Source organism: Xanthomonas sp. F10 (genome assembly GCF_014206815.1).
Classification (GTDB): Bacteria; Pseudomonadota; Gammaproteobacteria; order Xanthomonadales; family Xanthomonadaceae; genus Xanthomonas_A; species Xanthomonas_A indica.
In genome coordinates this window covers 230,037-287,707 of sequence record NZ_JACHNP010000003.1, presented here as the reverse complement: position 1 = coordinate 287,707, position 57,671 = coordinate 230,037, and the positions used below count along the sequence as shown (strand labels likewise).

At 68.2% G+C, this 57,671-nt stretch carries 42 protein-coding genes; 28 read left to right on the top strand and 14 right to left on the bottom strand.

Going from position 1 to position 57,671, the window contains the following annotated elements; all coding sequences use genetic code 11:
- Nucleotides 1-144: 144 nt before the first annotated feature.
- The 4 genes from tatC to FHR56_RS18020 all read right to left on the bottom strand — a co-directional run bounded on the left by tatC (nucleotide 145) and on the right by FHR56_RS18020 (nucleotide 2,680).
- A complete protein-coding gene (gene tatC / locus FHR56_RS18035) occupies nucleotides 145-879 on the bottom strand; it encodes a twin-arginine translocase subunit TatC (protein WP_160947470.1) in 735 nt (244 codons plus the stop codon).
- The gene (tatB, locus tag FHR56_RS18030; RefSeq protein ID WP_160947469.1) at nucleotides 876-1,412 is read right to left on the bottom strand and encodes a Sec-independent protein translocase protein TatB; all 537 of its coding nucleotides are present in this window, start codon (nucleotides 1,410-1,412) and stop codon (nucleotides 876-878) included. The genes tatC and tatB overlap by 4 nt, the downstream gene beginning before the upstream one ends.
- Before the next feature lie 15 nt (nucleotides 1,413-1,427).
- On the bottom strand, nucleotides 1,428-1,658 hold the full coding sequence (tatA, locus tag FHR56_RS18025; RefSeq protein WP_019798768.1) for a Sec-independent protein translocase subunit TatA: 231 nt from the start codon (nucleotides 1,656-1,658) through the stop codon (nucleotides 1,428-1,430).
- A 125-nt stretch (nucleotides 1,659-1,783) separates the two neighbouring features.
- On the bottom strand, nucleotides 1,784-2,680 hold the full coding sequence (locus FHR56_RS18020) for a YSC84-related protein (protein ID WP_160947468.1): 897 nt from the start codon (nucleotides 2,678-2,680) through the stop codon (nucleotides 1,784-1,786).
- A gap of 166 nt (nucleotides 2,681-2,846) precedes the next feature.
- Here FHR56_RS18020 and hemH point away from each other — a divergent pair, with 166 nt between their 5' ends.
- The 3 genes from hemH to FHR56_RS18005 all read left to right on the top strand — a co-directional run bounded on the left by hemH (nucleotide 2,847) and on the right by FHR56_RS18005 (nucleotide 7,094).
- Nucleotides 2,847-3,806 (top strand): ferrochelatase, encoded by a 960-nt coding sequence (gene hemH / locus FHR56_RS18015; protein ID WP_160947467.1) that lies wholly within the window; start codon nucleotides 2,847-2,849, stop codon nucleotides 3,804-3,806.
- Entirely contained in the window at nucleotides 3,803-4,645 is an 843-nt protein-coding gene (locus FHR56_RS18010; protein ID WP_160947466.1) for an alpha/beta hydrolase, read from the top strand. The genes hemH and FHR56_RS18010 overlap by 4 nt, the downstream gene beginning before the upstream one ends.
- 253 nt (nucleotides 4,646-4,898) lie before the next feature.
- The gene (locus FHR56_RS18005; protein ID WP_160947465.1) at nucleotides 4,899-7,094 is read left to right on the top strand and encodes a methyl-accepting chemotaxis protein; all 2,196 of its coding nucleotides are present in this window, start codon (nucleotides 4,899-4,901) and stop codon (nucleotides 7,092-7,094) included.
- Between the two features lie 731 nt (nucleotides 7,095-7,825).
- On the opposite strand, the gene FHR56_RS18000 is transcribed toward FHR56_RS18005, so the two are convergent.
- The 4 genes from FHR56_RS18000 to FHR56_RS20720 form a co-directional block, all read right to left on the bottom strand.
- Complete coding sequence (locus FHR56_RS18000; protein WP_160947464.1) at nucleotides 7,826-8,617, bottom strand: SprT family zinc-dependent metalloprotease; 792 nt, start codon at nucleotides 8,615-8,617, stop codon at nucleotides 7,826-7,828.
- 67 nt (nucleotides 8,618-8,684) lie between these two features.
- Complete coding sequence (locus tag FHR56_RS17995) at nucleotides 8,685-9,590, bottom strand: recombination-associated protein RdgC (RefSeq protein ID WP_160947463.1); 906 nt, start codon at nucleotides 9,588-9,590, stop codon at nucleotides 8,685-8,687.
- A gap of 112 nt (nucleotides 9,591-9,702) precedes the next feature.
- The gene (ttcA, locus tag FHR56_RS17990; protein WP_184502710.1) at nucleotides 9,703-10,578 is read right to left on the bottom strand and encodes a tRNA 2-thiocytidine(32) synthetase TtcA; all 876 of its coding nucleotides are present in this window, start codon (nucleotides 10,576-10,578) and stop codon (nucleotides 9,703-9,705) included.
- 55 nt (nucleotides 10,579-10,633) lie between these two features.
- Entirely contained in the window at nucleotides 10,634-10,756 is a 123-nt protein-coding gene (locus tag FHR56_RS20720) for a hypothetical protein (RefSeq protein ID WP_255421445.1), read from the bottom strand.
- Between the two features lie 56 nt (nucleotides 10,757-10,812).
- On the opposite strand from FHR56_RS20720, the gene FHR56_RS17985 reads away from it, so the two are divergent.
- The 8 genes from FHR56_RS17985 to FHR56_RS17950 all read left to right on the top strand — a co-directional run bounded on the left by FHR56_RS17985 (nucleotide 10,813) and on the right by FHR56_RS17950 (nucleotide 20,292).
- Nucleotides 10,813-11,175 carry a hypothetical protein gene (locus FHR56_RS17985; protein ID WP_160947461.1) on the top strand — a complete coding sequence of 121 codons (363 nt, stop codon included), beginning with the start codon at nucleotides 10,813-10,815 and terminating at the stop codon, nucleotides 11,173-11,175.
- A 26-nt stretch (nucleotides 11,176-11,201) separates the two neighbouring features.
- Nucleotides 11,202-11,366 carry a DUF2256 domain-containing protein gene (locus FHR56_RS17980; RefSeq protein WP_160947460.1) on the top strand — a complete coding sequence of 55 codons (165 nt, stop codon included), beginning with the start codon at nucleotides 11,202-11,204 and terminating at the stop codon, nucleotides 11,364-11,366.
- A gap of 49 nt (nucleotides 11,367-11,415) precedes the next feature.
- Nucleotides 11,416-12,966, top strand: a complete 1,551-nt coding sequence (locus FHR56_RS17975; protein WP_160947459.1) for a cryptochrome/photolyase family protein — start codon at nucleotides 11,416-11,418, stop codon at nucleotides 12,964-12,966.
- A 287-nt stretch (nucleotides 12,967-13,253) separates the two neighbouring features.
- Nucleotides 13,254-14,846 carry a choice-of-anchor Q domain-containing protein gene (locus tag FHR56_RS17970; protein WP_160947458.1) on the top strand — a complete coding sequence of 531 codons (1,593 nt, stop codon included), beginning with the start codon at nucleotides 13,254-13,256 and terminating at the stop codon, nucleotides 14,844-14,846.
- A gap of 345 nt (nucleotides 14,847-15,191) precedes the next feature.
- Nucleotides 15,192-17,399, top strand: coding sequence for a methyl-accepting chemotaxis protein (locus FHR56_RS20745; protein WP_160947457.1), 2,208 nt, complete (start codon nucleotides 15,192-15,194; stop codon nucleotides 17,397-17,399).
- 199 nt (nucleotides 17,400-17,598) lie between these two features.
- Nucleotides 17,599-18,162 carry a hypothetical protein gene (locus tag FHR56_RS17960; protein ID WP_160947456.1) on the top strand — a complete coding sequence of 188 codons (564 nt, stop codon included), beginning with the start codon at nucleotides 17,599-17,601 and terminating at the stop codon, nucleotides 18,160-18,162.
- A gap of 109 nt (nucleotides 18,163-18,271) precedes the next feature.
- Nucleotides 18,272-18,907: a hypothetical protein gene (locus FHR56_RS17955; protein ID WP_160947455.1), complete on the top strand. Its 636-nt coding sequence runs from the start codon at nucleotides 18,272-18,274 to the stop codon at nucleotides 18,905-18,907.
- Nucleotides 18,908-18,918: 11 nt separating this feature from the next.
- Nucleotides 18,919-20,292 (top strand): XVIPCD domain-containing protein, encoded by a 1,374-nt coding sequence (locus FHR56_RS17950; protein ID WP_160947454.1) that lies wholly within the window; start codon nucleotides 18,919-18,921, stop codon nucleotides 20,290-20,292.
- A gap of 129 nt (nucleotides 20,293-20,421) precedes the next feature.
- On the opposite strand, the gene bamE is transcribed toward FHR56_RS17950, so the two are convergent.
- Nucleotides 20,422-21,000 (bottom strand): outer membrane protein assembly factor BamE, encoded by a 579-nt coding sequence (gene bamE, locus FHR56_RS17945; protein ID WP_160947453.1) that lies wholly within the window; start codon nucleotides 20,998-21,000, stop codon nucleotides 20,422-20,424.
- 163 nt (nucleotides 21,001-21,163) lie between these two features.
- Here bamE and FHR56_RS17940 point away from each other — a divergent pair, with 163 nt between their 5' ends.
- Nucleotides 21,164-21,367 carry a DUF465 domain-containing protein gene (locus FHR56_RS17940; protein ID WP_010342388.1) on the top strand — a complete coding sequence of 68 codons (204 nt, stop codon included), beginning with the start codon at nucleotides 21,164-21,166 and terminating at the stop codon, nucleotides 21,365-21,367.
- Nucleotides 21,364-21,942, top strand: a complete 579-nt coding sequence (locus FHR56_RS17935; RefSeq protein WP_160947452.1) for a DUF488 domain-containing protein — start codon at nucleotides 21,364-21,366, stop codon at nucleotides 21,940-21,942. Before FHR56_RS17940 ends, FHR56_RS17935 begins: the two co-directional genes overlap by 4 nt.
- 54 nt (nucleotides 21,943-21,996) lie before the next feature.
- Here FHR56_RS17935 and FHR56_RS17930 read toward each other — a convergent pair whose 3' ends face one another.
- From FHR56_RS17930 to FHR56_RS17920, 3 genes are all read right to left on the bottom strand, one after another.
- Nucleotides 21,997-22,839 (bottom strand): DUF2884 family protein, encoded by an 843-nt coding sequence (locus FHR56_RS17930; RefSeq protein ID WP_160947496.1) that lies wholly within the window; start codon nucleotides 22,837-22,839, stop codon nucleotides 21,997-21,999.
- A 212-nt stretch (nucleotides 22,840-23,051) separates the two neighbouring features.
- A complete protein-coding gene (gene plsB, locus FHR56_RS17925; RefSeq protein WP_184502709.1) occupies nucleotides 23,052-25,721 on the bottom strand; it encodes a glycerol-3-phosphate 1-O-acyltransferase PlsB in 2,670 nt (889 codons plus the stop codon).
- Nucleotides 25,721-26,659 (bottom strand): hypothetical protein, encoded by a 939-nt coding sequence (locus tag FHR56_RS17920; RefSeq protein WP_184502708.1) that lies wholly within the window; start codon nucleotides 26,657-26,659, stop codon nucleotides 25,721-25,723. The genes plsB and FHR56_RS17920 overlap by 1 nt, the downstream gene beginning before the upstream one ends.
- A gap of 375 nt (nucleotides 26,660-27,034) precedes the next feature.
- On the opposite strand from FHR56_RS17920, the gene FHR56_RS17915 reads away from it, so the two are divergent.
- From FHR56_RS17915 to FHR56_RS17890, 6 genes are all read left to right on the top strand, one after another.
- Nucleotides 27,035-27,238: a hypothetical protein gene (locus FHR56_RS17915; protein ID WP_160946882.1), complete on the top strand. Its 204-nt coding sequence runs from the start codon at nucleotides 27,035-27,037 to the stop codon at nucleotides 27,236-27,238.
- Nucleotides 27,235-28,290, top strand: a complete 1,056-nt coding sequence (locus FHR56_RS17910) for a LacI family DNA-binding transcriptional regulator (RefSeq protein WP_160946883.1) — start codon at nucleotides 27,235-27,237, stop codon at nucleotides 28,288-28,290. The genes FHR56_RS17915 and FHR56_RS17910 overlap by 4 nt, the downstream gene beginning before the upstream one ends.
- 89 nt (nucleotides 28,291-28,379) lie before the next feature.
- Nucleotides 28,380-31,439, top strand: coding sequence for a TonB-dependent receptor (locus tag FHR56_RS17905; protein ID WP_160946884.1), 3,060 nt, complete (start codon nucleotides 28,380-28,382; stop codon nucleotides 31,437-31,439).
- Between the two features lie 118 nt (nucleotides 31,440-31,557).
- Nucleotides 31,558-33,075 carry a tryptophan halogenase family protein gene (locus tag FHR56_RS17900; RefSeq protein ID WP_160946885.1) on the top strand — a complete coding sequence of 506 codons (1,518 nt, stop codon included), beginning with the start codon at nucleotides 31,558-31,560 and terminating at the stop codon, nucleotides 33,073-33,075.
- Nucleotides 33,076-33,181: 106 nt separating this feature from the next.
- Entirely contained in the window at nucleotides 33,182-34,006 is an 825-nt protein-coding gene (locus tag FHR56_RS17895; RefSeq protein ID WP_160946886.1) for an AraC family transcriptional regulator, read from the top strand.
- 222 nt (nucleotides 34,007-34,228) lie between these two features.
- A complete protein-coding gene (locus tag FHR56_RS17890; RefSeq protein WP_160946887.1) occupies nucleotides 34,229-34,840 on the top strand; it encodes a LysE family translocator in 612 nt (203 codons plus the stop codon).
- Nucleotides 34,841-35,153: 313 nt separating this feature from the next.
- Here the strand turns inward: FHR56_RS17890 and pyrF are convergent, their stop codons facing one another.
- On the bottom strand, nucleotides 35,154-35,885 hold the full coding sequence (pyrF, locus tag FHR56_RS17885) for an orotidine-5'-phosphate decarboxylase (RefSeq protein WP_160946888.1): 732 nt from the start codon (nucleotides 35,883-35,885) through the stop codon (nucleotides 35,154-35,156).
- Nucleotides 35,882-36,799, bottom strand: a complete 918-nt coding sequence (locus FHR56_RS17880; protein ID WP_160946889.1) for a 5'-nucleotidase, lipoprotein e(P4) family — start codon at nucleotides 36,797-36,799, stop codon at nucleotides 35,882-35,884. The genes pyrF and FHR56_RS17880 overlap by 4 nt, the downstream gene beginning before the upstream one ends.
- 496 nt (nucleotides 36,800-37,295) lie before the next feature.
- Between FHR56_RS17880 and FHR56_RS17875 the strand changes: the two genes are divergently transcribed.
- From FHR56_RS17875 to FHR56_RS17840, 9 genes are all read left to right on the top strand, one after another.
- A complete protein-coding gene (locus FHR56_RS17875; protein WP_184502707.1) occupies nucleotides 37,296-39,041 on the top strand; it encodes a ShlB/FhaC/HecB family hemolysin secretion/activation protein in 1,746 nt (581 codons plus the stop codon).
- Between the two features lie 80 nt (nucleotides 39,042-39,121).
- A complete protein-coding gene (locus tag FHR56_RS17870; protein ID WP_237473136.1) occupies nucleotides 39,122-53,680 on the top strand; it encodes a hemagglutinin repeat-containing protein in 14,559 nt (4,852 codons plus the stop codon).
- The gene (locus tag FHR56_RS17865; RefSeq protein WP_160946892.1) at nucleotides 53,668-54,135 is read left to right on the top strand and encodes a hypothetical protein; all 468 of its coding nucleotides are present in this window, start codon (nucleotides 53,668-53,670) and stop codon (nucleotides 54,133-54,135) included. The genes FHR56_RS17870 and FHR56_RS17865 overlap by 13 nt, the downstream gene beginning before the upstream one ends.
- A gap of 279 nt (nucleotides 54,136-54,414) precedes the next feature.
- Nucleotides 54,415-54,576, top strand: a complete 162-nt coding sequence (locus tag FHR56_RS20775) for a hypothetical protein (protein ID WP_345776740.1) — start codon at nucleotides 54,415-54,417, stop codon at nucleotides 54,574-54,576.
- 81 nt (nucleotides 54,577-54,657) lie between these two features.
- On the top strand, nucleotides 54,658-54,966 hold the full coding sequence (locus tag FHR56_RS20700; protein ID WP_237473138.1) for a hemagglutinin repeat-containing protein: 309 nt from the start codon (nucleotides 54,658-54,660) through the stop codon (nucleotides 54,964-54,966).
- A gap of 561 nt (nucleotides 54,967-55,527) precedes the next feature.
- A complete protein-coding gene (locus FHR56_RS17855) occupies nucleotides 55,528-55,821 on the top strand; it encodes an adhesin (RefSeq protein ID WP_160946893.1) in 294 nt (97 codons plus the stop codon).
- Entirely contained in the window at nucleotides 55,818-56,159 is a 342-nt protein-coding gene (locus FHR56_RS17850; RefSeq protein ID WP_160946894.1) for a hypothetical protein, read from the top strand. Before FHR56_RS17855 ends, FHR56_RS17850 begins: the two co-directional genes overlap by 4 nt.
- A 231-nt stretch (nucleotides 56,160-56,390) precedes the next feature.
- Complete coding sequence (cdiI, locus tag FHR56_RS17845; RefSeq protein ID WP_160946895.1) at nucleotides 56,391-56,753, top strand: ribonuclease toxin immunity protein CdiI; 363 nt, start codon at nucleotides 56,391-56,393, stop codon at nucleotides 56,751-56,753.
- 168 nt (nucleotides 56,754-56,921) lie between these two features.
- Nucleotides 56,922-57,572 (top strand): DUF480 domain-containing protein, encoded by a 651-nt coding sequence (locus tag FHR56_RS17840; RefSeq protein WP_160946896.1) that lies wholly within the window; start codon nucleotides 56,922-56,924, stop codon nucleotides 57,570-57,572.
- Nucleotides 57,573-57,671: the final 99 nt, after the last annotated feature.

The following is a 57,671-nucleotide window of genomic DNA, read 5'->3' as shown; positions in this document are numbered from 1 at the left end:
CGGCCCTCAGGGGGCATCCGTTGCTGTTTCGCAATGACGGCGCAGTTGCCCGTGGGGACTTTATACGTCACCCACTACGGGTCGTGCCGTAGTTTGCATCCCAGATCACAGTGCCAGATTCGGCGGTCGGACTGCAGCATGCGGTTACTGCGTGCGCGCCTGGCTCGACACCAGCCAGCTCGACGCCACGATGCCCAGTTCGTACAGCAGGCACATCGGGATCGCCAGCATCAGTTGCGAGACCACGTCCGGCGGGGTCAGCACGGCGGCCAGCACAAAAATACCGACCACCGCGTAGCCGCGGCCCTCGCGCAGTTGCTGCGGGGTCACCCAGCCGAGCAGGGCGAGGATCACCAGTGCCACCGGCAGTTCGAAGCTGGCGCCGAAGGCGAAGAAGATCGCCAGGACGAAATCCAGGTAGGCGCCGGCATCGGGGGTGAGCTGGATCACGTCCGGCTTGAACGTGGTCAGGAAGTGGAACACCGCCGGCAGCACCAGGAAATAGGCGAAGCCGCAGCCGAGGTAGAACAGCAGTACCGCCGAAGCCAGCAGCGGCAGCGCCAGGCGCTTCTCGCGCTGGTACAGGCCGGGGGCGACGAAGGCCCAGGCCTGGTACAGCAGCCACGGCGCGGACACGAACAGGGCCAGGAAGAACGCCAGCTTGAGCGGGGCGATGACCGCGCCGGCCGGGTGCGTGGCGATCACGCTCTGGCCCACCGGCAACTGCGCCAGCATCGGCTCGGCCAGCCAGGAGTACAGGCGCTTGGAGAAGGGCAGCAGCGCCACCACCACCACGCCCAGGCCGATCAGCGCGCGCATCAGCCGCGCGCGCAGCTCGATCAGGTGTTCGATCAGGCTGCTCTCGGCTTCGACGTTCATCGCGGCGCCTCCGGATCACGGGAGGGCGGTTGGCCGGTGTGCGCGGTCGCCGCGCCGGGTGCCGGATGCGGTGCGGCTGCGCCGCGCGCGGCGGCCGGCAGCACGGACGCTACGGGCGTCGTCGAGGCCGTCGGCGGGGGTGTGGCCGTGTCGGCGACGTACGGCGTCGAGGCGTCGGTCGAGGTGGCCGCCGCGGGCGGCGCGACGGTCGGCGCGTTGTCCGCAGGCGCTACCGGCGGGTTCGGATCGATCTCGCGGCGCAGTGCCTCGGTCTGCCGGTGCAGTTCCTCGCTGCCGTCGCGAAACTGGGTCTCGGCCTGGCGCAGCGAACTCTGCACGTCGTGCAGGCTGCGCTTGAGTTCCTCGGCTTCCAGTTCGCGTTCCAGTTCCTGCTTCACCGAGTCCCACTGCGCGCGGGCGCGACGCACCCACAACCCGGCAAAGCGCGCCGCCTTGGGCAGGCGCTCGGGGCCGAGCACCACCAGGGCCACCACCGCGATCACCAGCAGTTCGCTGAATCCGATATCGAACACGCCGGCGGGGTCCCGTCAGTGCGCGTCGCGGTCGCGCTCGGCCTGGGTCTGGCGGGACGGCTCGCTGCTGCTGCGCGTCTCGTCGCCGAGCTGGCCGGCCGGCTTGTCCTCGTCGCGCATGCCTTTCTTGAATTCCTTGACCGCGTTGCCCAGATCCTTGGCGCCGCTCGTCAGCCGCTTGGTGCCGAACACCAGCAGCACGATCACCAGCACCACCAGCCAGTGCCAGATGCTAAGACTGCCCATGATCCGCTCGCAGAAAAGTCGTAAGGAACCCGCAGGATAACGCACCGCGCCGCGCCGCGTTACCTCTCGCGGCCATGCAGGCGCGCCTGCAGGCCGGGACGGACAGGTGACGTTGGGAACAACGCTCAGCGATCGCCGTCGAGCTTCTCGGTGCGGATCTCGCCGTCGGACACCGGCTGGAAGCCCTGCTGCGCCGGTGGCGTCTGGCCCTGCAGTGGCACGGTGCTGGCGGCGGCGTCGGGCGCGGCGGTCGGTTCGGGCGTGGGCTGCGGCGCCGACATGGCCGGTGCCGGGGCGGGGCCCGGGCTGCCGTTGCTGTCGGTGCCGCGGCTCTGCCGCGCGGCGTAGGTGGCTTCCTCGAGCTTGTCGCGGAAGGCGACGATGTCGTTGGACGGCCGGTTGGTAGTGCGGCCCTCGAAGATCATCCGCGGCGTGGTGTTGCTGCCGTAGGCATTGAGGTCGGCGGCATCGTCGATCTGCAGCGCCGCGCCGTCCAGGGCGACGCCGGCGAACAGACCGCGGGCGCGCGACCACGACCAGATCTCGGCCTTGAGCTGGCCGTCGGTGGCGGCGGCGGCGTTGCGCCCCACCGGGCCGGCGGCGACGCCGGCATCGGCGCCGAGGGTGAACTTGCCGTTGACGATGTTGTCCAGGCTGCGGTCGTTGCGGAACACCAGCACCACGTCGGAGGACTGCACGCCGACCTGGAAGCCGATGCTGCCGCCGGTGAGCTTGACGAACACCGGATTGGACCAGGTGCCGTCGGGGCGCTTGACCGACATCAGGCCATGGCCGCGGCGGCCGCCGATCACCAGGCCGGCCTTGAGCGTATCCGGGATCACCACGATGGCGCGGCCCTCGTCGAGCAGCTTGTCGGGAATGGCCTGCTCGGGAATCTTCTGGATGTCGGTCAGCACGCGCAGCGCGTTGCGGGCGCGCTCGTCCTCTTCCGGGCCGGCCACGGCGTGGCCGACGAACAACAGGGTGCTCAACAACAGGGCGAGGCGCGGCAGGAGGGGCATGGCGGGCTCCGAAGTAGGTCCGCAGCAAGATACTGCAAGCGCTTGAACTTAGTCACAGGGCAATGAATCGGCAATGAGTGGTGCCGGGCTGCGCGCAGGCGCCATCGATCGCCGCGATCGAGCGAATCGACACGCCGCGGCGCGCGCGCTCTGCCACAATGCGCGCATGTCCGACGCACCCGAGACCGCCATCCTGGTGGTGAATCTAGGCACGCCCGAGGCGCCGACCGCGCCTGCGGTCGCCCGTTATCTGGCCGAGTTCCTCGGCGACAAGCGCGTGGTTGCGATCCCGCGGCTGTTCTGGTGGCCGCTGCTGCACTGGGTCATCCTGCCGCGGCGCTCGCCGAAGTCGGCGGAGAAGTATGCGCAGGTGTGGCTGGCGGACGGTTCGCCGCTGGCGGTGTACACCCGGCGCCTGGCCGAGGGCATGCAGCGCGAACTGCCCGGGCACCGCGTGGCCTGGGCGATGCGCTACGGCGCGCCGGCGCTGGCGCCGGCCCTGGATGCGCTGCGCGATGCGGGCGTGCGCCGGATCGTGGTGCTGCCGCTGTACCCGCAGTATTCGACCACCACCACCGCCTCGATCGAGGACGTGGTGGGCGCCTGGCAGGCGCGCCATCCGCAGCTGCCGGTGCACCTGATCGAGGACTACCCGACCGATCCGGCCTGGGTCGAGGCGGTGGCGGACAGCGTGCGTGCGCACTGGGCACAGCACGGCCGTGGCGAGCGCCTGTTCTTCTCCTTCCACGGCCTGCCGCAGCGCGTGGCCAACAACGGCGATCCCTACCCGCAGCGCTGCGAAGCCAGCGCGCAGGCGATCGCCACCGCGCTGGGCCTGGAGGCCGGGCAATGGGAGCTCGGCTACCAGTCGCGCTTCGGCGCCGAGCGCTGGCTGCGCCCGTATGCCGAACCGCGGCTGTGGGAGCTGGCCGGGCAGGGGGTCAAGCAGGTGGACGTGATCTGTCCCGGCTTCGCCACCGATTGCCTGGAAACCCTGGAAGAAGTGGCGATGGGCTTCGTCGAGACCTGCGCCGAACGCGGCATGCAAGTGCGCTACATCCCCTGCCTCAACGACGCCCCGGCGCACGCGCGCGCACTGGCGCAACTGGCGGCCCGCGCCGCATGAGCGTGCGTCCCTTCGCCTGCCCCTCGCGGGTGGGCGCGCTGGCCGGGTTGCGCAGCGGCGACCCGGCGGGGCCGAAGGCGCTGGCCTTGCACGGCTGGCTCGACAACGCCGCCAGCTTCGTGCCGCTCAGCCGGCACCTGCCGCAGCTGGACCTGGTGATGCTGGACCTGCCCGGCCACGGCCACAGCAGCGCGTTGCCGGAGGGCTGCGAGTACCTGCTGGCCAGCGCCCTGCATCCGGTGCTGGATGCGGCCGACGCGCTGGGCTGGGAGCGCTTCGTGCTGATCGGCCATTCGATGGGGGCGGCCATCGCCAGCCTGCTGGCCGCCGCGGCGCCGGAGCGCATCGAGAAGCTGGTGGCGATCGAAATGCTGGGCGGCCTGGCCGAGAGCGAGGCGGGGGCAGTGGCCCGGCTGCGCCATAGCGTGGCCAGCACCCGCCGCGCCACCGCCACGCCGTTGCGCGTGTTCCCCGACCTGGCCGCGCCGGTACGGGCGCGGATGCTGGCCAACCAGCTCAGCGAACCGGCAGCGCGGCTGCTGGTGGAGCGCGGCGTGCGCGCGGTGGATGGGGGCTACGTGTGGCGCAGCGACCGCCGCCTGACCCTGCCGACGGCGATCCGCGCGACCGAGCCGCAGATGCAGGCGCTGCTGGCCGGCATCGAATGCCCGACCGCGGTGGTGTTCGCCGACCCGGCGCAGGACATGCTGCCCGAGCCGCTGCGCCTGCAGCGCGCCGCGTGCCTGCGCGACGGCCGCGTGCACACCTTGCCCGGCACCCACCACCTGCACATGGAACAACCGGCGGCGGTGGCCGCGGTGCTGCGCGAGTTCCTCTGAGGCGGCCGCGGCGGCTGAGGCGGCCGCGGCGGCGCGCGACGCGGTCGTCGCGCCGCAGTCCCGCTCGGTGCGCCATCGTACCGCAGAGCATCGCGCACGCACACTGCGACAGACCGATCACCGGCGCTGTGCAGCCCGCCGCGGTCGTGCGCTTTCCGGCGTCACAGTTCGGCATGTTGTCGCCGAGCCGTCGCGTTTCGGAAAACTTCCGCGCACAGCGTACGCGCACCTTTCGCCCTGCGCCGCGCCTCCGATGATCCGCTTCCTTCGCCGCTACCGGGTCGGCCCACGCCTGACCTTCGCCTTCGCTGCCCTGCTGTTGATCTGCGGCGCCCTGATCGTGGCCAGCCTGGCGTCGATGGCGCTGGCGCGGCATCAGCTCGACGACATCGCCCTGGACAAGATGGAGAAGATCCGCCTGTCCAACGCCATGGTCGCCGCGCAGGCGCGGCTGGAGATCGGCCTGCTCAACGACGTCATCCTGACCAACCCGGACGAGAAGCAGGCGGTGGTGCGTGCCATCGGCGCAGCCCAGCGCGACTACGCGCAGGCACGGCGCACCCTGTTCGCGCTGCGCCTGGACCCGGCCGACCGCACCGCCGCACAGCTGCGCGCGGCGATCGACAAGGCCTACGCGCAGGTGCAGCCGTTCCAGTCGCAGGTGCTGGCCCTGGCCGCCGACAACCAGAACCTGGATGCGCAGACCCTGCACCTGTACACCCTGCAGCCGCTGCTGGCGCAGTGGCAGCAGGCGATCCAGCGCAACGCCGCGCACCTGCGCACGCTCAGCGACGGTTCGTACGCGCAGGCGGTGGCCACCATGACCCGCGCGCGCTGGATGCTGCTGCTCGGCGGCGGCCTGTTGCTGGCGGTCAGCGCCTGGCTGGGCTGGTGCATCACCCAGAGCCTGGTGCGGCCCTTGCGCGACGGCACCCGGGTGGCCGCGGCCATCGCCGCCGGCCAGCTCGATGCGGTGGTGCCGGCGCAGGGCCACGACGAAGCCGCCGATCTGCTGCGCAGCATGCAGACCATGCAGACGCAGCTGCGGGCGGTGCTGGCCGAGCAGCGGCGGATGGCGCAACAGCATGCGGACGGCGCCATCGCCTGGCGCGGCGAGGCGGCGGCGTTTCCCGGCGACTACGGACAATTGCTGCGCGACGCCAATGCGCTGGTCGACCTGCACGTCGGCACCGCGCAGTCGACGGTGGCGCTGATGCGGCGCTACGCCATCGGCGATCTCAGCGAGGACATGCCGCGCCTGCCCGGCGAGCAGGCCGCGATCTCCGAGGCGATGGATGCGATCAAGGCCAACCTGGGGACGCTCAGCCGCGATATCTGGCACCTGGCCGAGGCCGCCGCGGCTGGCGACTTCAGCGCACGCGCCGACCTGGGCGCGCACCGGCACGATTTCCGCATCATGCTCGAGAGCCTCAACCAGTTGATGGCGACGGTGGACGGCAACCTGGGCCAGTTGTCCGGGTTGCTGCGCGCCATCGCCAGCGGCGATCTCGGCGTGCGCATGCACGGCGACTTCCGCGGCGTGTTCGCCGACATGCGCGACGACGCCAATGCCAGCGCCGACCAACTGGCCGCGATCGTGGCCGGCATCCAGCACGCCGCCGCGGCGATCGACGCCGAGGCCGGCGCCATTGCCGGCGGTCACCAGGACCTGTCGCAGCGCAGCGCCGAACAGGCCGGCACGCTGGAGCGCACCGCCCGGGCGGCAGCGCGCCTGACCGCCACCGTCCGCCAGAACGCCACGCATGCGCACCACGCCAACGAACTGGCCGACGCGGCGACGACCGTGGCGGGCCAGGGAGGGGCTTCGATCGACGCGGCGGTCGGTGCGATGCAGGGCGTGGAAGTGGCCTCGCGCAAGATCGGCGAGATCATCGGGGTGATCGACGGCATCGCCTTCCAGACCAACATCCTGGCGCTCAATGCCGCGGTGGAGGCCGCACGCGCCGGCGAACAAGGCCGCGGCTTCGCCGTGGTCGCCAGCGAGGTGCGCGCGCTGGCGCAGCGCTCGGCCGATGCGGCCAAGGAGATCAAGCGCCTGATCGAGGCGTCGGTGAACCAGGTCGCGGTGGCCTCGGCACAGGTGCACGATGCCGGCCGCACCATGGGCCGCGTGCTGGCATCGGTGAGCGAGGTCAATGCGCTCATGACCGGGATCGCGGCCGCGTCGCAGGAGCAGGCCGCCGGCATCGACGAGGTCGGCCAGGCGATGGCGCAGATGGACCACAGCACCCAGCAGAACCTGGCGCTGGTGGAGCAGGCCACTGCGGCCTCGCGCGCGTTGGAGCGGCAGGCCGGCAGCCTGAGCGAGGCGGTGGCGGTGTTCCGCCTGGCCGGTGCGGCACCGTCGGTCCTGCCTGCGGAGGAAGAATCGCCGGTGCTGGCGATCCAGCCTGCGCCAGCCGGCTTCGACTACGCGCGCAGCGCCTGATGCGCAGGCCTTGGCGGCAGGATCGGGCATCGCGTGCGCAGCGTGCGCGGCGACCAGCGTGTCTTCCATCGGCAACGCCACATCCGCGGCGTCAGGGGCCTGCGGACAGCGTTGTAGGGGTGCGCCCTACACACTCAAAGTGAAGCTTGTGTGTAGAAAAATTTTCGCTTAAGTTGCGCCCATGCCTGCCGTCAACAGGCGTAGACGCGATACGTCCTGTGTTCGCGGCTCGATCCCGGCGTCCTGACATGCCGGCGTAGCGCCGCACGGACCGTACCGCCTCGCTGGCGCCGGAGGACGCGCCTGATTTGCGGTAGGCGGGAGGAGAGGGGGGCCTACCGGGCGCTGCATGGAGTTCTGCTTCCGCAGCGCTGGGCCAACACACCGCGATGCGAGCGCATCGGCGCGGCCACCCACCGTCTTTATCCCCCTTGTTCGCATCCCCGCTCGCGCCATCTCGTGCCGCAGCGCAGCATGCTTGCCCGATGCGCTACCCAACCGCACCTCGCCGCTGACGCCGCGCGCACCGCGATGTTCGGCGTTCAGCCGCAGTCCGGGTGTACCACCGCCCCGAGGTCTTCCGGACGCTTCGAAGAACGTGCTCGGCCAGGTCTGTCGTGTGCAGCTTGTTTTGTAGGAGTGGCTTCAGCCGCGATAGGCTTCCCCGGTGACGCCCGTCGCGGCTGAAGCCGCTCCTACGGCGCGTTTCCCACCGTTCGCGGATGCGCGCTTCAGTCCCGCTCCGGCCGCAGCAGCCAGCGCAGATGCGCCTTGAGCTGGCGGCCGTGCTGGTGGAACCAGGTGCGCTCGGCGCGCCAGTCCGGGAAGCGTGCTTCCACCTCGTGCCAGAACGCCGGCGAGTGATTGGCCTGGATCAGGTGGCAGAGCTCGTGCACCAGCACGTACTCGAACGCCGAGGGCCGCCCCAGTACCAGTGCCAGGTCCAGGGCCATGCTGCCGTCGGGCGCCAGCGAGCCCCACTGCGAGGACATGACCTTGTAGCGCACCGCGCGCGGGGCACGCGGCAGCGACGGCAGATACTGCGGCAGCCAGCGGCCGACGTCGGCGCGGGCCTGGGCCTCGTAGAAATCGCGCAGCGCGCGGCGCAGCGCCGCATCGCCGCCGCGCGGCGGCAGGTGCAGGTGGGCCACGCCGTCGGCGACCTCGATGCGCGCGTAGCGGGCGTCGTGCCAGGCCACCGGCAGCGACTGCCCGCGCAGCGGCAGTTCGCCGGCTTCGCCGGGCCGCAGTGGCGTCAGCGTTTCGGCGGCGACATAGCGCGAGAGCTGCTGCGCCAGCCATTGCCGGTTCTCCAGCAGGAAGCGCTCGCCGGCGATCAGGCTGGCGCGCAGCGGCAGGGTCAGCCGTGCGCCGCGTTCGTCCACGCTGAGCTTGATGCGCCGCGCGCGCGGGTCGCGCACGCGCAGCACCTCGACTTCGCGCTCGTCCAACCGGAAGCGGACGAGGTCGCGTTCGACGGCCGCCGGGGGCGGCGCGATCAGGCGACGGAGCAGATCGGGCATGGGCACAGCATACCGCCGGCGCGGGCGCGCACGGTGACAGCCGCGTGCGGCCGCCTCCGCGGCGGCATCAGTCGGCCTTGCTCAGCTTCAGCGCGTCTTCCAGCAGCAGGAACAGGCGCCGCACCTCGGCGCTCATCAGCGCGAAGCGCGCGTCCAGTTCCGCGCGCACGCCGTCCTGGTCGGCATGCTCGAGCTGGTCCAGCGCGCCGTCGAGGAACTTCAGCTTGCGGATCACCAGGTCGTCGCCGAGCACGAAGGACACGTGGTCGTCGAGCACCAGCGCCAGCTTGGTCACCTGCTTGCCGGCTTCCAGGTGCTTGTCGATCTCGTCGCAGCGCAGTTCCTGGTGCTGGCACTTGACCACCGCGCCGCCTTCGATCGGGTCCTTCATCTCGCACTCTTCGCCCAGGCTCAGGCCTTCGGGCAGCGGCTCGCCGGCGATCCAGCCGGTGAGGATCGAGCGCGGCGCCACCTCGGCGTTCAGCGGCAGCGCCGGGAAGCTGCCGAGCAGGCCGCGGATCTCCGACATCACGTTCTCGCCGGTCTTGCGGCTGGAGGTGTCCACCGCGACGTAGCCGTGCTGCAGGTCGAGCATGGCATCGGTGCGCGAGGACTTGACGAAGGCGCGCGGCAACAATTCATGGATCAGGTCGTCCTTGAGCCGCTTGCGTGCGCGGCCGCCGGGGCGCCGGCCTTCCTTCTCCTCGATCTCGGCGACCTTGCGCGCCAGCAGGTCGTTGACCACCGAGCCGGGCAGGATCTTGTCCTCGCCGCCGACGGTCAGCCACAGGAAGTCGGCGATGCGGTGCGACAGCGCCTCCTGCTCGTCGCGGCCGAACGGGGAGATGAAGCCGCGCGAGCTCATTTCCAGCGGGCCGACCGACTTGAGCAGGACCTCCGGCAGGAGCGTTTCGACCTCGGAAAAATCGAGCGTGGTGGGGAAGCGGAACAGGGTCAGATTGCGAAAGAACATCGAGCATCCAGCGGAAGGAAACGGAACGGTCCGGCGGCGTGCGCCGGGGAGCGGCGGCCATTGTCGCATCGTGTCCGCCCGGGTACCGCATCGGGCGGTTCAGCGAGCAGGCTCAGCCCGGCGCGTCGTCCGCCCAGGCGCCAGCCGGGGCGATCGCCGCGCCGCCGAGCGCGGCGAAGTCGAACAGCGCGCGGTCGGCCAGTTGCGCCGGATGCACGTTGCCCAGCGCGCGGGCGATCTGCTCCACCCGCCCCGGATGCTCGCGGTCCCACTGCTGCAGCAGCTGCCCGACCTGGCGGCGCTGCAGCGTCTCCTGGCTGCCGCACAGCGTGCAGGGGATCAGCGGGAAGGCCTGCGCCTGCGCGTAGGCGGCGATGTCGTCCTCGCGCACATAGGCCAGTGGCCGGATCACCACGTGGCGGCCATCGTCGCTGCGCAGCACCGGCGCCATCGCCGCCAGCTTGGCGTGGAAGAACAGGTTCATGAAGAACGTGGCGACGATGTCGTCGCGGTGGTGGCCCAGCGCGATCTTGGTGAAGCCGTGCTCGGCGGCGTAGCGGTACAGCGCGCCACGGCGCAGCCGCGAGCACAGCGAACACAGGGTCTTGCCCTCGGGCACCACCCGGGTGACCACCGAATAGGTGTCCTGCTCGATCACATGCCAGGGCACGCCGCGCTGGCGCAGGTAGGTCGGCAGCACGTCGGCGGGAAACCCCGGCTGCTTCTGGTCCAGGTTCACCGCCACCAGCTCGAACGGCACCGGCGCCTTGCGCTGCAGCTGCAGCAGGATGTCCAGCAGGGTGTAGCTGTCCTTGCCGCCGGACAGGCACACCATCACCTTGTCGCCGGCGCCGATCATGCCGAAATCGGCGATGGCCTGGCCGACCTGCCGGCACAGGCGCCTGCCCAGCACCGCGGCGTTGCGAGCGGCAGGCGGTGCGGGATCGGCGAGCGGTTGCAGCGGCGGCAGGGGCAGGGGCGAGGTCATCGGCGGTAGTGTAGTTGGCGCGGCTGGCACGGCGCTGCGCGGGCGACGTTGCGGGTCACTCCAATTCCGCCACCTCGATCGTGCCGAACATGCTGGTCAGGCGGGCGATGACGGTGCCGAGGCAGCGCAGTCCCGCGCTGGTGTGCGCGCAGAAGGACAGGCCGTCTTCCGCGCTCATGCCGCGTCTCGGGCGGGCCAGTACACTCGCCCCAGCCACGCACGCAGGGTCGCCTCATGTTCAAGAACCTCATCCCCAAGATCTTCTACGCGCGCATGCAGGACGGGCTGGCCTTCTTCGTCGATGGCCTGGGCTTCCAGGTGCTGTACCAGGACGCCACGATGGCGGTGATCGCGCGCGACGGCGCCAAGGCCTATCTGGTGGAGAACGCCGAATGGGCGGCCAAGGACCGGCCGGAACTGGGCATCGAAACCGACAGCATCGACACGATCCATGCCGAGTTGTCCGTACGTGCGCCGCAGTGGCTGCATCCGAATTGCCGTACCGTCGCGCTCAAGCCGTGGGGTGCGCGCGAGTTCGCGATGCTGGACCCCACCACGGTCTGCGTGGTGTTCCGCGAGTGGCCGCCGCAGCCGTAAGCGGCGGCGCACCTGGCGAGCCGCGGATGCGCATGCGCAAGAAACAGGATCTGCCGGAAAAGCCCTGTCTGCACTGCGGCCGGCCGTTCCGCTGGCGCAAGAAGTGGGAGAAGGTGTGGGACGAGGTGAAGTACTGCTCCGACCGCTGCCGTGGCGAGCGCAAGCGCGTGCGCGCGCCGGGGGCGCCATGAGCCGGGCCGTGCGCGGGCGCACCGCATGCGCGCAGGCGTGCCGCCCTGCATGAGCCCGGTGCCGCCCACTGCCCACACCCTGCGCCTGGTGCTCGGCGACCAGCTCGATCCCGAGCACGCCTGGTTCGACGTGTGCGATCCCGGCGTGGTGTATGTGCTCATGGAAGTGCGGCAGGAGACGGACTACGTCCTGCACCATGCGCAGAAGATCCTGGCGGTGTTCGCCGCGATGCGCGACTTTGCCCGGCATCTGCGCAGCACCGGCCATCGCGTGCGCTACGTGGCGATCGACGACGCGAGCAACCGCCAGTCCATCCCCGCCAATCTCGCTGCGCTGATGGCGCACTACGGTGCGCAGTGCCTGCAGTACCAGGATCCGGACGAATGGCGCCTGGACCAGCAACTGCGGCAGTGGGGCGCGGCGCAGGCCTTCGCCACCGAAGCGGTGGACAGTGCGCACTTCTACACCCGCCGCGGCGAACTGGCGGAGTTTTTCCGCGGGCGCCGGCAATGGTTGATGGAGCACTTCTACCGGTACATGCGCAAGCGCCACCGCATCCTGCTGGCGGCGGACGGCACGCCCGAGGGTGGGCAGTGGAACTACGACCACGACAATCGCCAGCCCTGGCATGGCGATCCACCGCCGCCGGCGGATACGCGCCCGACCCACGATCACCGCGCGCTGTGGGCCAGCATCCAGGTCGCTGGCGTGGACAGTTTCGGCCAGCCGCAGGCAGACGCGCTGCGCTGGCCGTTGAACCGCGCCGAGGCGCTGGCGTGCCTCGACCGGTTCATCGCCGACGGCCTGCCACATTTCGGCCGTTACGAAGATGCGATGAGCACGCGCAGTCCTCGCCTGTTCCATTCGCAGCTCTCCTTCGCCCTGAACACCAAGATGCTGCGGCCGCAGGAACTGGTGCAGCGCGCGCTGGCCGCCTATGCCGCCGGGGCGGCGCCGCTGGCGGCGGTGGAGGGCTTCGTGCGGCAGATCCTGGGCTGGCGCGAGTACGTGCGCGGCATCTACTGGGCGCACATGCCCGGCTATGAAGCGCGCAATGCGCTCGGCCACGACACGCCGCTGCCGGCCTGGTTCTGGACCGGCGACACGCACATGCGCTGCCTGCACCACGCCATCGGCCAGTCCCTGCAGGATGCGTACGCCCACCACATCCAGCGGCTGATGGTCATCGGCAACTTCGCCCTGCTGGCCGGCCTGGATCCGGCCGCGGTACATCGCTGGTATCTGGGCGTCTACATCGACGCCTTCGAATGGGTCGAACTGCCCAATACCGTGGGCATGAGCCAGTTCGCCGACGGCGGCCTGCTCGCGACCAAGCCCTACGTCAGCAGCGCCGCCTACATCGACCGCATGAGCGACTACTGCCAGGGCTGCCGCTACGACCGCAAGCAGAAGGCCGGTTCGCGGGCGTGTCCGTACAACGCGCTGTACTGGGACTTCTTCGCACGGCACCAGGACACCTTGGGCCGCAATCGCCGCCTGGACATGGTCTACCGCCAGCTGGGCAAGTTGCCGGCCACACAACTGCAGGCCTTGCGCGCGCACGCGCAGCATCTGCGCGAACGCCTGGACACGCTGTAGCGCAGGCCACGCGTGTCGAACGCGAGCGCTGCACATGCCTGCATTGCCGGAACGTGTCCTGCGCCCCAACCAAATCGTGCAGCGCGCCGCGCATTCGCGCGCTGTCGCATGCGATGCATCTGCCATCGCGCAATCTGTTACGTGCGTTCCGGTCGATCGCCACGCGCTCAAGCACCCTATGCCGCCGGTCGGCGCAGGCCCGCCGGTTGCACTCGAAGTGTCAGTGACGCGGTGACAGCCGGATGACTGTCGTGCGTCGTGTTGTTTCCCCCGCAACCCTATCGAGCATGATCATGACCACGACGCTTTCCCTCACCACCAGCGCCCGCGCGCTGGGTGTGCTCGCCCTCATGACCACCGCCACGGCGATCGCCGCCGTGCCTGCGGCCCCACAATGCAGCGTGCCGCAGGCTTGGGCTCTTCCGGCCGCGGCCACTGTGGTCGGCAACGGCACGCAGGCCAGTTGCACCGCCAGTGCGCTGGCCGCCGCCGCTGCGCAAGGCGGCTACATCACCTTCAACTGTGGCGCCCAGCCGACCAGCATCGCGGTCGACCGTTCGATCGTGATCGCGGCGACGACGCCCACTGTGATCGATGGCCAGGGCAGGATCACCCTGGATGGTCGCCAGTCCGTCAGAATCCTGCTGGTCAACGCCGGCAGCGCGCTGTCGGTGCGCAACCTGAAACTGCAGAACGGCAGTTCGGTGCAGCCGGCGTCCAACCAGGCCTACGACCCGGGCACCTGGGGCGGCGGCGCGATCAAGGTCGGCTACCGCGGCAAACTGGAAGTCCTCAACAGCCAGTTCCTGGCCAACCGCAGCAGCATCGGCGGCGGCGCCATCTTCGCCGGCAGCGACGCCGAGGTGACCATCGTCCGCAGCGGCTTCTACAAGAACAGCTCCTGGCTCGGCGGCGCGCTGTACACCCAGCTCAGCGGGCTGACCATCGTCGGCTCGGAGTTCGCCAACAACCAGGCGATCAATGCGCCGCAAGGATTCCCCGATGCCGGCAATTTCGGCGGCGGCGGCGCGATCGACACCGACGGCGCGTCGCTGGCCGGCTATCTCAAGGGCGGCGTCGGCAGCGGCGGCACGCTGGCGGTGTGCGGTACCGTGGTCCGCAACAATGTCGCCGCCAACGGTTCCGGCGGCGCCACGCTGTGGGCGTACGCGCCGGATACCATCGACGTGAAGTATTCGACCTTCGCCAACAACGTCGCCACCGGTGGCCCGGGCGGCGGCGCCCGCATCAGCATGGGCTTCACCGACACCTCGCATGCCGGCACCGCCATCACCACGCCGGGCACCATCCGCGTCGCCGAGACCAGCTTCCTGTCCAACAAGGCCGAACAGGGCAACGCCGGCGCGCTGTACCTGGATTGCTACGGCGCCTGCGACGTCAGCAACAGCACCTTCTACGGCAACTCCGCCAAGGGCGTGGGCGCGGCCATCCAGCATGTCGGCTGGCAGCCGGCCAATGGCGACCAGGGCAGCCCCAGCGTGCGCTTCAACAACGTCACCTTCGCCGAGAACACGCCGTGGGTGACGCTGTTCGGCGACAGGTTCGACCTGCGCAACAGCATCCTGTATTCCAAGACCGAGCGGGTGTTCTGCAACAACCAGAGCAACACCGGCAACAACCTCATCGAATACTCGGCCAAGGGTGCGGTGTGGCCGAACGCCTGCCTGGCCGCGGGCAATGTGAAAGCGGCCGATCCGCTGCTGTCGGCCCCCGCCAACAACGGCGGACCGACGCTCACCCAGCTGCCTGCGGTCAACAGCCCGGCGTTGAATGCAGGCAGCGGCTGCGCCGCCATCGACCAGCGCGGCAATCCCCGCGATACCGCCGTGTGCGATCTCGGCGCGGTGGAGGTCAAGTAGGCCGATCCACTGTCATGACGTGCACGGCACCGCGCGGTCGCGCCGGCTTGGCCGCTGCGACCGCGCCTCCGTCGCCGGGATGAGGAGAGCCGCGCGGACCTCGCCATTGCAGGCATGACGCGCGTTGCGGTGCACGCCAAACAACGCCGTTCGAGCCTGCGCACGCGCTGCGGACGATACGGTGGCGTATCTGCTTTCCTGGGCATCGACGGTGTTGCGCGATGGCGCGGCGCCGGCGACGTCTGCGCCTGCGAATGTCCGGATTTGCGACCTGGGTCGTGCGCTGGGGGTCAAGTTCGCGATGCAGATACCGATAGAGGTACCCCCCCTCGCGAGTCCCCCCGGATGCATTTCTTCCACTCCTTCAAGGTGAGTCAGCGCCTTGCGCTGTCGTTCGGCCTGCTGATCGTGCTGCTTGGCGCTTCCTCTACCTTGGCGCTCTACCAGTTCCACAATGTGCGTCAGGCGGTCGACAAGATCGTCCACGAGAACAATCTGAAGACCGAACTGCTGTACACCATGCTGCGCAACAATATGAGCGCGGAGCGCTACCTGCGCGACATGATGCTGTCGCCGGCCGACAAGCGCCCGGCGCTCGCCGCCAAGATCCAGGAGATCCGCGTCGACAACGATCGCCGTCGCAAGGCGCTGGACGCCCTGCCGGGCACGCCGGCGGGTCTGGCCATGCGCAAGGAGATCCATGACGCGCAGGCGGCCGCACGGTCGGTCAACAGCCGGGTGCTGGCGCTGGCCAGTTCCGGCGAGATCGAGGCGGCCAGGCAACTGCTGTACGGCGATGCCGCGCCGCTGCTGGCGCGGCGCGTGCAGGTGATCCAGAACGCGGTCGATCTGCAGATCCGGCAGAACGCGCTCAGTTCCGACGAGATCCAGGCGGCCCTGCTGTTCAGCAATCGTGCCTTGATCGGGTTCGGCCTGCTGGCGGCGGTGCTCGGCGCGATCTTGAGCGTGCTGATCACCCGCAGCCTGGCCGGGCCGCTCGGGCGCGCGACCGAAATCGCCGAATCCATCGCCCAGGGCCGGCTGGACCATCGGATCCCGCCGCAGCCCAAGGACGAGACCGGCCGCCTGCTGACCAGCATGGACCGCATGCAGGCGCAGCTGCAGGCGGTGATGGCGGCGCAGTCGCAGGTGGCCAGGCACCACGAGCACGGCGACGTCAGCCGGCGCATGGACGAGCACGCGTTTCCCGGCGAGTACGGGCGCATGGTGCGCGAGAGCAATGCGTTGCTCGACATGCACGTGAGCCTCCAGCAGCGCCTGCTCGAGATCATGGGACGCTACGCGATCGGCGACCTGTCGCAGGACATGGATCGCCTGCCCGGCGAGCAGGCCGCGCTCACCGAGACCATGGACCAGGTCAAGCGCAATCTGTCGGCGATGAACGCCGAGATCGGGCGGCTGGTCGACGCCGCGGCCGCCGGCGACTTCGCCGTGCGCGGCGACACGGCGCGCTTCCAGTACGACTTCCGCGAGATGGTCGAGGGGTTGAACCAGTTGATGGCGACCACCGACGACAATCTGCAGGCGCTGTCCAAACTGCTGCAGGACATCGCCAGCGGCGACCTGACCACGCGCATGGAGGGGCAGTTCCAGGGCGTGTTCGCGCAGATGCGCGAGGATGCCGATGCCACCGTGGCCCAGCTGACCGGGATCGTTGGCCGCATCCAGCATGCGGCCGGGCAGATCACCGGCGCCGCCGGCGAGATCGCCGCCGGCAACGCCGATCTGTCGCGTCGTACCGAGCAGCAGGCCGCCAGCCTGGAGGAAACCGCCGCCTCGATGGAGGAGCTGACCTCCACCGTGCGCCAGAATGCCGAACGCGCCAGCCAGGCCAATCAGTTGGCCATCGGCGCGACCGCGGTGGCGTCGCAAGGCGGCGCGGTGGTGGCCGAGGTCATCGACACGATGAACGGCATCCAGACCTCATCCAGGCGGATCGCCGACATCATCGGCGTAATCGACGGCATCGCCTTCCAGACCAACATCCTCGCGCTCAACGCCGCGGTGGAAGCCGCGCGCGCCGGCGAGCAGGGCCGCGGGTTTGCCGTGGTCGCCAGCGAAGTGCGGGTGCTGGCGCAGCGCTCGGCCGAGGCCGCCAAGGAGATCAAGCAGCTGATCGACGACTCGGTGAGCAAGGTGGACGCAGGCTCGCTGCTGGTCAACAGCGCCGGCAGCACCATGCACGAGATCGTCGCCAGCGTGCAGCGCGTGACCGACTTCATGACCGAGATCTCGGCCGCTTCGCAGGAGCAGTCGAGCGGCATCGAACAGGTCACCCAGACCATCACCCACATGGACCAGGCCACCCAGCAGAACGCCGCCCTGGTGGAAGAAGCCGCGGCGGCGGCCCAGGCGATGGAAGAGCAGGCCATCCAGCTCGGCGAGGCGGTGACGCTGTTCCGCGTGGCGGGCAGCACCGGCGACATGCCGGCGCGGAGCCAGGCCAAGCCCTTGGGCGCGGCCGCTCCCTCGAGCGCCAGGCGTGGTCTGCAGCGGGTGGCGGCGCCGCTGCTGGTCGAATACGCCGGCTAGGGTCGCCGAGACGGCGCGCTGCGGAACCGCAGCGCGCACGCCACGCCCCCCGGGGTGGCGTGGTGTGCGTTCGCGCAGCGCGGCCGACAGTCGCGGATGGTGTTTCATGGCAATCGCCGGTGTCCGTCGGGTCGTGGCCACCTGCAGCGACGGGTGACGTGTGGAATCATGGCCGATCCGAACGCTCGCAGGATCTGCCATGAACGAATCTGACGCCTACGTGTCCGACGCGATCCGCAAATGGGTCTGGTCCGGGTTCTACTCCCAGGACGAGATCCAGGAGATGATCGAGGACATCCTCGAAGACGACTGCGACGAGGCGATGCTGCGCGCCTCGGTCGCCAGCCAGTGGCAGGCCAAGCAGCAGGCGGAGCAGACCTGGCCGGCGCAGACCGATTGCGACCGGCTCGAGGCGCTGTTCGAGCGGCTGCACCAGGACGGCATCTGTGCGCTGGCCAATGCCGGCTACACCATGTCCGAGGGCCACGCCGACGTGAGCCAGGCGGTGGCCGACGCGCCGGACAGGCGCTATCACGGCTACTGCTTCTACCATGGCCAGGACATGGAGCGGGCGATCGACGGTGGCGGGCTGATGCTGGCGTTCGGCGATCTGGACGGGCGCGAGGAGGCGGACCTGGCGGTCGGCCAACAGGTTGCCGCAGCGTTGCGTGCGGCGGGCTTCACCGTGGACTGGGATGGCACGCCGCGCAAGCGCATCGACCTGCCCGGCTTCGTCTGGCAGCGCCGCGCCGATTGGGATTGATGCGGCGGTGCGGCCGCGGGCTGCGTGGTGGTAGCGCCCTGGCTACAATTGCCCGCTCATGCCTGAGCGCGTCCCGATGCGCGGAAGGCGTTTGACGGAGAGGCGTTTCATGGAGCGGATGTTTCATCGCAATGGCCGCCGGTCGCGGCGCGCAGCCGGCACGCGCCCGGCGCTGCACACGGCCCTGGTGCTGGCCACCGCGCTGCTGGCCGCCTGCGCCGGCGCACAGCCTTCTTCCCCCTCGATCACCCCTGCACACACGGAGCGGACCATGTCGGAGATGACGCCAGAACACCTGGCACAAGGCGTAGTACGGTTGATCCTGGCGGTCGGCGGCAGGCAGGATCTGGTCGCCACCCAGGTCGCGGCGCAGACCGGTCTGCAGGTCGAGGACGAGGGCGGGCATGCGTTCAGCGCGTCCGGCACGCTCGCCGGCGGTGGCGGCTATACGCTGGAATCGGTCGCCGATGCCGACGATGCGCCGCCGTCGCGGCTGGACCTGCGCTTCACGCCCGCGCCGGGCGCGGCGCCGGCGCAGTGCACGCAATCGTTGGCCGGCTATCGCCAGGCGCTGGTCGCGGCCGGCTTCGTGTCGCACTGGATCGCGCCGCCGCGTCCGGGCAGCGCCGGCCGCTGGCATTTCGAACGCGGCGCGGTGTCGGTGTACGCCTTCGTCGGCAAGGACGCCGGCGAGCACGATGCGCAGGCGTGCGTGGAGATGCTGCAGATCCTGGTCGACGCATAAGGAGCGCGGAGATGGCACACGACGACGAACGCCTGAAGGGCATGGTCGACACCTTCGCGCAGGCGCATCCGAAGGAAGGCCAGGCGCTGCGGCAGATGCTGGACAACACCCCGGAGCTGCGCTCGCGCGTGCAACAGGCGATCGGGCAACAGCAGCTGTCCGGCTTCGCGCCCAGCCCCGAGGCGGGCACCGGGTCGTATAGCCCGCGCACGGGGCAGATCGAGCTGCCCATGGATGTGTTGGCAACGGCGAAGATGCATTCCCCGCGCGACGATTCGGCCAACACCGCCCGCATCGTGCTGGGCCACGAGATCGGCCATGCCATCAACAAGACGGCCATCGACCGCAGCAATGCGGCGTTCGCCGCCAAGATCGACGGCATCGCCGCCTCGCCCTCGCCGCACGACTACACCGCCGCGCTCAAGGCCTACGGGCAGGAACAGCGCACGCGCGAGGCCAAGGACGAGATCGCCGGGGTCAATACGCTGGCCGACTACGTCACCCGCAACAATCCCAAGGCCACGCTCAAGGACCTGTACAACGCCAGCACCGAGATGGCGAGCTACATCGACAAGCAGGGTGTGGGCGGCAAGGCCACCTACACCGCCAAGGACGGGCTGAGCTTCGGCAAGGATCTGAAGATCGACGCCGACAATCCGCGCAACGTGGAGGCGATGGGCAAGCTGTTTTACGACGCGCGCGGCTACCCGCAGCACTATGGCGAGCGCGCGCTGGCGCAGATCGCCAATGCCGAGGACCGGGCGCAGGCGCAGCACCCCGAGCGCACGCCGCCGGCGGTGCATGCCGACCTCAAGGCGGTCGGCATCGATGCCACGCAGGTGCCGCGCGATCTGCTGCCGACAGGATTCCGCGACGGTCCCGCGCCGACACCGAAGCCCGAGCCGCAGGCGCAGCCGCCCGCGCCGCGTGCCGGCGAGCCCGCCGCCGCGCCGGGTGGCGCCGACCGCGCCCTGCACGACCGGGTGCGCACCGGCGTGGCCCAGGCCGAACAGGCGATCGGCAAGGGCTGGGACGACAACAGCGAGCGCATGACCGCCAGCCTGACCCTGTTGGCCAGGCAGAACGGCTTCAGCGAGCGCGACCAGTTGTCGGTCGGCTTCAACCGGCCCACTGCTTCCCATCAGAGCGGCGAACTGGCGTTCGTGTACCGCAGCGGGGGCGACGTCTCCCCCGATCCCTACGCCAATCGCGCGCACATGCCGACCAGCGAGGCGATCGCGCGGCCGGCGCAGGAGACCCACCAGCAGCTGCAGCAACTGGGGGCGCAGCAGGAGCAGGCGCAGCGCCAGGCGCAGGAGCAGGCGCTGCAGGCGTCGCAACAGGGCCCGACGCGGAACGATCCGCCGCAGGTGCTGAGTCGTTGAGCGCAGCGGGGGCGCCGGCCCCGGCGTCGGTGCGCAATGGCCGCCTGACGCTGCGGCCATGCACGCGGTGCGCGCCGCCTCCTGTCTGGTCCGGAGTGCGGCGCCAGGGCGCGCGGCTGCGCGCCAGGATTACGGCTGCCAGACCAGGTTCTGGGTCTTCGGATCGGCGGTGAGCTTGTCGACCTTGCCGCTGCCGTCGAAGGACACCTGGAACTCGTTGAAGCTGTCGAGCCAGTAGCGCCACAGCGGCGCGTCCAGGCTCGGGTTCTCGCTGCTGATCGGATAGCCCATCGCCATCAGCACCTGCTCGCGGGTCATGCCCTGGGTCACACGGTTGGCGGCGATCGCCTCGCGGATCTTCGGCGGGTAGGCTGCCAGCTTCGGTGTGGGATCCTGCGCGACCACGTAGCGCTGGGCGAAGGCGGCGTTGCCGAGGTCGCGGCTGTAGTCGTTGCCGATCGACTGCTTCTTGCCGTCGATCAGCACATTGACCCGGTAGCGGCCGTAGCCGGTCACCTGCACCGGCGTGCCGGCCGGGATCACCCGCTTGCCGTCTTCGGCGTAGTTGCTGTCGCTGATCCAGCTGCCGTCGCTGCGCATGTTGCAGCACAGGAAGCCGGAGAACGTGGGATCGGCCGCCGCGGCCAGTTGTGGCAGGGCCGCCGCCAGGGCGAGGGCGAGAACGAACGGGGAACGGAACGAACGCATGCTGACTCCTTTCGACGCGGCGATCCTGCCGCGGGTGGCACGAGGGTGGGAGGGTGCCGCCTCCGCCGCGGCCCCGTGCGCATTGTGCCGGCTGGCCTGCGCCCGGCATAGCGGCGCGCTGCACGGTGACGGCGGACCAGTGCCCTGTGTATGCTCGAACCTCGTGGACACCCTGACGCCCGCCGAGATCTCCCTGCGCATCGACGCCCTGCGTCGCGAGCACCGTGCGCTCGACGAGCAGCTGCAGCGCATCCCGGCCAACCTGGACGACGAGCTGGAAGCCAAGCGGCTGAAGAAGCGCAAGCTGCAATTGAAGGACTGCATCATGCGCCTGGAACACCTGCTGATCCCCGACGAACCGGCGTGAGCGCGGCGACCTTCTTCAGCGTCGGCCATTCCACGCGCAGCCTGGAGACCTTCCTGCAGATCCTGCAGGGCGCCGGCGTCACCCGCCTGGCCGACGTGCGCGCGTTTCCGTATTCGCGGCGATTCCCGCAGTTCGACGGCAGCGCACTGGCGCCGGCGCTGGCCGCGGCAGGCATCGCCTACCGGCATTTCCGCGCCCTGGGCGGGCGCCGCGGCAAGCAGCCGGGCGTCGATCCGCAGCGTAACGGCCACTGGCGCAGCGTCAGTTTCCACAACTACGCCGACTATGCGCTGGGCAGCGAATTCGCCGAGGCGCTGATCGAGTTGCAGGCCTTCGGCGACGACGGCGCATGCGCGGTGATGTGCGCCGAGGCCTACTGGCGCCAGTGCCACCGCCAGATCATCTGCGACCATCTGCTGCACCAGGGCCACCCGGTGGTGCACCTGATCGATGTCGGCCGCCAGGAACCGGCCACGTTGAATCCGGCCGCGCGCAGCGACGCGCATGGGCAACTGGTCTATCCGCCGGATACGGCGGATGCCGGACCGCGCACCGGGGACCTGTTCGACGCCTGAGCGGTGCTGACAGCGCGGTTGGTGCGTCGCCACGCGCCAGCTGCGGCGTCAGGCTCAATGCGTTGGGACCGACGGCACCGTGACCGCATTGCTCCGCGGCGTATCGTCGGTGCCGACGAGGGCGGCGCTGCTTTGTCCCGTCGCACCGTCCTCGGAGGCGGCGAGCAGGCGCAGGGGCTGGCCGCGGTAGCGGTACTCCAGCGCCTGTTGCAGCTGATCCAGCCGCACCACCCGCGCGCACAGCGCCTGCGCCTTGGTTTCGATCCCCTTGCTGCGCGCATCCAGCCGGGCCTCGAGGGCCGCATCCATGCGCTCGGCGCGGTCGCCGATGGCGTCCCCACGGCCCGTCATGACCTGCCAGAGCACGTGACGGGTGATGCTGCCCACGAAGCGCTCCGCCTGCGTCTCCACATAGTCTTCGAACCGGCCGTCGAACGCCTCCTGGTCCCACCGCCCCTTGCCGAGCGTTCCGTCGACGTAGGCGTTGGCGTGCGTGCGCAGCCGTTCGATCTTGCGCGCGTTGCCGGCGCTGCCGGTCAGCATCTCCACGACCGAGCCGAGCACGTCGTAGCTGAGATCGACCACCTCGTGCGAGAGGTCGGCCACCTGCGGCATCAGCGCGCGCGTTTCGCGTTCCATCTCCAGCAGCCGTTGCGCATCGGCGTCCCCGACCTGCTGCACCCGGTGATCCACGCTCAATTTGCCGGCATGGAAGAAGATCTCGCGCGGCCCGTCGCCACCGCTGCGGGTGAGCCAGATGCCGCCGCTGTCGGCCAGCACGTTGAACGGCGTACTCAGGCCGCACTGGCGCGAGGACACCTGCGGCCGATGGTCGTGCTTGCCGCCATCGTCGCCCTGATCGGCCCACGCGGGCCCGCTGGAGGCGGCAAGCAGCAACAGAGCGAAGAGAGGAGCTGTGCGCATCGCCGGAACCCGCAGCAGGGAGTCTGGAGCATGCTCGGGCCGCACAGGGCCACGGTCGCGTGTCGGAAGTCACTGTGCCGCGTCGCCACCCGCCGCGCCGCAGTGATACCAGGGCGCCCTTGTGTTTGGCGCGTCGCCACGCGCCAGGATCTCACCGCATTACCACTGCAGGTGCAACTGCCGCCTCAATCCTGCGGAGCCGGCGGCTCCTCCACCTTCGCCGCCTCCGGGCTGACCCGCTCGATGGTGTGGCGCAACTCGCGGCCAAGAATGAACTTGGCATCCTTCGCCCACGCATCCAGCCGTTCGTCGAACACCAGCTTGCTGTTCTCGTCCGGCCACACCAGCTTCAGCTCGCGCAGCTTCTGGATGAAGCCGCGGAACAGGGTCTTGTCGAAGAACTCCGGCGCGGCCGGTGCGTACAGCAGGCTCAGGCGTTGCGCGGCCTGCTGGCACAGGCTCTCCAGTTCGCCGGCACCGAGCTTGCCCGGGCCGTTCTTCACCAGCACCGAGATGGCGATGTAATAGCGCTCGAACGCCTGTTGCAGCGAGTGGCCGATGGCGCGCAGGCGGAACACCTCGTCGGTCTGGCCGGTGTTGCGCGCCAGCACGCTGCCGTCGTCCTCGTTGAGCTGCAGCAGCAGGCCTTCGCGCACGAACACCTCGATGGTGCGTTCGATGCGCTCGGCAAACTGCTCCTCGCTCCACGGCAGGAACAGTTCCGCCTGCAGGAACGGGTACACGGTGCGGCCCAGCCGCAGCAGGCCGGTGCGGCTCATGCGACGGTTGTTCTGGAAGCAGCACGCCACCCACGAGGAGGCGGTGAACAGGTGCAGCACGTTGTTGCGGAAGTAGCTCAGCAACACCGCGTTGTCGCCATTGACGCTGAGCACGTCGCCGAGCGGATGCGGCGTGCGGGTGAGCACGTTGATCTCTTCGGCGTGGGCGATGATGCGCTCGGGCGAGTGCGGGGTCACCGTGACCCGGTCCGAGTACGGCAGTTCCGCCAGCAGCTTCTTGCACAGTTCGATCTGCGCGATCAGGTCGGCCTCGCCCATGGCGTGCTTGGGCGTGGACAGCAGCGCCAGCGCCAGCAGGTTGACCGGATTGACGTCGGCCGCGGCGTTGATGTGGACCTGGATCTGCTGCGCCAGCGCATCGACGGTGCCGCTCAGCCAGGCCGGCTTCTCGTCCTCGCCCAGCGGGCGGCCGTCCCACTCCGGCGCGCGCTGCGCCAGCATCTGGCTCAGCGCGATCGGCTCGCCGAAGTTCACCACCACCTGGCCGTAGTTCTGCTTGAGCACCTTGGGGATGCCCCACAGCAGCGCCCAGATCGATTCCTTTTCCTTGGGCCGGCCGCTGAGCTCGTCGAGGTAGCTGTTGCCTTCCATCAGCTTCTCGTAGCCGACGTAGATCGGCTGGAACAGCACCGGCTTGCGCGGCTGGCGCAGGAACGCGCGCAGGGTCATCGCGATCATGCCGCCCTTGGGCTGCAGCAGCCGGCCGGTGCGCGAGCGTCCGCCTTCGACGAAGTACTCGATCGAGTAGCCGCCGGCCACCAGTTGCGCCACGTATTCGCTGAGCACCGCCGAGTACAGCGCGTTGCCCTTGATCGAGCGGCGGATGAAGAACGCGCCGCCCTTGCGCAGCAGGGTGCCGACCACCGGCAGGTTGAGGTTGATGCCGGCCACGATGTGCGGCGGCACGATGCCGCGTTCGTACAGCAGGTAGGACAGCAGCAGGTAGTCCATGTGGCTGCGGTGGCTGGGCACGTAGATCACTTCGTGCCCGGGCGCGGCGTCCTTGAGCTTGTCCAGGTGGTGGACCAGCACACCGGCGTAGATGCGGTTCCAGACGTGGGTGAGCAGGAAGCTGGCCGAGCGCACCACCGGGCTGGAATAGTCGGCGGCGATCTCCCAGGCGTAGGCATGCGCCTTGCGCCAGGCGTCCACCGGCTTGCTGTTGTCGCGCTTGGCCTGCGCGGCGATCGCCTCGCGCACCGGCTCGGCGGCCAGCACCTGGTCCACCAGCAGGCGCCGGGTCGACAGGTCGGGGCCGATCACCGCCTCGCGGATGCGCCGGAAGTGGGTGCGCAGCACGCGCTGCAGCTTGCGTACGGTGCGCTCGGGCGGCAGCCCTTCCTCCACCGTCTGCCGCATCGACACCGGCGGGGCAAAGCGCACGATGGTGCTGCGGCCGTTGAGCAGCACGCCGAGCAGGCGCCGGAAGCTGCCCACCAGCGCCCAGTTTTCCGAGAACAGCACGGCGAACCAGCCGCTCTGCTTGTCCGGGGCGCGGCCGACGAAGATGGATACCGGCACCAGGTGGATGTCCAGGTCCGGGCGCAGGCGGTGCGCCTGCAGCAGCTTGGCCAGCGAGTCGGAGTGGGTCTTGGCGCCGCGCTGCTCCGGCAGCAGCGCGTGGTTGCTGCTGCGCCGGGACAGCGCCAGGTAGGCACGCTTGCGGCCCAGCGGGTCGCCGGGCAGCGGCACCAGCGGCGAGGGCAGGCCGGACTCGCGGCAGGCCTTGTCCAGGATCAGCGCGTTGGACAGGCCGTAGTCCTCCAGCACGTACACCACCGGGCGGCCGGCGTTGTACTGGCCGGGCTCGGCCGGTTCGATCTTCAGGCCCAGCCAGGGATCGGCCAGGCGGCCGAGCAGGCGCGCCCACAGCGGCCCCTTGGCCTGGCGCGCGGTGGTCGCCGCCACCGGCAGGGCGGAGGCGGCGGTGGAGGAAGAGGCAGCGCCGGGGTCGGCCGGGGAGGCGTCGGCGGGCGCAAGTGCCGCGTCGGCCGCGCGTGCGGCCGCGGCGTCGTCGGGGAACGGGAGGGGATTTTGTTCTGGCATCGGGGCCATTATCGCTTAGCCGGCGGGGCGGGGTCGGCGGCGCGTGCCGCGGCCGGGGCGGGGGGGCTGGCGCTGGCCGCCAGCAACGCATCCACCTCGCGGAGGGTGTCGCGCAGATACCAGTGCCCGTCGCGGCGCACCAGCACCGCGGTGGTGTCGATCTGTTCGCCGTCCAGCGGGTACTGGATGCGCGCCACGGCCTGGTCGCCCTGCTGGTTGACCAGGCCGGTGCGCAGCGCGCCGGCGCTGGCGTCCAGGTCCAGGCCGTAGTCGGCCAGCACCGCCTTGAGGTCGGCCAGGAACGGGCCCAGCCGGCGCAGGCTCTCGTCCATGCCCAGTTTGCGCAGGTCCGCATCGCTGCGCACGCCGGTCCGGCGCGCGCCCGCGCACAGCCGCGCGATCGCCGCCTGGGCGCGCTTGCGCTCGGACAACGGCGCGCGCGCGGCCCAGGCGCTCAGCGCCTGCACCAGTTGCACGTAGTGGCCACGCTGCTCGGGCGTGTAGTGGCCCTGGTTGCGCAGGAACTGCACGCCGAACAGGCCCAGCGAGTGCGCCGCCTGCTTCAGGCTCGCCGCCTGGCCGCCGAACTGCGCGTCGAAGGCGCGTTGCAGCTGGCGCTCGGCGTCCGGCGCGGCGAGGGTGTCGAGCACCTCGGGCAGGCGTTCGGCCAGCGGCAGTTCGGTCAACGGCCAGCGGCTGCGGTCCTCGTTCCAGGCCTGCTGTAGGCGCTTGTACTGGGCCGGCGGCACCGCGGCCTGGGCGTAACCGAGCAGGTCGTTGCGCTGCAGCGCATGCGCCAGCGTGCGCACCGCCGCGGCCGGCTCGGCGCTGGCGCCGGGCAGTTCGGCGGGCGTGCGCTTGCATCCGCCCATGGCCAGGGCGAGCATCGCCAACAGCAGGACGCACAGCGCGCGTGAGGAGATGACCCGGGTCGGGCAGGACGACATACGGTACGGGCTCGTTCCCCAAAACGTTCCGCATCTTGCTGGGCGCGGGCGATTCCGGCAAGCCGGGCGGGTAGCGGTGCGGGGCGACCCGCAGGCGTTTGGGGGCGGCGGCTGTCGCGGCGGGACATTTCATGACCCGGCCCGGGCACCCCGGGACAGGCATGTCGGCGTATCGCCAGACGTGCCAGGGGATTGCACATGTTGCAACGCATCATGTAACCGCTTGCAGTTGCTGCTAACGTCCGCCCACCTCGATTGAGGCGGTGCTGGCCGGGGGACCCAGTGCGATATTCGTCAGAGATCATCCGAGTGCTCGGTCACGGTGGCGCGCGCCGCTGCGCCTGGGTGTTGTCTGCAGTCCTGTGCGGACGTGCGATGACGGGCCCGGTGCAGGCGCAGGACGGCCGCCTGCCGCCGCGTGCGCAATGGCACGCAGCGTGTTCGTCCCATGCGCCGCTCGGCGCCGCCACCACGCCCTTCGCGCCGCGCCAGCGCGGCGCCACGCGTAGGTCCGACCGGTACCGCGCCGGCCGGCTGACCCTGTCCACCACGTTCCGGACCCTGGAGGCACGCTGGTGAGCCCGCCGCCTGTCCCGGCGCCGGATCCGCGCGCCAACATCACCATCAAGGACGTGGCGCGGCTGGCCAACGTCTCGGTGGCCACCGTCTCGCGCACCATGAACGGCCACCAGCACGTGGCCGAAACGGTGCGCGCGCGGGTGCTGGAAGCCGCGCGCACCCTGCACTACGTGCCGCACCACGCCGCGCGCAGCCTGAGCAGCCGCCGCACCCACACCATCGGCGTGGTGCTGCCGGACCTGCACGGCGAGTTCTTCTCCGAACTGATCCGCGGCATCGACACGGTGGCGCGCGAGCGCGGCCTGCACCTGCTGGTGTCCAGCTACCACGGCGAACCGGAGCAGCAGCGGCTGGCGGTGCGGCGCATGCCCGGCCGCGTCGACGGCCTGCTGATCATGTCGCCGTCCCTGGCCAGCGATGCCGAGGATCCGGCCGACATGCTGCCCGGCACGCTGCCGGCAGTGCTGATGAACTGCGCCGAGCGCTTCGGCGATGCGCAGGTGCTCAACGTCGACAACTACGGCGGCGCGCGCGCGATGACCCGCCACCTGTTGGACGTGGGCCATCGCCGCATCGCCTTCATCGCCGGGCCGGACGACAACTTCGACGCGCGCGAGCGCCTGCGCGGCTACCGCGACGAACTGCGCGAGCGCTCCCCGCAGGTGGCGCCGCTGGTGCTGCCCGGCGCCTTCGACGAGGCCTCCGGCTACCGCGCCGGCGAAGCCCTGCTGCAGGGCCAGCGGCCGGACGTGGTGTTCGCCGCCAACGACATGATGGCGCTGGGCTGCCTGTTCGCCTTCACCCATGCCGGGCTGCGCGTGCCCGAGGACATCGCCCTGGCCGGCTTCGACGACGTGCCGATGGCACGTTACGTGCATCCGGCCCTGACGACCATGCGCGTGGACATCGCCGGCTTCGGCGCCCGCGCCATGCAGTTGCTGCTCGCCGCGCTGGAGCCGCACGCCGCGGCGGCGGCAGCGTCGGCCGGCGCGATCGCCCCGCAACTCATCGTTCGTGCTTCCAGTGCCCAGCGGGGGACCGCCATGGACTGACACCGACGCATGCAGCACCGATGTCGTTTTTGCACCACCTAGAAGAACACAACAACGATCCCGTTTACCGCCCTGGGAGGGCTTTTGTCATGAAGAAATCGCGTTCCGCCTCCAACCTGCCCGCACGCAGCCTGCTGTGCTGCGCGCTGGCCACCTGCCTGTTCGCCACGATGCCGGCGATGGCGCAGTCCAGCAGCGCCACCCTGCGCGGCCAAGTCGCCGCCGCCCAGGCCGGCACCGAGGTCACCGTCACCAACATCGCCACCGGCTCGGTGCGCCGCGCGCCTGTCGCCGCCAACGGCAACTACACCGTGGTCGGCCTGCCGCCGGGCACCTACAAGGTCGAGGTCAACGGCGTGACCCAGACGGTGACGCTGCAAGTGGCCTCCTCGTCCACCGTCGATTTCACCGGCACCGCGCCGGCGGCAGGTGGCGACGCGACCACCCTGGATACCGTCACCGTCAGCGCGCCGCTGCTGAAGGACGTCAAGACCTCGGAAGTGGGCAACGTGGTGTCGCTGCACCAGATCCAGCAGCTGCCGCAGGCCACCCGCAACTTCCTGGAATTCGCCGACACCGTGCCGGGCATGGTGTTCCAGGTCGATGGCAACGGAAACACCAAGCTGCGCGGCGGTGCGTCCAATGCCAGCGCCGGCAACCTGTACATCGACGGCGTCGGCCAGAAGAGCTACGTCAAGGGCGGCGGCATCGCCGGCCAGAGCGATACCCAGGGCAATCCGTTCCCGCAGCTGGCGATCGGCGAGTACAAGGTCATCACCTCCAACTACAAGGCGGAGTACGGCCAGATCAGCGGCGCGGCGATCACCGCGGCCACCAAGTCCGGCACCAACGAGTTCCACGGCGAGGCCTTCTACCGCTACACCGATCAGGATCTGCGCGACAAGCGTCCGGACGAGGAAAAGAACGGCAAGATCGATTCGCAGACCAAGGAGTACGGCTTCGCCCTGGGCGGCCCGATCATCCAGGATCGCATGCACTTCTTCGTTGCCTACGAAGGCAAGGAGAACGTGGTGCCCAAGAGTGTGCAGGCCGACGCCAACGCGCAGCCTTACATCGGCCTGCTGCCGTCGAACATCTCCAGCCAGTACGGCGCAGCCAACATGCCGTTCAGCGAGGATCTGTACTTCGGCAAGATCGATTTCGAGCCGACCGATCGCGACCGCATCGAACTGAGCGGCCAGTACCGCGACGAAACCCAGACCGGCAATGTCGGCGGCACCAGTGCGCCGGACCACGGCACCGACAAGATCAACAAGGACAAGCGCGCCAATATCCGTTGGCAGCACAGTGCCGACAACTGGTTCAACGAGTTGATCGTCGGTACCGAGGACTCGGAAAACAATCCGAATCCGAAGAGCATCGGCAACGGCATCGTCTACAAGTATCTGGCTCCGCGCCTCGGCTCCACCACTGACGTGGATGAGTACACCTTCCTGGAAACCGGCTCCGCTGGTGGCCTGAACGTGCAGCGCAAGAGTCAGAAGGGCTGGTTCCTGCAGAACGACCTGACCTTCACCAGCTTCCAGTGGCACGGCGAGCACACCATCAAGATGGGCGTCAGCTACAAGGACATCAAGCTGACCTCGCAGGATGCGGCCGCGCTCAACCCGCAGTTCAGCTATGCGGTCAACAACAATGGCGTGGCAGCCACCCCGTACCGTGTGGACTACGTCGCGCCGTACAACACGCCGGGCCAGAAGGCCACGGTGGAGTCGCCGTCCAAGCAGTACGGCATCTACATCCAGGACGACTGGGCGGCGACCGACAAGCTGATGATCAACGTCGGCGTGCGCTGGGACTACGAGGACAGCCCGGCCTACACCGACTTCGTCACCTCGCAGGCTTTCGTCGACGCGCTGTACTCCAACGATCCGGCCAACCCGGGTCAGCCCTGGGCCAACCGCTTGCTGCCCAGCGGCATCAATGTCGCCGACTACATCAGCACCGGCCGTAACCGCAAGAACTTCAAGGATGGCTGGGCGCCGCGCCTGGGCTTCTCCTACGATTTCTTCGGCGACGAGCGCTCGGTCCTGCACGGTGGCGCCGGCCGCTCCTACGACCGCAACCTGTTCGAACAGCTGGCGCTGGAGACCAGCAAGGCGGCGCTGTCGCCGGTTGCGGTGTATTTCCAGAATCCGGCCACCGGCCAGTGCTACCGCGCCGATCGCGTCTGCACCGCGTGGGATCCGCGCTACCTCAATGGCGTGGATCAGTTGAACACCATTCCCGGCGTCAGCGGCAGCGCCGAGCTGTTCATGTTCAACAACCATCTGAAGACGCCGTACAGCGACCAATATAGCCTCGGTATCACCAACCAGATCGGTGACTGGCAGACCGATGTCACCTTCCAGCGTGTGCTCAGCTACGACGGGTTTGCCATGTCGCTGATCAACCGTTACCCGAATGGCGCGTACTTCCAGGACGGCAATGCGCCTTGGGGTCAGCCGGTGCCGGGTTACCAGAACACGATCCTGGGCATGAACGGCCTGGAGCAGCGCAGCAGCCAGGTGCTGCTGTCGGCCGACAAGCCGTACACCAAGGAATCGGGTTGGGGTCTGACCCTGTCCTACACCCACACCAGCGCGCGTCAGAACCGCAACATCGACGAGCCCTACGCGTTCGACAAGGCGACCATCCACGACTACCCGTTCGTGAAGTCCGATGCGGTGTCGGCACACCGCTTCGTCGCCTCCGGCTCGATCGACGGTCCGTGGGGGCTGACCTTCGGCGCCAAGCTGGTGCTGGCCACGCCCGAGCCGGTCAACACCGTTGCCTGCTATGGCAAGGTCGATGCCGATGGGGCGACGTGCCAGCAGATCGGCTTCGTTCCTCCTGGCAGCGGCAAGTTCCTGGTCGGCGGCAAGATCTGGGGCTACCGCACGGTCGACTTCCAGGCGACCAAGGACTTCACCGTGTACAACGACTTCAAGTTGACGGCGCGCGTGAACCTGCTCAACGCCTTCAACTTCAAGAACTACTCCAGCTACATCTACGGCGGTCCCGACGGCACCGGCAATTACTTCGGTACCGGCGGACGCCTGGATACGAGCTATGTCGGCTTGAACACCACCGGCGACATCAACTACGTGCCGCGCACCGTGACCTTCGAGATCGGCGCAAAGTTCTGATCCACGGCATGACCCACGCGCGTGCCCGACCGGCGCGCGTGGGGTTTCAACGGACGGGGCCGCGTGGCCCCGTCCGCGTTTGCGGTCGCCCCTTTCCTCGGTACAGGACCACGCACGCATGATCGCCGCCCCTCTCCGCAACCTGGTCATCGTCGGTGGCGGCACCGCCGGCTGGATGGCCGCTGCCGCGCTGGCGCGTGTGCTGGGCCCCGAGTACCGCATCACCTTGATCGAGTCCGAGCAGATCGGCATCGTCGGCGTCGGCGAGGCCACCGTGCCGCACATCAAGGCCTTCAACAATCTGCTCGGCATCAACGAGGCCGAGTTCGTGCGCCACACCCAGGGCAGCTTCAAGCTCGGCATCGAATTCGCCGACTGGCAGCGCCCGCGCACGTCCTACGTGCACGGCTTCGGCACCGAGATCGGGCATCCGCTCGGGCTGTTGCCGTTCCAGCAGTACTGGTTCAAGCAGGCGCTGGCCGGCAAGGCCAGGCCGCTGGGCGCGTACACGCTCAACACCGTCGCCGCCAAGCGCGACCGGTTCATGACCTCGGCCACCGACGTGCCGCCGAATTCGCCGCTGGCCAACATCGCCTACGCCTACCATTTCGATGCGGCGCTGTATGCCGGCTTCCTGCGCCGCTACGCCGAGCAGCGCGGGGTGACCCGGCGCGAGGGCATCGTCGAGGAGGTGCAATTGCATCCGGAATCGGGCGACGTGCTTTCGGTGCGGTTGGCGTCGGGCGAAACGATCGCCGGCGACCTGTTCATCGATTGCTCCGGCTTCCGCGGCCTGCTGATCGAGCAGGCGTTGCATACCGGCTATCACGATTTCAGCCACTGGCTGCCGTGCGACCGCGCGCTGGCGGTGCCTTGCGCCAAGGTCGGCCCGCCGACGCCGTACACCCGCGCCACCGCGCGCGCGGCCGGCTGGCAATGGCGCATTCCGCTGCAGCACCGCACCGGCAACGGCTATGTGTACTGCAGCGCGCACATCAGCGACGACGAGGCCGCGGCCACGCTGCTGGCCAACCTCGACGGTCCGGCCCTGGCAGATCCGCGCCCGCTGCGCTTCGTCACCGGCCGCCGCAAGCAGGTATGGAACCGCAACGTGATCGCGCTGGGCCTGGCCAGCGGCTTCATGGAACCGCTGGAATCGACCAGCATCCACCTGGTCCAGTCCGGCATTTCCAAGCTGCTGGAACTGTTCCCGCGCGAGGGCATCAGCCCGGTGCTGGTGCGGCGTTACAACGAGCGCATCGCCTTCGAGTTCGACCGCATCCGCGACTTCCTGCTGCTGCATTACCACGCCACCGAACGCGACGACAGCGCGTTCTGGCGGCACTGCCGCAGCATGCCGATCACCCCGGAACTGCAGGAGACGCTGGAGCTGTTCCGCGACAGCGGCCGCTTCTACCGCAACGGTGACGAGATGTTCGCCGAGATCAGCTGGGTGCAGGTGATGGTCGGGCAGGGCATCCTGCCGCGTGCCTACCACCCGCTGGTGGACCAGGTGCCGCAGGCCGACCTGGAGCGTTTCATGGCCAGCGTCGAGCAGACCATCGGCCATTGCGCCGATGCGATGCCGCCGCACCAGGCCTTCATCGAACGCTATTGCGCGGCACCGCTGCGCTGAGTGGCCGCAGGGCGCGTTCCGGTCACGGCCCAATCCGGCTGGGCCGTATGATGGTGCGACGCCTGTCGCTTGTGCGGTATCGGGCGCTGAATCACCGAGCCAGGAAATGAAGACCAGGCAGTTCACGTTGCTACGCTGCCGAAGAGAGGGTGTCGAGGCCGTGGCAGCGGACACGGCCCGGGTCTTTGGCCGTCACACCCACGAACAGTTCGGTGTTGGCCTGATCGCACGCGGCGCGCAGAAGTCGGCAAGCGGCCGCGGTGTGGTCGAGGCGGGTGCGGGCGACATCATCACCGTCAATCCTGGTGAAGTGCACGACGGGACGCCAATCGGCGATGGCGGACGTTCGTGGCGGATGCTCTATCTGGACCCCGTGACCGTGGACGATCTGGTCAGCGACGTTGCGGAAGGGCGGACCGCGTCAGCGTTCGAGTTCACCGCTCCTGCGATCCGTGACCCACGCCTAGCCATCCTGTTCAGGAGGCTCTTCCAGGCGATGACCTGCCGCGATGCAGGCCAGGATGGACTGGAAGCGGACGAAACGCTGTTGCTTTTCTTGGGCAGCTTGTTGCGGCCCAGGTCTGAGGGGCGGCCCTCGGTGCCGGCGGCAATTGCCTCAGCGCGCGCCCTGATCGACGACGATCCCGTGTCGCCTGTCACGCTCACCACGCTCACCACGCTGGCGCGCGAAGCCGGACTCAGTCGCTATCAGTTCCTGCGAAGCTTCGCACGTGCGACCGGCTTGACGCCTCACGCCTACCTCATGCAGCGGCGCATTCATCGCGCGCGGCGACTGATCGGTCGCGGCATGCGGCTCGCCGACGTGGCCGCCGCCAGTGGATTCTCCGATCAGAGCCACATGACGCGGTTGTTCGTGCGCAGCTTCGGCATGGCGCCCGGCACCTACGCCAAGGCGCTCGGCAGCGCCTGATCGTCTGCAATTTCGTTCAAGACGGTCGGATGGATGCGAGCGAGGATCGTGTTACACCTGTCTCGTTGCCAAAGGCACTGCCTTGCCATTTGCCTGCGCCTCCTGCATTCGCTGCGCCTTCCCCAGGCTCGCCACGTGCGCGCTTTGCCTGGAAGTTCCAACCCGACGCGCCGATGCACCTCGATGTTGGCCTTGCGCGTCGATCACAGCGGCGCAGGCGTCATGAACATCGCGTTTCTGTTTACCTCCCTGCTCGTCGTCGCTTCGCCCGGAACTGGCGCACTGGTCACACTGGCTGCAGGTCTGTCGCGTGGTGCACGTGCAGCGGTCGTCGCCGCCCTAGGCTGTACGCTCGGCATCTTGCCCCACATGTTGGCGGCGATCACCGGTCTGGCCGCGCTCCTGCGTGCCAGCGCCCTCGCTTTCGACGCGGTGCAGTACGCAGGCGTCGCCTATCTGCTGTACATGGCATGGATGACGCTCAAGGCAGATGGGCCTTTGAAGATCGAGCCCGATGGCTCCGTCCGGTCCGACGGGCAGGTGATCCGGCAGGCGATCCTGGCGAACCTGCTCAATCCAAAGCTGTCCATCTTCTTCTTCGCGTTCCTGCCGCAATTCGTCGGTCGAGGTGAAGCTCGGCCCACGCTCCGCATGCTGGGACTGTCGTCTGTCTTCATGGCGATGACGTTCGTCGTCTTCGTGGCCTACGGTGTCTTCGCGGCAGGCGTGCGCGACCGCATTCTTTCGCGCCCCGCAATACTCAAGTGGATGCGCAGGGGTTTTGCCGCGGCCTTCGTCGGACTTGGAGCAAAGCTGGCCCTGCTACAGCGGTAGCGGCCGAGGTTTGCAGCGCATACGCCTGGCGACGCACGTTCGGCAAGCCTCGCGCGGTGCCGCGTGCCGCGCTGGAGCAATGCGCCGGCTTCGGCGTGAAGGCCGAGTTGCGCAGGGTCGCCGAGGAACGCGACACCCCAAAAAAAGAGGCCTCGCGCACCAAGGCGCGGGCCTCTTCAAAATCCGACCGAAGCCGGAGAACGGTTTGTGGCGCATCTCCGGCAGAGCCGGACGCTGCGCATGCTACCGGCACCGCATAGCTAATGCAATGGTTTAAGTTATTTCATCCAAGCCTTTGATATTTATGGATCAATCACCGAGGCGCCGCGGCCAGAGTGGCGGCGATCTCCCGCTGGATCGCCTCGGCCGCGGCACGCGGATCGGCGGCCTGGCGGATCGGCCGGCCCACCACGATCGCATCGGCGCCGTCGGCGAAGGCCTGGGCCACGCCCACCGTACGCTGCTGGTCGTCGCCGACCGGACCGCCCGGGCGGATGCCCGGGCAGACGATGGAGAAGCCGGCGCCGGTGGCGCGGCGGATCGGTGCGGCTTCCTGGCCGGAGGCGATCACCCCGTCGATGCCGGCTGCCTGCGCGGCCAGGGCGCGTTCCACCACCACGTCTTCGGGCGCGCGGTCGATGCCCATGGAGGCCAGGTCGGCGCGGCCCATCGAGGTCAGTACGGTCACCGCCAGCAAGCGCATGTCGCTGCCGTTGGCCTCGGCCGCGGCCTGCATCATCGGCGGGTGCCAGCCGTGGATGGTGCAGTAGTCCACCGGCCACTGCGACAGCCGCCGGATCACCCCGCCCACGGTGGCCGGGATATCGAAGAACTTCAGGTCCACGAACACCCGCTTGCCGCGCGCGGCCAGCGTGTCCAGCACGTCGAAGTACTCGCCGGAGGCCAGCAGTTCCATGCCGATCTTGTAGAACGCCACCGCGTCGCCGAGCCGCTCGATCCACTCCAGCGCCTCGCTGCGCCCGGGCACGTCGAGGGCGAAGATCAGGCGCTCGCGCGGCGTCAGTGGCAGCGGCGCGCGGCTCACTGCGCCAGCTCCAGCGCCTGCACCTTGGCCTGGTGGCGCGCGGCCCGCGACTGGGTGAAGTCGTTGTTGAACAGCGCCGGTTCCCAGGAGCCGTAGCTGGGGTTGGGCAGCATCCACCAGCGCTCGCCGAACCAGTCGTGGTACTGCTGCAGCAATTGCGCGCGGCCTTCCGGGGTGTTGGCCACCACCTGCGCGAAATCGCCGAGCTGGTCGCCGAACTGCATCAGCACGCGGTACTGCTGGCCGACCAGCTTGCGCCGGCAATTCTTCTCCGAGCCGTTCTGCTCGCAATCCTTGACCACCGTGCCCAGGCCCAGCAGCACGCTGTTGTCGGCCACCGGCAGGCCGGCGCTGCGCAGGTTAGCCAGGGTCGCATCGGTCAGGTGCACGGCGCGGTTGGTCACGTACAGCACGGTGATGCCCTTGGCGGTGGCGGCCTTGGTGAAATCGACCACGCCGGGGATCGGCTTGGCTTTCTTCTCGGCCACCCACTGGTCCCAGGTGACCTCGTCGTATTCCTTGCCGTTGCGGATCAGCCGCGCCTGGTAGGGCGAGTTGTCCAGCACCGTTTCGTCCACGTCCATCACCACCGCCGGCTTCAACCCGGTGGCGGCGTTGCCGCGCTCCTCCGGCACCAGCGCGTCCCAGTTCGGTTGCTTCAGTGCCGCGTCCAGCCGGTCGGCGGCGGCGCGGTAGGTCTGCTCGGCCAGGGCCTGGTACTCGGCCGAGCGCTGCATCCACAGCACCGCGTTGAGATTGTCGTCGGCAGCGCCCGGGGCAGCAGCGGACGCGGTCGACGCGGCATTGGCGGTGGCGGCCGGCTTGGCGGCGGGGTCGGCGACCTGTGCTTGCGGCTTGCAGGCGGACAGGGCGAGCACGGCGCAGGCCAGTGCGGTGCGGGCGATCGGCGTCATCGGGCGTGGGAACCTGGGCAAATGAACCGCGGATTTTAGCCGGTTGCGATGACAGGCGTGCCGGGGCGTCTGGCACTGCTGCGCAGGGCGTGGCCGCCACGAGGCGATCGCCTCGGCCGCCTGGGTGCAGGGCGAGCCGACACTGCGAAGGACCGCCACCGTTGCTGCGTCGACGCCGGGTCCGCTGTCGGTGTGGATGCAACGACTGCACCCGGAGTGTCGCGCCGAGGGCTGTGGTTGTTTCAGGACGAGACCCTGCGGCTTGGCACGGCGATGCGACGGTGCCACGCATGGCGCTACAGCGGCCATGAGATGCGTGACGAGCGTCACTAGAAAAAGCGGCATAACGCACGTAAATGCTTGTTTTGAAGGGAATTTCCCGACACCGCGTGGGGAGTTTCCGGATCGCGCCGCGCTGTGGTTTGCACCACACTTATCAGTACGGAAAACCGCGAGACGCGGCGCCTCGCGCGCTGCGGCGCGATCGCGTCTGCGCATGCAGGCAAACGCCGGAAGCGTCACAGGGGACGTTGCAGTGGACAGCTGGAGAAAAGGAACTTCTCGCGTCGTGTTGGCCGCGTGCCTGCTTGCCGGCGTGCGCCTGGCACAGGCGCAGGAACCGCCGAGCACGCTCGACCGCCAGGAGCAGCTGCGCCAGGCCGAGCAGGTGCAGCGGCAGCAGGAGCAGGACCGGCAGGCGCCGTTCGTGGGCCCGCGCGAGGCTGAAGCGCCGGCCGACATGCGCAGCACCAGCTTGCCGACCGAAGCACTGTGCTTCCCGATCCAGCGCATTCGCCTCAGCGGCGGTGGTCCCGACGTGGCGCGCTTTTCCTGGCTGTGGCAATCGCTGCGCCGCTACGAGGGCCGCTGCATCGGCACGGTCGGCATCGACCTGATCCGCCGCCGTGCGCTGGACCAACTGGTCGCGCGCGGCTTCGTCACCACCCGCCTCGGCGTGCCGGCGCAGGACCTGTCCCGCGGCGAGCTGCGCTTCGAGCTGCTGCCCGGGCGCCTGCGCCAGGTGCGCGTGCAGTCGGCGGACGGCCGCGTGTTCTGGCGCGGTGCGCTGCCGCTGCGGCCGGGCGACGTGCTGGACCTGCGCGCGATCGAACAGGGCGTGGAGCAGTTCAAGCGGGTGCCGTCGCAGGACGCCAAGATCGATATCGCCCCGGGCGAGCAGCCGGGCGAATCGGACCTGCTGATCACCGTGCAGCGCAGCAAGCGCTGGCGCGCGGTGCTCAACGCCGACGACTCCGGCGTGCAGGCGACCGGCCGCTACCAGGGCGGCGTCGACTTCGCCCTGGATGCGCCGCTGGGCATCAACGACCTGCTCTCGATCGGCTACAACCACGACCTGGTGGACGACGGCGCCGCCCGCGGCACCCGCGGCAACAGCCTGTCGTATAGCGTGCCGTGGGGCTGGTGGACGTTCTCCCTGTCGCTGTCGTCGTACCGCTACCACCAGCAGGTGGAGGGTTTCCGCCAGAGCTTCCAGTCCAGCGGCAGCTCCGACAGCGCGCAACTGGATCTGCAGCGGGTGATCCACCGCACCGGCACCAGCAAGACCACGCTGGGCATGGTGGTGGCCAAGCGCGCGGCGCGCAGTTACCTGGACGGCGTGGAGATCGGCATCCAGCGCCGCCACACCACCAGCGCCGAGCTCTACCTCAGCCATCGCCACTACCTTGGCAAGCTGCAGCTGGACACGCGCCTGGGTCATCGCCGCGGTACCCCGTGGTTCGACGGGCAGTGGACCGGCTACGACCCGGCAGTGGGCTTCCCCGGCTACCGCTACGGCGTCACCACGCTCGACATCAGCGCCGGCCTGCCGTTCGCGCTGGGCCCGGTGGCGATGAGCTGGGACAGCAGCTTGCACGCACAGACCTCGCCGCAACTGCTGCTGGGCTCGGAATTCATCACCCTGGGCGGGCGCTACAGCGTGCGCGGCTTCGACGGCGAACGCACCCTGGGCGCCGAGCGCGGCGCGTACTGGCGCAACACCCTCAACCTGCCGGTGCAGCGCCTGGGCATCACCCCGTACCTGGGCGTGGATGCCGGCCGCATCGCCGGACCGAGCGCTGCCGGCCAGGCCGGGCGCAGCCTGGTCGGCGGTTTCGTCGGCGTGCGCGGTGCGCGCGGCGGGCTCAGTTGGGATGGCTTTGCCGGCTGGGACCTGCACGCACCGCGCGACTTCCACAGCGCGCAGCCGGCCTACGGCGTGCGCCTGATCTACCAGTTCTGACACGTCCCTGCCGCCGGCCGGCGGCAGGCAACGCGATGGGTTTTGCCGCGGTGCGCGGCACGAGAGACACGACGATGCACATGGACCGTACCGACCGCCGCAACCGCCTGCTCGAGCCGCTCAAGCGCGGCCTCGCCGCCTTGCTGTGCTGCACCGTCACCTGGACCTCGCTGCCGCTGTACGCGCAGGTCGCGCCGGTCGCCAATCCGGACGGACGCCAGCCCGGCCAGCAGGCCGCGGCCAACGGCGTGCCGGTGGTCGACATCGTCGCCCCCAACGCGCGCGGCGTCTCGCACAACCGCTACTCGCGCTTCGATGTCGGCAGCAACGGCCTGATCCTCAACAACAGCGCGCAGATCTCCAAGACCGAACTGGGCGGCTACATCGCCGGCAACGACAACCTGAAGAACAGCGGCGCGGCCACGCTGATCCTCAACGAAGTCACCTCCACGACCAGCCGCCTGCAGGGCTATACCGAAATCGCCGGGGCCAAGGCGCAGCTGGTGATCGCCAACCCCAACGGCATCGTCTGCGACGGCTGCGGCTTCCTCAACACCTCGCGCGTCACCCTGGCCACCGGCACGCCGCTGCTCGGCGCCGATGGCGCCTTGAACGGCTTCTCCATCACCGGCGGCGCGCTGAGCGTCGGCAGCAACGGCCTGGACGCGTACAACGTCGACCGCCTGGAGCTGCTGTCGCGGCAGTTGAGCGTTGGCGGTTCGGTGTGGGCCAAGGACTTGCTGGCCAGCGCCGGTGCGCAGCGCATCGGTTACGACGGCATGCTGCTGGAGGTGCTGCCGGGCAGCGATGGCGCAGCGCCGGCGATCGGCATCGACGTGGCGTATCTGGGCGGCATGTACGCCGACCGCATCCGCCTGATCGCCACCGAGGCCGGCGTGGGCGTGGTCAGCCGCGGCACCCTGTCGGCGCAGAGCGGCAGCCTGCAGATCGACAGCGCCGGCCAGCTCAGCCTGGCCGGCACCGCGGTGGCCCGCGACGACGTCGACCTGCGCGCGACCGGCGCGCTGAGCCAGCAGGGCGTGCTCGGTTCGCAGCAGGCCGGCGTGCGCCTGCGCGCCGCGCAACTGGCGCTGAGCGGCGACACCATCGCCCACGGCCTGCTCGACGCCGCCGCCACTGGCGCGCTGGCGCACAGCGGGCGCAGCAGCGCCGGCGCCATCACCCTGTTCGGCTCGGAACTGGACGCCGGCGGCAGCCTCTACAGCGGCGGCGATCTGGCGCTGAGCGCCAGCGGCGAATTGCGCAGCAGCGGCAGCGCCTACGCCGGTGGCGCAGCGCAGCTGCAGGCCGGAGCGGCCTGGCTGCAGCAAGGCGGCACCGTGCAGAGCGCCGGCAGCCTTGCAGTGCAGGCGGCGCGGATCGATGCCGCCGGCGTGCTCGACGCCGGCGCCGGCCTCAGCCTGCGCAGCGATGCCGACATGCGCCTGTCCGGCCTTGCCCAATCCTGGCAGGACGCGAGCGTGCAGGCCGGCGGACGCGTGGACACGCTCGGCCAGCTCAGCGCCGGCGGGCGCCTGGACCTGGGGGCGGCGGCGATCGGCAATGCGGCCGGTGCGGTGGTCTCGGCCGGCGGCGACATCGCGCTGGCGACGCCCGGCACGCTCGACAACGCCGGCACGTTGTACGCCGGACGCGACCTGCGCATCGACGCGGCCCGCGTCGGCAACACCGGCGGCAGCTACGCCGGGCGCAACGCCACACTCGCCACCACCGCGGCGCTGAACAACAGCGGCAGCCTGGTCGCCGGTGCCGCGTTGAGCGTGGACGCGGCGCAATTGCGTAGCACCGGCGAACTCGGCAGCCAGGGCGGCGACGTGGCCCTGCGCAGCCGCGGCGATCTTGCCCTCGCTGGGCAGGTCGCGGCCAAGGGCGCGCTGACCGCGCAGGCCGGCGGCGCCTTGCTGCAATCGGGCACCCTGGGTGCGGGCAGCGCGCAGCTGCAGGCGGCCGGCGACGCCGCGCTGGACGGTGTGGTGCGTATCGATGGCGACCTGCAGTTGAGCGCCGATGGCCAGTTGCGCAGCAGCGCCACGCTGGCGGCCGGCGGCAACGCCACGCTGCATGCGCAGGGCGCGTTGCTGCAGAGCGGGCAGATGCAGACCGGCGGCGCACTGGCGCTGGACGGCGCCAGCATCGCCCAGGCCGGCGTGCTGGATGCCGGCACGACCCTGGCGCTGCGCAGCGCCGGCGACCTGTCGCTGGCCGGCACCATGCAGTCGCATGGCGACCTCGCGCTGAGCAGCGCCGGCGCGCTGCAGAACCAGGCCCAGGTCGTGGCCGGCGGCGCGCTCAGCGCCAACGCCAGCGCCCTGAGCAACGCCGCCGGCGCCAGCCTGTCGGCCTTGGGCGACGCCAGCCTGACCAGCGCCAGTGCGCTGTCCAACGATGGCCAGCTGTACGCCGGTGGCGCGCTCGGCCTGCGCGCCGGCAGCCTCGCGCAGACCGGTTCGGCCAATGCCGGCACGACGCTGACGCTGACCGTCGATGGCGCCGTTGCCAACCAGGGCAACCTGGTCGGCGGCAGCGACGTGCAGGTCGATGCCGGCAGTCTCGCCAGCAGCGGCCAACTCGGTAGCCAGCACGGCCAGGTCGCGCTGAACAGCCGCGGCGATCTGCAACTCGATGGCGTCGTCGTGGCCGCCGGCGCCTTGAACGCGCAGGCGCTCGGCGATCTGCAGCAGCGCGGCAGCCTGCGTGCGGCCGGCGTACAGCTCGCTGCCGCGGGCGACCTGGGCGTGGCCGGCACCGTGCAGAGTACCGACACCCTGCAACTGCAGGCGCAACGTGCGCTGCGCGTGGACGGCCAGGCCAGCGCGAGCGGCGCGGTCGGCGTCAGCGCCGCCAGCGTCGCGCTGGGCAGCGGTGCCATCCTGCAGAGCGCGACCGCCCTGCAGGTGGACACGGCGGCCCTGGACAGCCAGGGCACGCTGGACGCGGGCACCGATCTGCGCCTGCACAGCACGGGCGACATGCACCTGGCCGGCCTCGCCCAGGCCGGCCGCGACATCGCGGTGCTGGCCGACGGCACCCTCGACAACCAGGCCAAGGTGTTCGCCGGGCGCGCGCTGCAACTCACCGCGGCCAGCGCCAGCAACCAGGCGCAAGGCCAGTGGCTCGCGCAGACGACGCTCGACGCCAGCGTGCAGGGCAACTTCGACAACGCCGGTTTGGTACAGGCCGGCCAGGCCGCGACCTTGAACGTGGGCAGCCTGCAGCAGAGCGGCCGCACCTATGCCGGCGATACGTTGACCGTGCAGGCAGCGACCGCACTGACCAACACCGGCGATCTGATCGGCAAGCACGATGTGGCGATCAGCGCCGGCAGCGTCGCCAGCAGCGGCCAGCTCGGCAGCCAGGACGGCCAACTGAGCGTGACTAGTGCAGGCGATCTGCAACTCACCGGCACCCAGGTCGCGGGCACCGCGCTGCATCTGCAGGCGGCGGGCGATCTGTTGCACGCCGGCACCAGCAAGGCGCAATCGGCGCAACTGGAAGCCGGGCGCGACCTGAGCCTGGCCGGCACGCTGCAAAGCGCCGGCACCCTGCAGGCGCAGGCGCAACGTGCGCTGCAACTCGATGGACAGGCGCTGGCCGGCGGCAGCGTGCAGCTGCGTGGTGCCAGCGTTGGCACTGGCAGCGCCGCGGTGCTGCAGAGCACGGCGGACATCGCCGTGGACGGCGGCAGCATCGACAGCCAAGGTGCGCTCGATGCCGCCACCGATCTGACCCTGCGCAGCCAGGACACACTGCGCCTGGCCGGCATCGTCCAGGGCGGCAACGACGTGCGGCTGACCGCCGCCGGTGCGTTCGACAACAGCGCCCGCGTGGTGGCCGGGCGCGACCTGCAGTTGCAGGCGGGCAGCGCGGTCAACCGCGCCGCCGGCACGCTGGTCGCTGGTCGCGCGCTGGATCTGCACGTCGATGGATTGCTCGACAACGCCGGCCTGCTGCGCGGCGAGCAGGCGCTGACCCTGCAGGCCGGCAGCCTGCAGCACAGCGGCACGCTCTCCACCGGCCAAGCGCTGACGCTGCGCAGCAGCGGCGCGGTCGACAACCGCGGCAACGTGATCGCCGGTGGCGACCTGCTGGTGGACGTGGGTAGCCTCAGCAACAGCGGCCAGCTCGGCAGCCAGAACGGCCAGGTCACGCTCACCAGCCAGGGCGACCTGCAGTTGGGCGGCAGCGTGATCGCCGCGCAGGCGCTGAAAGCCACCGCGCTGGGCGACCTGCGTCTGGATGGCGTGGCCAAGGCGCGCGCGATCGCCCTGAGTGGGCGCGATGTCGGCGTCGCCGGTGGATTGCAGAGCGCGACCGGCGCGACGCTGCAGGCGCAACGCGCGCTGAGCGTCGATGGCCAGGCGCTGACCAGCGGCGACCTACAGTTGCAAGGCGCCAGCGTCGCCACCGGCAACGCCTCGGTGCTGCAGAGCACAGCCGGCGCGATCACCCTGCAGGGCGGCAGCATCGACAGCCGCGGCACGCTCGACGCCGGCACCGATCTGGGCCTGCGCAGCGACGGCAACCTGGCCGTGGCCGGCGTGGCCCAGGCCGGGCGCGATGTCGTCCTCACCACGGGAGCGCAGCTGACCAATGCCGGACAGGTCCTGGCCGGGCGCGATCTCACCGTCACCGCCGCCGGCATCGCCAACGCTACCGGCGCCAGCCTCGCCGCGCGCGGCGCGCTGGGCCTGACCACCGCCGGCACGCTCGCCAATGCCGGCACCCTTCAGTCCGGCCGGGCGATGACCCTGCAGGTCGGCGACCTGCAGCACAGCGGCCAGGCCTATGCAGGCGACGCGCTGAGCCTGCACGCCAACGGCGCCATCGACAGCCAGGGTGACCTGATCGCCAAGCGCGACCTGCAACTCGACGCCGCGCGCATCGCCAGCACCGGCCAGCTCGGCAGCCAGAGCGGCCAGGTGACGCTGACCAGCCAGGGCGACCTGACGCTGGGCGGCACCGTCGCCGCCGCCACCCAACTCAGCGCGCAAGCGCAGGGCGATCTGGTGCAGGCCGGCACGCTCAGCGCGCAGGCACTGGACCTGCGCGCCGGCCGCGACCTGACCGTGGACGGCCAACTCGCCACCACGCAGGGACTGCAGGCGCAGGCGCAGCGCGACCTGCAAGTGAACGGCAGCCTCAGCGCCGGCCACGACGCCGCCCTGCAGGCCGGCGGCACCCTGCGCAGTGGCAGCCAGAGCGTGCTGCACAGCGCCGGCGCGCTGCAGTTGAACGGCGCGGCCATCGACAGCCAGGGCACCGTCGACGCCGGCACCACGCTGGCGATGACCAGCACGGGCGATCTCGCACTCGGTGGCCTGGTGCAGTCCGCTTCGACGCTCGACCTACGCGCCACCGGTGCCCTTAACAATGCCGCCCAAGTGGTCGCCGGCACCGACCTGAGCATTACCGCCGCCAGCGCCACCAACAGCAGCAGCGGCCTGCTCGCCGCCCTGGGCAACGGCACCTTCACCGTGAGTGGGGTGCTCAGCAACGCCGGCGCGTTGCGTGCGCGCCAGCGCCTGCAACTGGACGTCGGTTCGCTGCAACAGACAGGCCGCAGCTATGGCGTGCAGCGCTTGGCGCTGACCGCCAATGGGGCGGTCGACAACCGCGGCGACCTGATCGCCGGCAGCGCCCTGCGCGTGCAGGCGGCCAGCGTCGCCAGCAGCGGCCAGCTCGGCAGCGAAACCGGCGACGTGGCCCTGGTCAGCCAGGGCGATCTGAATCTGGGCGGCACCCTGGCTTCGGCCGGCGCCTTCAGCGCCCAAGCTGGCGGTGCGCTGACCCAGAGCGGCGCCCTCAGCGCCGCGACCACGCTGCAACTGCAATCGCACGGCGACCTGACCGTGGCCGGCACGCTCAACGCCAACCAGGTGGTGCTCGGCAGCGACGCCAGCGTGCTCCAGCACGGCACCGTCAGCGGTGCGGACATCGCGCTGCAGGGCCAGCGCATCGACAACGCCGGGCAGACCCTGTCCAGCGGCAACCTGCGCCTGAGCGGCGGCACGGTTGCCATTGGCGGCGTGGCCGCGGCCGGCGTGCGCAGCGATGGCAGCCTGGGCAACAGCGGGACGCTGACCCTGCATGCCGACGGCACGCTCAGCGCCAGCGGCCGCCTGATCGCCGCCGGCAACCTCGCCGCCGATGCCGCACAACTCGCGCTGGCCGGCAGCACCGCCCGCGTCGGCGGCGACGCCACCCTGACCGCGAGCGGCGACGTGGATCACCGCGGCGCCGACCTGCTGGCCGGCGGCCTGCTCACCGTGCGCGCCGGTGGCGCACTGGACAACAGCGCGCTCAACGGCGTCGGCGGCACGCTGCAGGCGGCGGGCCTGGACCTGAGCGCGGCGACGCTGCGCAATGGCAATGGCGCCCTCGTGCAGAGAGGCAGCGGCACCACCCGCATCGCCGTCACCGGTGCGTTCGACAACGGCAGCGGCCGCCTGGTCAGCAACGGCAACGACCTGCAACTGGGCGCGGCGTCGATCAACAATGCGCAAGGGCGCATCGAACACGCCGGCAACGGCACGCTCACGGTCAGCAGCACCGGCGCCCTCGGCAATGCCGGCGGTCGCATCCTCACCCAGGGCCAGCTGCAACTCAGCACCGGCAGCACGCTCGATAACCAGGGCGGCGCCATTGCCGCGGCCGGCGATGCCAGCGTCACCGCGGCCGGACTGGGCAACGTCGGCGGCAACGTGTCCGCACGCGGCCTGAACCTGCAACTGGGCAACGGCGCGCTCGACAACCGTAGCGGCGTGCTGCAGGCCGCCGGCGGCAGCCTCATGCTGCACGCCGACAGCCTCGACAACCGCGGCGGCACGCTGCAGGCGGTGAGCGTCAACGGTGTCGGCGGCGACCTGCGCGCCGATCTGGCGCATGCGCTGACCAACGATGGTGGCCTGCTCGGCGCCAGCACCGACCTGACCCTCGGCGCAGAGAACGTCAGCAACAGCGCCGGCACCCTGCAGGCCGGGCGCGATCTGGCGTTGACCGCGCGCGGCCAGCTCGACAACCACCAGAGCGGCCGCATCGGCGCCGCCCGCGATCTCAGCGTCGCGGTCACCGGTGCGCTGCTCAACAGCGGCGGCCAGCTCGACAGCGGCAACGCCCTGACGTTGTCCGGCAGCCGCATCGACAACAGCCAGGGCAGCATCGTCAATAACGGCGGCGGCCTGACCCGGCTCACTACCGGCGGCGACCTGCGCAACGTCGGCGGCAGCCTGGGCGGGCGCGGCAGCGCCGTGCTCGACGCCGCCAGCATCGCCAACGGCAGCGGGCAACTGGTGGCCGGCGGCGACCTGATCGCCAACACCAATGCGCTCGACAACCAGGGCGGCAGCGCCTACGCCGGCGGCAGCATGCTGTTGCAGCGGAGCGGTGCCACGCTCGACAACCGCAGCGGCAAGATCAAGGCCGAACAGGCGGTGCGCCTGACCCTGCAGAGCCTGAGCAACAGCGGCGGGCAGATCGGCGCCGGCAGCAGCACCGGCGGCGCGGGCGACGTGGCCATCGATACCGTCGGCTTCGACGGCGGCGGCAGCATCCTCGGCCAGAACCTGCTCGACCTGACCATCCGCAGCGATTACACCCATCGCGCCGGTGCCGACATCACCAGCAACGGCGACTTCCGCCTAGCGGTGGGCGGCAACTTCGTCAACGCTTCGGCGCTGCAGGCCGGACGCAGCCTCGGCATCAATGCCAGTAGCATCAACAATCTTGCCGGCGCCAGCATGCGCTCAGGCAACGTGCAGTTGAACACCGGCGGCAGCGTCACCAACGCCGGCGACATCTCCGCCAGCGGCAACCTGCAGGTCACCGCCGGGTCGGTGACCAACACCGGCAGCCTGGTCGGCGGCAACGTGCTGGTGGACACCGGCACCCTGGTCAACGGCGCCGACCTGGGCGGCGCCACCGACAACGCCGCCTATGGCAGTGCATTGATCGGCGCCACCAGCGGCATGACCTTGCTGGTGCGCGACCAGTTGGTCAACCGCGACGCGAAGATCTTCAGCCTCGGCAACATCGCCATCGGCGCCGCGCGCGACGGCAATGGCACGCTCACCGCGCGCACCGGCACATTGGACAACGTCTCCGGCAGCATCGAGGCCGACGGCAGCATCCTGATCGCGGCCAATCAGATCAATAACCGGCGGCGGGTGCTCAATACCCAGACCGGCCCGCTGTCGGATGCGGACAAGGCGGCGGCCAATGCAGCGATGCCGAGCGAGTTGATCGAAGGCAGGGGGATCACGTATCCCAACCAGCCCTACTACATTCGCGTGCCTTATCAAGGGCCTAGCCCTGGCGTCTACCGGGAGTACTCGGTCGAGCAGCGCGAGCGCCTGATCGCAGCCAGCGCGGAAGGGCGCATCGCCGCGGGCGGCAACATCGCGCTGTCCGGCAGCGTGACCAACAACGCCTCCACCATCGCTGCGGCCGGTGCACTGCAGGTCAATCAGCGCGGGGTCGGCGGCATGGCCGACGGCATGATCACCGGCGGCGAGTCCGTGGCGAATCAGGCGTTGGCGCTGAAGCAGCAAGTGGTACAGCGTGATGTCGAGCATAAGGTCATCGCGTACATCGACGACTGTGCGATGACGCAAGTCTCCGGACCCAACGCACGCAAGAGTCCGATCTGCGGCTACAACCGCGAAAACAACGTGCTGTCGACCACCACGGTCGACTCCAGCTACATCGCCCTGGCCGCCAACATGACCGGCGGCCAGGGCGTGTCGATCAACGGCGCCACCATCAGCAACGGCGCGGTCGGCAGCGACGGCCGCAGCATCAGCGGCGCGTCCTTCAACGCCACCCAGGGCGGGGCACTGAACCGTCGCGGCACGCAGACCGCCAGCGGTGCTGGGAATACCTCCGTGCAGGCGCAGACCGCGGCGGCCACCGGCAAGGCTACGGTTGGCAACCGCATCGTTGCTGCCAGCCTCGATGCCATCCGCATCGACGACGGCCAGGCCACCCTGGTCGGCGGCAGCAACACCAATGCGTCGCAGGTCCAGGCCAGCGGCGTGCAGGCCCAGCTCGGCGGCGCCGGCACCGGCAGCCGCAGCCAGGTCCAGGCCGGCACCGCGCAGGCCGTGCTGACCGCCGGCACCGTGCCCGGCCAGTACCAGCAGATCGATCCGGGCACCGGTCAGGTGCCGCAGGTGGTCGGCGGCGTCGGCGCGCCGCTGGGCAACATCGTGTTGCCGATGGGCGGACTGTATCGCCTGGTCGGCAGCAGCGGCGCCAGCGTCAACACGCTGGGCCGCGCCGCCAACGGCCTGGGCGGGGTCAAGGCCAACACCAGCGCCCCCGGCCGCCGCTACCTGATCGAGACCGATCCGCGCTTCGTCGACTACAACAACTTCATCAGCAGCGACTACCTGCTCGACAAGCTCGGCGTGGATCCGCAGTGGACGCAGACCCGCCTGGGCGATGGCTTCTACGAGCAGCGCCTGGTGCTGGACCAGATCACCCAGCTTACCGGCCGCCGCTACCTGGGCAACTATGCCGACGGCGTGGCGCAGTACCGTGCGCTGCTGGACGGCGGCGTTGTCGAGGCCGACGCCTTGCACTTGAGCGTGGGCGTGGCGCTGACCGCCGACCAGGTCGCCGCGCTGACCCACGACATCGTGTGGATGGTGGAACAGGAGTATCAGGGCCAGAAGGTGCTGGTGCCGGTGGTGTACCTGTCGTCGAAAACCGCGCTGACCCTGCGCAGCGATGGCGCGCTGCTGGCCAGCGACAGCGGCGATGTCTCGCTCAACGCCACGGCCGGCCTGAGCAACACCGGCACCATCAGCGGCGCAAACGTCAGCGCCACCGCGGGCAACCTGCTCAACCAGGGCCGCATCGTGTCCAGCGGCACCGTGGCGCTGCAGGCCAAGCAGGACCTGCTCAACCTCGGTGGCCAGATCGCTGGCCGCGACGTGCTGCTCAGTGCCGGCCGCGACCTCACCAGCACCACCCGCGACGCCCTCGCCGGCGGCGACCTTCGTTCGGGCATCACTGCCGGCAACAACCTGCTGCTGCAGGCCGGTCGCGACCTCAGCCTCACCGGCACCACCGTGCAGGCCGGCAACAGCGCCGCGCTGCTGGCGGGCAACAACCTCACGCTGCAGCCCACCGCGCTGCGCGATGAGTCCGGCCTGATGCGCGGTGGCGATGGCACCAGCCTGACCGTCGGCAACAACCTGTCCCTGCAAGCCGGCAACGACCTGCAACTGCACGGCGTAGCGATCGCCGCCGGCGGCAACGCCGCGTTGCAGGCTGGGCACGACCTGTCGCTGACCCCGGTCACCGATGCCAACGGCAAGGCCACGGTGCGCACCAGCCTCGAGACCGGCGGCAGCCTGCAACTGGCCGCCGGCAACGACCTCACCATTCGCCAGGCGCAGGTGAAGGCCGGTGGCGACCTGGTCGCCGCGGCCGGGCACGACCTCGACGTGACCTCGGTGCTGGGCGACAGCCGCACCGTCACCGACCAGACCCGCCAGGGCAAGACCAAGGTCGTCACCACCACCACGACCCAGGACCTCGACCAGCAGGCGCTCACCGCCGGCGGCAACCTGGTGCTCAGCGCCGGCCACGACGTCAACCTGACCGCCGCCAAGCTCGACGCCGGCAAGGGGTTGGCGGTGGTCGCAGGCAACGACCTCAACAGCACCACGCTCACCACGGTCGACAGCAGCACCACCCTGGAGACGCGCAAGCGCTTCAAGCAGACCACCAGCACCCGCGACGAGACCGTCCACGGCAGCGAGTTCACCGCCGGCGGCGACATCGCCCTGCAGTCCGGCCACGACGTGAACCTGACCGCGGCCAAGGCGTTCACCGAGACCGGTGCGCTGGCGGTGTCCGCCGGCAACGACGTCAACCTGCTCGCCGAGCAGGAGCAGCACGACGCCGTGCAGGACATGCAGAAGAAGAAAAAGGGCTTCCTGTCCAGCAAGACCACGACGACGCATGACGAGTGGCACGACAGCACCGCGGTGGCGACCACGCTCAGCGGCGACACCGTGCAGATCGCCGCCGGCCACGACCTGCTGTCGCAAGGCGCGCAGGTCGCCGGCACCGGCAACGTGGTGGTGGCCGCCGGCAACGACCTGACGCTGGAGACGGCGCAGAACACGCATAGCGAGGAGCACGAGAAGAAAACGAAGAAGTCCGGCATGTTCGGCAGCGGCGGCATCGGCGTGACGTTCGGCACGCAGAAGATCCAGAACAATGCCGACACCACCGACGTTACGCATGTCGGCAGCACGGCCGGCAGCGTGGAGGGTGACGTCACGCTGGTTGCGGGCAATCGCTATGCACAGACCGGCAGCGATGTCCTGGCGAATGCCGGCGACATCACGGTGAAGGCCAAGGACATCGCCATCACCGAGGTCCACGACACTACCGATGCCGAGCAGCGCAGCAAGTTCAGCCAAGGCGGCCTGTCGATCACGCTTAGCTCTGCGGCGCTGAGCCTGGCCCAGTCCGCTTACGACACGGGCAAGGCCGGCTCGAAGGTCAGTGGCGATGCCCGCATGCAGGCACTGGCAGCCGGTTCTGCGGCCTACAGCGCCTATGGGGCGGCCAGTTCGCTGAGCCAGACCGGAAGTGCGCTGGCCAGCGGCAATGCAGCAAGCGCGGCGCAAGGCGCGAACATCAGCATCGCGGTGACGGTGGGCGGCAGCAAGAGCGAGAGCAAGAGCACGCAAGAAGCAGAGCAAGCCAAGGGCTCCAAGCTACAGGCAGGTGGCGACGTCAACCTGATCGCCACCGGCGGTGGCGATGCCAGCGACCTGCTGGTACGCGGCAGCGACGTCACGGCCGGACGAAACCTGCTGCTGGCTGCGGATCATGACGTTACCATCGAGGCGGCCAAGAACACCGCCGAACAGCACAGCACCAGCAAGAGCAGCAGCGCCGCCGTCGGCGTTGCAGTGACCTACGGTGCGGATGGGTTCGCGGCGGGCGTGACGCTGAGCGCCAGCGGAGCGCGTGGCAAGGCCAATGGCGAGGATGTCAGCTACACCAACAGCCATGTGGCCGCGGGCAACAACGCCACGATCATCAGCGGCAACGACACCACCCTCAAGGGCGCACAGGTCTCCGCCGACAAGGTGATCGCCGACGTCGGCGGCAACCTCAACATCGAGAGTCTGCAGGACACAAGCACCTATGCCAGCAAGGACAAGTCGGTCGGTGGCAGCGTCACGTTCGGTATGGGGTTCAGTGCTAGCGCCAGTTACAGCAGCAACAAGGTCAATGGCGATTACGCCAGCGTCACCGAGCAGAGCGGTATCCAGGCGGGCAAGGGTGGCTTCGACATCAATGTGTCCGGCAACACCGACCTGAAGGGTGCGGTGATCGCCAGCAGTCAGGAAGCGATCGACCAAGGCAAGAACCGTCTGAGCACTGGCACGCTGACCTATAGCGACATCGCCAACACCAGCAGCTACGACGCCAAGGGCATCAGCCTGTCGGGTGGCTACAGCGTGGGCTCGGGCGACGATACATCCAAGGGCAGTGAGGGCCAGACGCCTTCCACCACCAACAATGGCAGCAAGTGGTCCTGGCAGAACTACAACACCGGGGCCAGCGGCAGCGCGGCGGGCTACGGCCATGAGAGTGGCGATGCACAATCCACTACGCACAGTGGCATCAGTGGCGGGACGCTGGTCATCACTGACGAAGCGGGGCAGCAAGCAAAGACCGGCAAGAGCGTGGCCGACACGCTGGCAGGCCTGAAGCGGGATGTCGTCACCGGCGATGGCGCCAATGGCCTGACCAAACAATGGGATGGGCAGAAGCTGCAGGAGCAGGTGGCGGCGCAGGCGCAGATCACGGCGACATTCGGGCAGCAGGCCACGCACGTGATTGGCGACTACGCCGAGAAGAAGATGACGGAGGCGGCAGACCTACGTCGGCAGGCCAATGACACGACCGATCCGGACCAGAAGGCCCAGCTCACCGCACAGGCCGACCAACTGGAAAGCCAGTGGGGCAACAACGGCAGCTTGCGTGTGCTGGCGCACACGGTGGTTGGAGGACTCACAGGTGGGCTAGAGGGTGCGACCGGCGCCGCTGCAGGCACGCTCGCTGCGCCCGCCGTGGCAACCGCGCTGCGGGAGGCGGGCGTCACCGGGCCGTTGGCGGACACATTGACCGCCTTGGCGTCGACGGCGGCGGGTGCGGTGGCGGGCGGCACCGCGGGTGCTGCGACCGCCAGCAATGAGGTGGTGAACAACTATCTCAGTCACGCCGAGCGGATGGAATATCTGAAGGCGGCGTTGGAGTGCGCACAGACGGGCGAGTCGTGTGGAGTGGCCGCCGGCTACGAAGTCAAATCCAACGAGAGAAACGAAGCGCTTAAAGAGGCGTGCGTTGATCGCGCAAGTGCGGCATGCCAGACAGCACTAGCAGATGCGCTCAACGCGGCCGAGGACCAAAAAGCGCATCAAGCCGACTACATTTCTTGGATGGCAGAGAATGCCGGCACGATCCACGCGCTGAATGGTACCCGCAATAACGAGACGTTAGAGTCCAGTGTGGTGACTCATACCACCACGCAGGATGTTGAGCACAAGATCACCTGTGCGATGGCGGGTAGTAACTGCAGCGACGCGGCACTCCGCCTTCAGACGTACCTGGGTAATGTTCCTGTGGGCGATGCGGCGCAGGATGCGTTGCTGAGAACCGCATTAACCGGCCTTGGAACCCAAGTGGGCTCGGTAGCGAGAGTGGGCGAGACCATTACTGGAATAGCCCAAGTTGTTTGGAGCATGACGCCTTACGAGCGTTTGAAGAGCAGTTACAACGATCTTAGCTATCTCCAGGAAAACGGGATCGGTGCCTACATGGATCGTAGTCTCGATCAAGGCGCTGGCCTGCTGCATGGTGTGAAGGATTACGCTTCAGCGATCGGGTCGGCTGCTGCCACCGGAGCGCTCGGCTCTTGGGATATCTATGATCTGTATGAGCAGGGGAGAACCCAGGGCAAGGTTGGGATCGACATCCTTAGTCTCCTTATTCCTGCAGGAGCGGCAGGCGAAGCCGGCACGGTCGCGGCAAAGGCGGGAAATACCTTTACGGCAGGCGAGCTGATTGCCGCGTACAGAGAACTGAAGCCTGTCGTAAGCGAAGGCACGGCAAATGCAACAACTGCTGGCGCTTTGGCAGCGGAACTTCTAGCACGGCAAGCAAAGGATCCATTACTTGGCACTACTCTACCTGGTGCTACGGCTCCAGTGAAAGTAACCGCGGAAACCACTATTGGAGGGAAAACCTTAATTGATGTGAATCAGACGGCTCGTCCTTCTTCTTGGGTAGATCCAAACAAGCCAACATTGATATCTGACTTGGTTCCACCTGGTGATCCTAACGGAATAATGAAAAATGCCCATGCGGAGATTGGATTGATTCAGCAGGCTTATGACGCCGGCTTAACTCAAGGTCAAAGTATGACTATGGTGGTTAGAGGAAAGGCTGTATGTGATTTTTGTAGTCAAACGACAAATTTAATCGCTGCAGCGGATCGTGCTGGTTTGAACAAGTTGCAAGTTTTTGATACGGTAAGTGGGAAAACTTACACGTGGATTCGTGGATATAAGGGGTGGGTAAAGTGATTTCTGGAGCGGAAAATCCGGTATTTGAGTTGCGTTCACTTGATGCGTCTGCGCCTCCTCCTGCAAGAGTTATTGAGAATCCTTGGTGGGATGAGGTTGATGGTGCAATAAAGCGATGCTACAAAAACGATGGATTTTTAACTTTACAAATAATCTTGCCAAAGGGCGGGTATATTCAGGAATTAAGTATGAATTGCATTTCCGGTGAATTTAGGTTGATTGCAAAAACAAATGACGACGACCCCAGGATGCAACTCTTAGAGTGGTGGGATCCAAGTCTTATTAAATACACTGGGAAAGCTGTCTTTGACGAGGATGAATGGGATTCACGGACTATCTCAAAGGATTTAGCTGCAGCAGAAAGATTATTTTTAGATTTCTATAAAAACGGCGATCTTTGTTTTGATTCTTTAAAAGACATGCGCTCACAATGGGACCGAAAGCCTATGGAATAGTGATTTAGTCATAATCTGGTAGCATGCATTTATGTGCCGAAGTAGATCACGCTCCTTTCTTGCTACCACGCAACTTAAGCCTACAACACTGTGACATGGCGCAAACGGCGTTCGTCCCTTGGTGTGATTCGAGTGGCGGCCGAGGACTAATAGCGGCTCCGGAGGTAACATCGGTTTGAAAGTTGGTCGTAGGTAGTCGGCGCCAGCATCAATCCACTGACGGCCTGTGCTGGATCAAGGCCAGCATCAGCGTTCCCGGCCGCCGCTACCTGATCGAGACTGATCCAAGGTTCGTCGATTACAACAACTTCATCAACAGTTCTGCTGCTGCAGGTCGGCCGTGATCTCAGCCTCACCGGCACCACCGTGCAGGCCGGCAACAGCGCCGCGCTGCAGGCGGGCAACAACCTCACGCTGCAGCCGACCGCGCTGCGCAACTAGTCCGGCCTGACGCGCGGTGGCGATGGCACCAGCCTCACCATCGGCAACAACCTGTCCCTGCAGGCCAGCAACGACCTGCAATTGCATGGCGTGGCGATCGCCGCCAGCGGCAACGCCGCATTGCAGGCTGGGCACGACCTGTCGCTGACGCCGGTCACCGATGCCAACGGCAAGGCCACGGTGCGCACCAGCCTCGCCACCGGCGGTAGCCTGCAACTGGCGGCCGGCAACGACCTCACTATCCGCCTGGCGCAGGTCAAGGCCGGCGGCGACCTGATCGCCGCGGCCGGGCACGACCTCGACGTGACCTCGGTGCTGGGCGACAGCCGCACCGTCACCGACCAGACCCGCCAGGGCAAGACCAAGGTCGTCACCACCACGACTACCTAGGACCTCGACCAGCAGGCGCTCAGCGCCGGCCACGACGTCAACCTGACCGCCGCCAAGCTCGATGCTGGCAAGGGCCTGGCGGTCGTTGCAGGCAACGACCTCAACAGCACCACCCTCACCACGGTCGATACGAGTACCACCGTGGAAGCGCGTAATCGCTTCAGGCAGCAGGTGTTGTCCTTGGCGACGCTACGGGTGGTCACAGCATCGGTAGTGCCGCGGGCGTCGCAGAGCGGAAGGCTGCACAAGTTATTGCAGATGCGACGGAAAAAGCGGCAATCAAAAATGCGGCGGCAAATTTCGCTGAGCTGCCTCCGGGCTATAGCACATTGAAATCTGCGGGGGGCTGCTGCAAATGAAACAGGTGGATTGCCGCGGGGGTTCAGACGTATAGTTAATGCCGAAGGTGAAACGGTCATTCAGGAACCGACTGGTGAGATTTACGCATCTGAGGAGGCGCTTGAAGTAGCAGCAAGTTCGGGTTTACCCGGTCTAGCTGGAGCTGAAAGTGTCGCTGCGGCTATCCAAGTTCCTGGGCGTGTTCAGTCACGTGTTAACTTGATGACTGAAGGCTGGGAGCATGTGTTAAGCCGGCATTTCAATCCAGAAGTAAATGCAAGCCAATTCACTATAGGACAGGCTGAGTTACGCACTTTGCCTCAAAGTGCGGAAGTTGTAAGTACGCCTGTAACTCGAACACTAGAAAGTGCGCAAGGCATTCGATATGTTCGAGAAGTTGATATCGGTCACCCCATTGGAATTGACAAATTTAGTGGTCAACCTACATCTATAATGACGGTTCTCACCGACAAATTCGGCAATTTAATAACAACTACTCCGGGGTTTATCAAATGAAATTAATTGGCAGCCTCATGGAGGACGGTTCTAGTAAAGAGCTTTCTAAGTCGTGGGACGGGCTCAGAGAGCCCGGAAATCAGTTGTTTGAAATACTGAAGGACGCAGTGGGGTTTATTAGTAGTGCTTTTGTACTGAACTGGACGCCCGAACAATCTGAGGATATATATACTGTTTTGGTTAATGGTAGAGAGGTTATTTTGTTTGAAGTTTCAAAGTCCAGCGGAGAAGTTTTGAATTTTAGAAATGTTAGCGTAAAAGAGTATGAAAAGTCACTCCGTTCAAGACAGAGTAAGATAAAGTTGGCGGTTGCTATTGAGTTAGCAAGTAAGCAGTAAAAACAAAATTCAAAAAGAATAGCGGTAGCAAAAACAACTGGTTTTTTGCGACCCGCGGACATTTTTCTTAACGCCACATCCGTCTTAAGGAAAATGTTCGTATTAGCCAAATTTTCCACTAAGAAGTCAAAGCGCTCATCTGAGTTTCTAGACCGAGTTGCCCTGTAGGGCAGGTTAACAGCCAGCAACCCACGACGTCCATTCGAGGCGAAACGATAAATCGTTGCTTTTATGAAAGAACTGTTCAATCAGCTATGCGATGAATCAGATCCGTATTGGATTGTTAAATCATACTTCAATAGACTATATGCTGACGGTTACGTCTTGGAGGCATTGGGACATTTAGTGAATAAGTGGGGCTTCAGTACAGATGGCGCGTACTGTAATTTCGCAGATAGAAATAGCTTTTTTGATGAAGATCATTTTGATGGTGTCGAGTTCTCTTATGGATATCCTCCCAGGATTGAGAATACTATTGTTGTGAGTGAAGAAGCTTGCTCTAACTGCATTAAAATGGCATGCGAAAAATATCTTCAGTATCACCCCGAGGATTTCGATAAAGTAAAAGGAATTTTGGATCTACTTTCTTTTTAAGTCATGTAGAATTTTAGGATTTCTTTGTCTTTGCAGTTACGGAGCCAGGGAATTTATAAGGTCGCATGCCAGTGAATATTGCCCAGAATATTGTCCTGGAACCCTGCCCTGCCGAATCACCGCTTTTCAGCGGTATGCTTCGACCCTGACCAGCAAGCAGTCCATACGATGACCGACACCGCCGACGTTCCCGTTCTCTCCACCATCGAAGCCCGCGCCCTCGGCTGCCTGATCGAGAAGGAAGCGACCACGCCGGATGCGTATCCGCTCACGGTCAATGCGACGGTGGTGGCGGCCAATCAGAAGACGTCCCGCGAGCCGGTGATGACCCTGAGTCCGGGCGATGTGCAACACGCGCTGCGGCAACTGGAGGGGCGCGGCCTGGTGCGGCAGCAGTTCTCTTCGCGCGCCGAGCGCTACGAGCATCGGTTGGCGTCGGCGTTGGATCTGACCCAGCAACAGGTGGCCTTGCTCGGCTTGCTGTTGTTGCGCGGCCCGCAGACGGTCAATGAGTTGCTGACGCGCGCTGAGCGCATGGCGCGCTTTGCCGATGCGGACGACGTCCGGCATCAGTTGGAACGGCTGGCGCAGCGGCAGTTGGCGGTGCAGTTACCACGTGCCAGCGGGCAGCGCGAGGACCGTTACATGCACTTGCTCGCCGGTCCGGTGGATGCGGAGGCGCTCGCGGCCACGTTCAAGGCACGGCCGGCGGCGTCGGGCCACGACGAGTTGGAAGGCCGGGTGCAGGCGCTTGAGGCCGAGGTGGCGGAGTTGCGCGAGATCGTGGCGCAGTTGCAGGCGCAGCGTGGCGCCGAGTGACGTGCTGCGGGTGTCCTCTGGAGAGAGCCTGCTGTAAACACGGAGGATCACGTGTAGGAGCGGCTTAAGCCGCGATGCGCTCTACAGGGGATGCCTGTC

Coding starts and splice junctions, on each gene's coding strand:
- FHR56_RS20745 (WP_160947457.1), top strand. CDS start 15,192: ATGCATTTCTTCCACTCCTTCAAGGTGAGTCAGCGCCTTGCGCTGTCG.
- FHR56_RS17905 (WP_160946884.1), top strand. CDS start 28,380: ATGAAGAAATCGCGTTCCGCCTCCAACCTGCCCGCACGCAGCCTGCTG.
- FHR56_RS17900 (WP_160946885.1), top strand. CDS start 31,558: ATGATCGCCGCCCCTCTCCGCAACCTGGTCATCGTCGGTGGCGGCACC.
- FHR56_RS18000 (WP_160947464.1), bottom strand. CDS start 8,617: ATGCCCGATCTGCTCCGTCGCCTGATCGCGCCGCCCCCGGCGGCCGTC.
- tatC (WP_160947470.1), bottom strand. CDS start 879: ATGAACGTCGAAGCCGAGAGCAGCCTGATCGAACACCTGATCGAGCTG.
- FHR56_RS17980 (WP_160947460.1), top strand. CDS start 11,202: ATGCGCATGCGCAAGAAACAGGATCTGCCGGAAAAGCCCTGTCTGCAC.
- FHR56_RS17985 (WP_160947461.1), top strand. CDS start 10,813: ATGTTCAAGAACCTCATCCCCAAGATCTTCTACGCGCGCATGCAGGAC.
- FHR56_RS17840 (WP_160946896.1), top strand. CDS start 56,922: ATGACCGACACCGCCGACGTTCCCGTTCTCTCCACCATCGAAGCCCGC.
- FHR56_RS18010 (WP_160947466.1), top strand. CDS start 3,803: ATGAGCGTGCGTCCCTTCGCCTGCCCCTCGCGGGTGGGCGCGCTGGCC.
- FHR56_RS17895 (WP_160946886.1), top strand. CDS start 33,182: ATGAAGACCAGGCAGTTCACGTTGCTACGCTGCCGAAGAGAGGGTGTC.
- FHR56_RS17970 (WP_160947458.1), top strand. CDS start 13,254: ATGATCATGACCACGACGCTTTCCCTCACCACCAGCGCCCGCGCGCTG.
- FHR56_RS18005 (WP_160947465.1), top strand. CDS start 4,899: ATGATCCGCTTCCTTCGCCGCTACCGGGTCGGCCCACGCCTGACCTTC.
- ttcA (WP_184502710.1), bottom strand. CDS start 10,578: ATGACCTCGCCCCTGCCCCTGCCGCCGCTGCAACCGCTCGCCGATCCC.
- FHR56_RS17995 (WP_160947463.1), bottom strand. CDS start 9,590: ATGTTCTTTCGCAATCTGACCCTGTTCCGCTTCCCCACCACGCTCGAT.
- FHR56_RS17890 (WP_160946887.1), top strand. CDS start 34,229: ATGAACATCGCGTTTCTGTTTACCTCCCTGCTCGTCGTCGCTTCGCCC.
- FHR56_RS17975 (WP_160947459.1), top strand. CDS start 11,416: ATGAGCCCGGTGCCGCCCACTGCCCACACCCTGCGCCTGGTGCTCGGC.
- FHR56_RS17875 (WP_184502707.1), top strand. CDS start 37,296: ATGCAGGCAAACGCCGGAAGCGTCACAGGGGACGTTGCAGTGGACAGC.
- FHR56_RS17955 (WP_160947455.1), top strand. CDS start 18,272: ATGGAGCGGATGTTTCATCGCAATGGCCGCCGGTCGCGGCGCGCAGCC.
- FHR56_RS17915 (WP_160946882.1), top strand. CDS start 27,035: ATGACGGGCCCGGTGCAGGCGCAGGACGGCCGCCTGCCGCCGCGTGCG.
- tatA (WP_019798768.1), bottom strand. CDS start 1,658: ATGGGCAGTCTTAGCATCTGGCACTGGCTGGTGGTGCTGGTGATCGTG.
- FHR56_RS17950 (WP_160947454.1), top strand. CDS start 18,919: ATGGCACACGACGACGAACGCCTGAAGGGCATGGTCGACACCTTCGCG.
- FHR56_RS17880 (WP_160946889.1), bottom strand. CDS start 36,799: ATGACGCCGATCGCCCGCACCGCACTGGCCTGCGCCGTGCTCGCCCTG.
- hemH (WP_160947467.1), top strand. CDS start 2,847: ATGTCCGACGCACCCGAGACCGCCATCCTGGTGGTGAATCTAGGCACG.
- FHR56_RS17920 (WP_184502708.1), bottom strand. CDS start 26,659: ATGTCGTCCTGCCCGACCCGGGTCATCTCCTCACGCGCGCTGTGCGTC.
- cdiI (WP_160946895.1), top strand. CDS start 56,391: ATGAAAGAACTGTTCAATCAGCTATGCGATGAATCAGATCCGTATTGG.
- plsB (WP_184502709.1), bottom strand. CDS start 25,721: ATGGCCCCGATGCCAGAACAAAATCCCCTCCCGTTCCCCGACGACGCC.
- FHR56_RS17855 (WP_160946893.1), top strand. CDS start 55,528: ATGACTGAAGGCTGGGAGCATGTGTTAAGCCGGCATTTCAATCCAGAA.
- FHR56_RS20720 (WP_255421445.1), bottom strand. CDS start 10,756: ATGAGCGCGGAAGACGGCCTGTCCTTCTGCGCGCACACCAGCGCGGGA.
- bamE (WP_160947453.1), bottom strand. CDS start 21,000: ATGCGTTCGTTCCGTTCCCCGTTCGTTCTCGCCCTCGCCCTGGCGGCG.
- FHR56_RS17850 (WP_160946894.1), top strand. CDS start 55,818: ATGAAATTAATTGGCAGCCTCATGGAGGACGGTTCTAGTAAAGAGCTT.
- FHR56_RS17870 (WP_237473136.1), top strand. CDS start 39,122: ATGGACCGTACCGACCGCCGCAACCGCCTGCTCGAGCCGCTCAAGCGC.
- FHR56_RS17960 (WP_160947456.1), top strand. CDS start 17,599: ATGAACGAATCTGACGCCTACGTGTCCGACGCGATCCGCAAATGGGTC.
- FHR56_RS18020 (WP_160947468.1), bottom strand. CDS start 2,680: ATGCCCCTCCTGCCGCGCCTCGCCCTGTTGTTGAGCACCCTGTTGTTC.